This is a genomic window from Nocardia flavorosea NBRC 108225, from assembly GCF_001613385.1.
Lineage (GTDB): Bacteria > Actinomycetota > Actinomycetes > Mycobacteriales > Mycobacteriaceae > Nocardia > Nocardia flavorosea.
The window spans coordinates 57,672-115,342 of sequence record NZ_BDCG01000012.1 but is presented as its reverse complement, the minus strand read 5'-3'; the positions used below and the strand labels follow the sequence as shown (position 1 = coordinate 115,342).

The 57,671-nt window shown below is 67.1% G+C and carries 44 protein-coding genes and 2 pseudogenes (2 of these 46 cut by a window edge); 18 read left to right on the top strand and 28 right to left on the bottom strand.

Annotated elements, in window-relative coordinates:
- Positions 1–469: the 5' end (the start) of a CaiB/BaiF CoA transferase family protein gene (locus NFL01S_RS13500; RefSeq protein ID WP_062975042.1), read on the bottom strand. 743 nt of this gene lie to the left of the window's left edge; the window shows 469 of its 1,212 coding nt (coding positions 1–469); its start codon is at positions 467–469; its stop codon lies beyond the left edge, outside the window.
- A gap of 360 nt (positions 470–829) precedes the next feature.
- On the opposite strand from NFL01S_RS13500, the gene NFL01S_RS13495 reads away from it, so the two are divergent.
- Both NFL01S_RS13495 and NFL01S_RS13490 read left to right on the top strand, forming a co-directional pair.
- Positions 830–1,276 (top strand): nuclear transport factor 2 family protein, encoded by a 447-nt coding sequence (locus tag NFL01S_RS13495; RefSeq protein ID WP_062975040.1) that lies wholly within the window; start codon positions 830–832, stop codon positions 1,274–1,276.
- Positions 1,260–1,798, top strand: a pseudogene (locus NFL01S_RS13490) (hypothetical protein). The gene NFL01S_RS13495 and the pseudogene NFL01S_RS13490 overlap by 17 nt, the downstream one beginning before the upstream one ends.
- Before the next feature lie 87 nt (positions 1,799–1,885).
- Here the strand turns inward: NFL01S_RS13490 and NFL01S_RS13485 are convergent.
- Positions 1,886–2,875 carry an LLM class flavin-dependent oxidoreductase gene (locus NFL01S_RS13485; RefSeq protein WP_062975038.1) on the bottom strand — a complete coding sequence of 330 codons (990 nt, stop codon included), beginning with the start codon at positions 2,873–2,875 and terminating at the stop codon, positions 1,886–1,888.
- Between the two features lie 86 nt (positions 2,876–2,961).
- Positions 2,962–3,918, bottom strand: coding sequence for a LysR family transcriptional regulator (locus tag NFL01S_RS13480; protein ID WP_062975035.1), 957 nt, complete (start codon positions 3,916–3,918; stop codon positions 2,962–2,964).
- A gap of 61 nt (positions 3,919–3,979) precedes the next feature.
- Here NFL01S_RS13480 and NFL01S_RS13475 point away from each other — a divergent pair, with 61 nt between their 5' ends.
- On the top strand, positions 3,980–4,390 hold the full coding sequence (locus NFL01S_RS13475) for a DUF5997 family protein (protein ID WP_062975837.1): 411 nt from the start codon (positions 3,980–3,982) through the stop codon (positions 4,388–4,390).
- Here NFL01S_RS13475 and NFL01S_RS13470 read toward each other — a convergent pair.
- Positions 4,387–5,088, bottom strand: coding sequence for a YwaF family protein (locus NFL01S_RS13470; protein WP_062975034.1), 702 nt, complete (start codon positions 5,086–5,088; stop codon positions 4,387–4,389). The genes NFL01S_RS13475 and NFL01S_RS13470 overlap by 4 nt on opposite strands.
- Before the next feature lie 102 nt (positions 5,089–5,190).
- Positions 5,191–5,790 (bottom strand): TetR/AcrR family transcriptional regulator, encoded by a 600-nt coding sequence (locus NFL01S_RS13465; protein ID WP_063915937.1) that lies wholly within the window; start codon positions 5,788–5,790, stop codon positions 5,191–5,193.
- A 182-nt stretch (positions 5,791–5,972) separates the two neighbouring features.
- Between NFL01S_RS13465 and NFL01S_RS13460 the strand changes: the two genes are divergently transcribed.
- The 4 genes from NFL01S_RS13460 to NFL01S_RS13445 all read left to right on the top strand — a co-directional run bounded on the left by NFL01S_RS13460 (position 5,973) and on the right by NFL01S_RS13445 (position 9,698).
- Positions 5,973–7,196, top strand: a complete 1,224-nt coding sequence (locus NFL01S_RS13460; RefSeq protein ID WP_062975032.1) for an alkane 1-monooxygenase — start codon at positions 5,973–5,975, stop codon at positions 7,194–7,196.
- The gene (locus tag NFL01S_RS13455; RefSeq protein ID WP_062975030.1) at positions 7,196–7,375 is read left to right on the top strand and encodes a rubredoxin; all 180 of its coding nucleotides are present in this window, start codon (positions 7,196–7,198) and stop codon (positions 7,373–7,375) included. Before NFL01S_RS13460 ends, NFL01S_RS13455 begins: the two co-directional genes overlap by 1 nt.
- 1 nt (position 7,376) lies before the next feature.
- A complete protein-coding gene (locus NFL01S_RS13450) occupies positions 7,377–7,562 on the top strand; it encodes a rubredoxin (RefSeq protein WP_062975028.1) in 186 nt (61 codons plus the stop codon).
- 537 nt (positions 7,563–8,099) lie between these two features.
- Positions 8,100–9,698, top strand: coding sequence for a flavin-containing monooxygenase (locus tag NFL01S_RS13445; protein WP_280507527.1), 1,599 nt, complete (start codon positions 8,100–8,102; stop codon positions 9,696–9,698).
- 134 nt (positions 9,699–9,832) lie between these two features.
- Here NFL01S_RS13445 and NFL01S_RS13440 read toward each other — a convergent pair whose 3' ends face one another.
- Complete coding sequence (locus tag NFL01S_RS13440) at positions 9,833–11,074, bottom strand: cytochrome P450 family protein (RefSeq protein ID WP_062975026.1); 1,242 nt, start codon at positions 11,072–11,074, stop codon at positions 9,833–9,835.
- Between the two features lie 242 nt (positions 11,075–11,316).
- Positions 11,317–11,583 carry a hypothetical protein gene (locus NFL01S_RS13435; RefSeq protein ID WP_062975023.1) on the bottom strand — a complete coding sequence of 89 codons (267 nt, stop codon included), beginning with the start codon at positions 11,581–11,583 and terminating at the stop codon, positions 11,317–11,319.
- Between the two features lie 207 nt (positions 11,584–11,790).
- On the opposite strand from NFL01S_RS13435, the gene NFL01S_RS13430 reads away from it, so the two are divergent.
- A complete protein-coding gene (locus NFL01S_RS13430; protein ID WP_062975021.1) occupies positions 11,791–12,648 on the top strand; it encodes an SDR family NAD(P)-dependent oxidoreductase in 858 nt (285 codons plus the stop codon).
- A gap of 72 nt (positions 12,649–12,720) precedes the next feature.
- On the opposite strand, the gene NFL01S_RS13425 is transcribed toward NFL01S_RS13430, so the two are convergent.
- From NFL01S_RS13425 to NFL01S_RS13405, 5 genes are all read right to left on the bottom strand, one after another.
- Positions 12,721–13,983, bottom strand: coding sequence for an MFS transporter (locus tag NFL01S_RS13425; protein ID WP_062975833.1), 1,263 nt, complete (start codon positions 13,981–13,983; stop codon positions 12,721–12,723).
- A gap of 22 nt (positions 13,984–14,005) precedes the next feature.
- On the bottom strand, positions 14,006–14,791 hold the full coding sequence (locus NFL01S_RS13420) for an ABC transporter ATP-binding protein (protein ID WP_062975019.1): 786 nt from the start codon (positions 14,789–14,791) through the stop codon (positions 14,006–14,008).
- Complete coding sequence (locus NFL01S_RS13415) at positions 14,788–15,795, bottom strand: FecCD family ABC transporter permease (protein WP_157116514.1); 1,008 nt, start codon at positions 15,793–15,795, stop codon at positions 14,788–14,790. Before NFL01S_RS13415 ends, NFL01S_RS13420 begins: the two co-directional genes overlap by 4 nt.
- A gap of 59 nt (positions 15,796–15,854) precedes the next feature.
- Positions 15,855–16,904, bottom strand: a complete 1,050-nt coding sequence (locus NFL01S_RS13410; protein WP_062975015.1) for an ABC transporter substrate-binding protein — start codon at positions 16,902–16,904, stop codon at positions 15,855–15,857.
- A 295-nt stretch (positions 16,905–17,199) separates the two neighbouring features.
- On the bottom strand, positions 17,200–17,802 hold the full coding sequence (locus NFL01S_RS13405) for a TetR/AcrR family transcriptional regulator (protein WP_062975012.1): 603 nt from the start codon (positions 17,800–17,802) through the stop codon (positions 17,200–17,202).
- A 79-nt stretch (positions 17,803–17,881) separates the two neighbouring features.
- Between NFL01S_RS13405 and NFL01S_RS13400 the strand changes: the two genes are divergently transcribed.
- Positions 17,882–20,221 (top strand): glycoside hydrolase family 3 C-terminal domain-containing protein, encoded by a 2,340-nt coding sequence (locus NFL01S_RS13400; protein ID WP_062975010.1) that lies wholly within the window; start codon positions 17,882–17,884, stop codon positions 20,219–20,221.
- Positions 20,222–20,383: 162 nt separating this feature from the next.
- On the opposite strand, the gene NFL01S_RS13395 is transcribed toward NFL01S_RS13400, so the two are convergent.
- The gene (locus NFL01S_RS13395) at positions 20,384–20,989 is read right to left on the bottom strand and encodes an STAS domain-containing protein (protein ID WP_062975008.1); all 606 of its coding nucleotides are present in this window, start codon (positions 20,987–20,989) and stop codon (positions 20,384–20,386) included.
- Positions 20,990–21,256: 267 nt separating this feature from the next.
- On the bottom strand, positions 21,257–21,613 hold the full coding sequence (locus tag NFL01S_RS13390) for a MerR family transcriptional regulator (protein WP_062975006.1): 357 nt from the start codon (positions 21,611–21,613) through the stop codon (positions 21,257–21,259).
- Positions 21,614–21,756: 143 nt separating this feature from the next.
- Here NFL01S_RS13390 and NFL01S_RS13385 point away from each other — a divergent pair, with 143 nt between their 5' ends.
- On the top strand, positions 21,757–22,179 hold the full coding sequence (locus NFL01S_RS13385; RefSeq protein ID WP_062975831.1) for an Hsp20/alpha crystallin family protein: 423 nt from the start codon (positions 21,757–21,759) through the stop codon (positions 22,177–22,179).
- Between the two features lie 618 nt (positions 22,180–22,797).
- Positions 22,798–23,082, top strand: coding sequence for a hypothetical protein (locus tag NFL01S_RS13380; RefSeq protein ID WP_062975004.1), 285 nt, complete (start codon positions 22,798–22,800; stop codon positions 23,080–23,082).
- A gap of 161 nt (positions 23,083–23,243) precedes the next feature.
- Here the strand turns inward: NFL01S_RS13380 and NFL01S_RS13375 are convergent, their stop codons facing one another.
- On the bottom strand, positions 23,244–23,915 hold the full coding sequence (locus NFL01S_RS13375) for a TetR/AcrR family transcriptional regulator (RefSeq protein WP_062975002.1): 672 nt from the start codon (positions 23,913–23,915) through the stop codon (positions 23,244–23,246).
- A gap of 95 nt (positions 23,916–24,010) precedes the next feature.
- Here NFL01S_RS13375 and NFL01S_RS13370 point away from each other — a divergent pair, with 95 nt between their 5' ends.
- Positions 24,011–25,105: an AF_0692 family protein gene (locus NFL01S_RS13370; RefSeq protein ID WP_063915936.1), complete on the top strand. Its 1,095-nt coding sequence runs from the start codon at positions 24,011–24,013 to the stop codon at positions 25,103–25,105.
- A gap of 464 nt (positions 25,106–25,569) precedes the next feature.
- On the opposite strand, the gene NFL01S_RS13360 is transcribed toward NFL01S_RS13370, so the two are convergent.
- Together NFL01S_RS13360 and NFL01S_RS13355 are read right to left on the bottom strand one after the other, a co-directional pair.
- Positions 25,570–26,934, bottom strand: coding sequence for a sensor histidine kinase (locus NFL01S_RS13360; RefSeq protein WP_062974991.1), 1,365 nt, complete (start codon positions 26,932–26,934; stop codon positions 25,570–25,572).
- Positions 26,927–27,601, bottom strand: a complete 675-nt coding sequence (locus tag NFL01S_RS13355) for a response regulator transcription factor (RefSeq protein WP_062974989.1) — start codon at positions 27,599–27,601, stop codon at positions 26,927–26,929. The genes NFL01S_RS13360 and NFL01S_RS13355 overlap by 8 nt, the downstream gene beginning before the upstream one ends.
- 170 nt (positions 27,602–27,771) lie before the next feature.
- Between NFL01S_RS13355 and NFL01S_RS13350 the strand changes: the two genes are divergently transcribed.
- The 3 genes from NFL01S_RS13350 (at position 27,772) to NFL01S_RS13340 (ending at position 29,600) form a co-directional block, all read left to right on the top strand.
- Complete coding sequence (locus tag NFL01S_RS13350; RefSeq protein ID WP_062974987.1) at positions 27,772–28,347, top strand: TerD family protein; 576 nt, start codon at positions 27,772–27,774, stop codon at positions 28,345–28,347.
- A 27-nt stretch (positions 28,348–28,374) separates the two neighbouring features.
- Complete coding sequence (locus tag NFL01S_RS13345; protein WP_062974985.1) at positions 28,375–29,055, top strand: TerD family protein; 681 nt, start codon at positions 28,375–28,377, stop codon at positions 29,053–29,055.
- A gap of 71 nt (positions 29,056–29,126) precedes the next feature.
- Entirely contained in the window at positions 29,127–29,600 is a 474-nt protein-coding gene (locus NFL01S_RS13340) for an RDD family protein (RefSeq protein WP_062975829.1), read from the top strand.
- A gap of 96 nt (positions 29,601–29,696) precedes the next feature.
- On the opposite strand, the gene NFL01S_RS13335 is transcribed toward NFL01S_RS13340, so the two are convergent.
- The 8 genes from NFL01S_RS13335 to NFL01S_RS13300 all read right to left on the bottom strand — a co-directional run bounded on the left by NFL01S_RS13335 (position 29,697) and on the right by NFL01S_RS13300 (position 40,530).
- Entirely contained in the window at positions 29,697–31,157 is a 1,461-nt protein-coding gene (locus NFL01S_RS13335) for an aminotransferase class V-fold PLP-dependent enzyme (protein WP_157116510.1), read from the bottom strand.
- A 253-nt stretch (positions 31,158–31,410) separates the two neighbouring features.
- On the bottom strand, positions 31,411–31,668 hold the full coding sequence (locus NFL01S_RS13330) for a hypothetical protein (protein WP_062974981.1): 258 nt from the start codon (positions 31,666–31,668) through the stop codon (positions 31,411–31,413).
- Positions 31,669–32,144: 476 nt separating this feature from the next.
- A complete protein-coding gene (locus NFL01S_RS13325; RefSeq protein ID WP_174555683.1) occupies positions 32,145–33,434 on the bottom strand; it encodes a dihydrolipoamide acetyltransferase family protein in 1,290 nt (429 codons plus the stop codon).
- A gap of 16 nt (positions 33,435–33,450) precedes the next feature.
- Complete coding sequence (locus NFL01S_RS13320) at positions 33,451–34,434, bottom strand: alpha-ketoacid dehydrogenase subunit beta (RefSeq protein ID WP_210745029.1); 984 nt, start codon at positions 34,432–34,434, stop codon at positions 33,451–33,453.
- 20 nt (positions 34,435–34,454) lie between these two features.
- Entirely contained in the window at positions 34,455–35,594 is a 1,140-nt protein-coding gene (pdhA, locus tag NFL01S_RS13315) for a pyruvate dehydrogenase (acetyl-transferring) E1 component subunit alpha (RefSeq protein ID WP_084492658.1), read from the bottom strand.
- Positions 35,591–37,063, bottom strand: coding sequence for a dihydrolipoyl dehydrogenase (lpdA, locus tag NFL01S_RS13310; protein WP_062974976.1), 1,473 nt, complete (start codon positions 37,061–37,063; stop codon positions 35,591–35,593). The genes pdhA and lpdA overlap by 4 nt, the downstream gene beginning before the upstream one ends.
- 146 nt (positions 37,064–37,209) lie before the next feature.
- A complete protein-coding gene (locus tag NFL01S_RS13305; protein ID WP_245670674.1) occupies positions 37,210–38,439 on the bottom strand; it encodes a PucR family transcriptional regulator in 1,230 nt (409 codons plus the stop codon).
- Between the two features lie 1,401 nt (positions 38,440–39,840).
- Complete coding sequence (locus NFL01S_RS13300) at positions 39,841–40,530, bottom strand: TetR/AcrR family transcriptional regulator (RefSeq protein WP_062974974.1); 690 nt, start codon at positions 40,528–40,530, stop codon at positions 39,841–39,843.
- A 697-nt stretch (positions 40,531–41,227) separates the two neighbouring features.
- On the opposite strand from NFL01S_RS13300, the gene NFL01S_RS13295 reads away from it, so the two are divergent.
- Positions 41,228–43,078: an ABC transporter ATP-binding protein gene (locus tag NFL01S_RS13295; RefSeq protein ID WP_084492656.1), complete on the top strand. Its 1,851-nt coding sequence runs from the start codon at positions 41,228–41,230 to the stop codon at positions 43,076–43,078.
- Positions 43,075–44,862: an ABC transporter ATP-binding protein gene (locus tag NFL01S_RS13290; protein ID WP_062974972.1), complete on the top strand. Its 1,788-nt coding sequence runs from the start codon at positions 43,075–43,077 to the stop codon at positions 44,860–44,862. Before NFL01S_RS13295 ends, NFL01S_RS13290 begins: the two co-directional genes overlap by 4 nt.
- 167 nt (positions 44,863–45,029) lie before the next feature.
- Here the strand turns inward: NFL01S_RS13290 and NFL01S_RS13285 are convergent, their stop codons facing one another.
- The 3 genes from NFL01S_RS13285 to NFL01S_RS13275 all read right to left on the bottom strand — a co-directional run bounded on the left by NFL01S_RS13285 (position 45,030) and on the right by NFL01S_RS13275 (position 48,948).
- Positions 45,030–46,361: a salicylate synthase gene (locus tag NFL01S_RS13285; RefSeq protein WP_062974970.1), complete on the bottom strand. Its 1,332-nt coding sequence runs from the start codon at positions 46,359–46,361 to the stop codon at positions 45,030–45,032.
- Positions 46,362–46,687: 326 nt separating this feature from the next.
- Complete coding sequence (locus NFL01S_RS13280; RefSeq protein ID WP_062974968.1) at positions 46,688–47,920, bottom strand: cytochrome P450 family protein; 1,233 nt, start codon at positions 47,918–47,920, stop codon at positions 46,688–46,690.
- A 14-nt stretch (positions 47,921–47,934) separates the two neighbouring features.
- The gene (locus tag NFL01S_RS13275) at positions 47,935–48,948 is read right to left on the bottom strand and encodes a methyltransferase (protein WP_063915935.1); all 1,014 of its coding nucleotides are present in this window, start codon (positions 48,946–48,948) and stop codon (positions 47,935–47,937) included.
- Positions 48,949–49,165: 217 nt separating this feature from the next.
- Here NFL01S_RS13275 and NFL01S_RS34410 point away from each other — a divergent pair.
- Positions 49,166–57,671 (top strand): annotated as a pseudogene (locus tag NFL01S_RS34410) (non-ribosomal peptide synthetase); its annotated part runs 1,832 nt beyond the window's last position; the annotation flags it as partial.

Here is a 57,671-nt window from a genome sequence, read left to right as displayed (position 1 = left end):
CGTAGGCGGGGCCGCCCTGCGCCCAGAACGCCGAGGAATCGTAGCCCGGCTTATCTGCCTCGGGCCCGCGGACGCCATAGCCGTGACCGCGGGCATACACGAGACGCGGGAACCGCCGCGTGAGTTGTTCGGCATCGAGTCCCAGCCGGTGTAGCGCGCCGGGCCGGAAATTCGTGAGGAAGACATCGGCGGTGGCGAGCAGTTCGTCGAGCAACTCCCGGCCCCGGTCGGTCTGCAGATCCAGCGAGACCGAGCGTTTGCCTCGATTGGCCAGGGCCACCGACAGATTCACCCCGCCGCTATCGGAGCCGATGCCCTGTGTGGCGAGGTTTCGGTAGGGGTCGCCGTCGGGGCGTTCGATCCGGATGACATCCGCTCCCCAGTCCGCCAGCAGTGCCCCGGCCACCGGGACGAAGACCCACTGCGCGAGCTCCACCACACGGATCCCGCTGAACGCGTCCTTGTCCATCGCTGCCTCCGTATGTAGAACCACAATCTACTTGAGTGTAGAACGTTATTCTCTTTTGTGGAGCAGAATTGAGGTCTTATCGAGAAATAGTGTTCTGCGCCGCTGTGGTGGAGGTTCGAGCATCCACCTCGGCTGCCTGTGGGGCCTGGGCCGATGTGGCGGCGCCGGCGTCTTCTCGACTGGCATGTCTTTACGGAGGTTTCGTGAACCCGCCGAGTCGGATCATCCGATCGCCTACCCTGAAGAAGGTAAATCTCTGATTGGGAGAGGGGGGCTTCCGCCCATGTGGCCGGAACGAGGCGAACCGTCCATGGTCGTCGAACAGGGGTCCCTCGAGACCCGGACGATCGGAGTGCCCGGATGACCGACGAAACCCAGATCGCCGCGCTGCTCTACCGGTACGCTCGCGCCGTCGACACCAAGGACTGGGAGCTGTATCGCTCCGTGTTCACCGCAGACGCCTATATCGACTACTCGTCGGCCGGTGCCGCTGTCGGCAGTCGCGACGAGGTCGTCGACTGGTTCGCCGCGAACCTCGGTGCATTGCCGTGGAGCATGCACTACATCACCAATATCGAGGTACTCGCGCGTGGTCCCGAGACCGCGACCGTGCGCGCCATGTTCTACAACCCGATGCAACTCCCGGGTGCCACCGAAGTCAGCGCCTGTGGCGGTTACTACCACCACGAACTGGTGCGTACCGCCGGCGGTTGGCGCAGCCGGGCGCTGCGCGAGGAGAACGTGTGGTTCACCGGCCGTGGGCAGGGCAGTTCGGCGGAAAGGGCAACCGATGATCGAAAACGTTGAAACAACCCAGCATCCGAGACCTCCGGAAGGCGACTGGCCGGGTACGAAGTTCCTGCGGTTCGATCGTGAAGGCCCGTTCGGGATCTGCACCCTCGACCGGCCCGAGGCGCGCAACGCGATGACACCGGCGATGTACTTCGGCATCAAGTACGCCGTCACCCACGTGGGGTCCGATCCCTACCTGGCCGGGTTGTTGATCACCGGCAGCGGCGGCGCATTCGCTCCCGGCGGCGATATGGGTGGCGGCGGTGACGACAACTGGATGACCTTCGGCCGCGCACCGGGTATGGACGACGACCTGCCGCCGCCGCCCGCGAGGTGCTCGCGCAGTGCTGCCGCACCGCACCGGGCGCCCGCACGGTGATCAAATCAAGTCTGGACAACTACATCGGCCTCTACGACCGCATCGGAATGCAGGCCGGCCTGGGCGCACCCGAATCGATCGAGGGTTTCCGCGCCTTCGAAGAGCGCCGATTCCCGAACTGGGTGCACCCGGGGCTACGACTCGACGGACGTCTCTGAGCACGCGGTTCGATGATGCGCACCAGCCCGCGGGATACCATCCGGGCCGCAGGGCGCGTATCCGAGGAATCTGGTGGGGGATGGTCGTCAGAACCAGTGGTCGGCGAGCAACTCCAGAGAGCGCTGCCGCACTGCCGGGTCATAGGCGTAGGTGACGGTGATGAGTTCGTCGGCGCCGGTGCGCTCGACGAACTCCGCCAGTTCCCGCACGACCGTCTGCGGTGCACCGACCGCCTTGATACGCAGCATCGCGTGATCACGACCGCCCTGAGCGGCGATCTGCTCCGGATCGACGGGTGGCTGGAGCTTGCGGCGCCGGCCGCTGCGGAGATCGAGGAACATCTGCTCCAGCGTCGTGAACTCTCGCTCGGCCGCTGCGTCCGTCGGGGCCACCATGACGTTGATGCCCGCCATCAGATACGGCTCGGTGATCTGCGCGGTGGGCGCGGAATCGGAGAATGTGTCCCGGTAGACCTGGACGGCCTCGTCCAGTTGATCGGGCGCGAAGTGTGAGGCGATAGCGAAGGGCAGGCCGAGCTGACCGGCGATGGAGGCTCCGTTGACCGTCGAACCCAGGACCCAGAGGGGAACCTCGGTTCCTGCGGAGACAGCCGAAACGATCGGAGCACTCCGGGCCGTTCCGTCCGCGCTGAACCAGCCCTGCAGATCGTAGATGTTCTCCGCGAAGGCCTGCGGTTCGCTCGATGAGCGGCTCAGCGCCCGAGCGGTCATCATATCCGTGCCCGGGGCCCGCCCCAGGCCCAGATCGATCCGGTCGCCGTACATGTTGGCGAGGGTCCCGTACTGCTCGGCAACCATCAGCGGCGCATGGTTGGGGAACATCACACCGCCGGAGCCCACGCGGATCCGCTCGGTCACCGAGGCGGCCTGCGCGATCAGCAGCGAGGTGGCGCTGGCGGCGAGGTTGGCGGTGTTGTGATGCTCGGCGAACCAGAGCCGGCGGTAGCCGAGCCGGTCTGCTGTCCGGGCGGCGTCCATCGAAGCGGCGATACCGTCGCGGGCCGTCGAGCCTTGGGGAATGGAGACCAGATCGAGAATGCTCAATGGCACGGACACTGTCGCGGATTCCTCACGTTGACGACGATGAATGTTGCCATGTCAACCATCGGACCCAGGGGGTGTATTCCGCGGTCCGGACGGCCTTACCGTCTACGTCCCCGGGCCGGCTTCTTCCCGGAGGGTGCCGGCTTCTTCTTAAAAGGGGCCGATTTCTTCGCCGGGCGCGGTCCCTTCCCCGTGGGATGCGGCGTGCGCTGTTCCGGTTCGGTGCGCTTTCCGGCGGGTGACCGGGAGCTGTGTTCCGAGCGGCCGCGCACTACGCCGACGAACTCCTCGACCGAATCGGTCGTCCGGTCCGAGAGCCAGGCCAGGGCGATTTCGGTGTCACCGGTATCGGTCACCGTGCGGTAGATGAGATCGCGCCGGTGGTGCAGGCGGGCGATCGAATGAGGCACGATGGCCACGCCGACTCCGGCGGCGACGAGTTCGAGGGCGCCTGTGACCGCGTCGATATCGGCGGTGTCCTGCAGGCGTTCGTCCGCGAGATCGGCCATGGCGACCTCCTCGAACAATGAGATCTCGTGCTCCTTGGGTGCCACGACGACGGGTAACTCGCGGTAGAGCGGAATCGCGTTCATACCGGCGCGGTCGATCGGCAAGCGGACGAAGCACATATCGACGCGGCCTTCGCGCAGCGCCGCCTCCTGATCGGCCTGGGCGACAGCGACCAGCTCGAGCGGCGTATCCGGGAACCGCCGACCCCAGATACGCTCCCATTTGGTGACGGTGACGCCCGGCACGAACCCGACCCGCAGCGTGGCGGGGGGAGTGGCCGCTGTGTCGTCTGCCGCGTTCGCCGCACCCGCGATGATGTTGCGCGCTTCCCGCAGCAGGTCCTGTCCGGCGTCGGTCAGCCGGGTCGGCTGGGCGCCGGGCACGAACAGTTTCGTCCCGAGTTCGGTCTCCAGTTCGATGACGGTGTGGCTGAGCTTCTGGCGGGAGATGTGCAATGCCTTCGCGGCGCGGGCGAAGTGCAGTTCCTCCGCGACTGCGGTAAACCAGCGCAGACGCTGCACATCGATCGAGGAGAACCGGCTCATACCGGCAAGCGTATGGCACCGCGGAGTCCGGACCGGCTCGGCGGCCCGATACGCTATGGCGGTGAGCCAGGACAAGAAACCGCAGATGATGAAGCCGCTGACCGCGGCGAACAAGCTCGGCATCTATCTTCCGGCGGCTCCCGAAGAGTTCCGCAACGGTCCGATCTCCCGGGCCGAGCTCGAAGAGCTCCGGACGAACCCGCCGCAGTGGCTCACCGATCTGCGACGCAGCGGGCCGTTCCCGCGGGACATCGTGGCCCGCAAGCTCGGTATTTCCAACAGTGGCCTGACCAGGGCGGGAGTGTCCGATTCACTCACCGCCGACGAGATCGCGGCTTTCCTCGCGGATTCCCCGGACTGGCTGATCCGCGAACGCGAAAGCTATGCCGCCGTGCGCGCCGAAGAGGAACGGATCCAGGCCCAGGAAGCCGAACGCCGCGCGGCGACGAACCGGTCGGCGAAGGGCTATTAGCGCGCCGCGGGCCGGACACGAACCCAGGGCCAGGTCATCAGCGCCCAGACGATGAGCAGCAGGACTGCGACGGTCCCCAGATACCAGGGCCATGGTCCGAGTACATCGAGTAACGAAGGGGTCGCCGGTTTCCGGTTGACGAAGCCGTAGTTGGTGCCGGCGAGGGAATTGAAGACGAAGGTCACCCCTACCCACGCCACTGTGGCCGCCACTGCGAACCGGTAGCTACGCCAGTCCGGGTGCATGCCCACACCCCAGGTGAGGTATATCGCTGCCCAGACGACGAGCAGGTGGATCGCCCAGAACGCCAGGAACTCGTAGTGCGGGAATTCCGGACTTTCCAGCGCCGGTGACAGGAGTGCCTGCGTACTCAACGTCAGGCACCAGTAGTAGGTCAGCGCGTACGCCCAACGTCGGTGTGACCACAATGCGTAGCCGGCGGCGAGGGTCGCGAGATCGGTCAGGCGCAGCGGAACCGAGCGTTCGATGGCCGGGGGGAACATCGAGAACAGGTAGATCAGCAGATACAGCACCACGGTCACCGCACCGAACGTCCGGCTGAAGCGGTGTCCGGTCGCGGTATGGCGCTGCCTGCGCCCGAGCAGTACGACCGCCATTGCTCCCACGGCGAACACGACGAGCACGATCCAGTGCGACAGTCCGTACGCGGAGAACTCCCTCGCCGTCGATGGCTGCACGCCTGGTCACTCTAATGGTGCAGTGCTGTTTCGCCGCCTACATCGGGGCCGCCACTGCCGGGGTGTGTCCGTCACCCGGGCGCCGGTGAGTAGCGGCCGGGATCAGCTACTGAGGAGGGTGCGGGCGACGAGGGTGATCTGGTGTACGGCACGGTCGCTGGTCCCGGTGGGCTGGAACAGGTGGCTGAGGGCGAGGCGGACGATCGCTTCGACTCTGGTACCCAGATCGTCGTCGGCGAAGTCGTCGAGCCCGTACTGTGCCCGCACAATGGCGGTGAACGCGGCGGAAGCGCGACCGAGTACGGGTTCCGGTTCGGTCATCAGCGTGGGTAGCAGCGCGGTGTCGGCGCCGGAGCGGCCCGCCAGGACGACCTTCAGCAGGGTGTTGTCGGCCGCCGCGCGCAATGTGTAATCGGCCGCGGCGGTGATTCCGGCGAGCAGGTCGTGGGGTTCGGTGGCGACGGCTTCGGTGACCCCGGCGAGGAAAGTGTCGAGCTCGGCGGCGACGACGACCTCTGCCAGCTCCTGTTTTGTGCCGATCTCCTTGTAGAGCACGGGGCGGCTCACGCCGACTTCCTTGGCGATTCGGGACATGTTCACCGCTCCCCAGCCTTCGGTGCAGGCCAGCCGGCGTGCGCTGTCGATGATGCGCGCGCGCAACAGGACGCGCATTTCGCTCTGGAAGTTCGGGGCGTCGGCCACGCCGGCCAGCCTACACTGCGTGGCTGTATGACCCGTCGTTGACAATTAATACCGATATGTCTGTAATGAATACACTTTGACGTAAAGTGTAAACGGTCGAGTGTGGCGGTTGCCGCCCATCGGCCGGTCCGGTGGTCGCGATCTGTGGGTGCCGGTACTCGGGAAGACGAGGAGGGACGACCATGACGACGTCCGCAATGCATTCCCCCGATACGGCAACACCGCCGTGGCGCGACCGCAAACGCTATCTGTGGTTACTCGGACTGGTTGCGCCCACAGCGCTGCTGCTCGCCGCCGCGCTGGTGTGGACGTTCAACCAGCTGGGATGGCAGTCGGTGGCGCCGGTGTGGTGGTGGATCGGCCCGCTGCTGGTCTACGTGCTGTTGCCGATATCGGACCTGTTCTTCGGCCCGGACGGTCAGAATCCGCCGGACGAAGTGATGGAGCAGTTGGAGCACGACCGGTACTACCGCTACTGCGTGTACGCCTTCATTCCGTTCCAGCTGATCAGCCTGGTCTTCGCCGCATACCTATGGACCGCGGCGGACCTGTCGTGGCTGGGCAACGACGGCGGACTGGGATTGTGGTCGCAGATCGGGGTCGCGCTGACGGTCGGGGTCATGGGGGGCGTCGGAATCAATACCGCCCACGAACTCGGCCACAAGAAACAATCGCTCGAACGGCGGTTGTCGAAGGTCTCACTGGCGCAGACCGGTTACGGGCACTTCTACATCGAACACAACCGCGGCCACCACGTCCGGGTCGCCACGCCCGAAGATCCGGCCAGCGCGCGTTTCGCCGAATCCTTCTGGACCTTCCTGCCTCGTAGCGTATGGGGGAGTTTGCGATCGGCGTGGTCACTGGAGCGAACCCGGTTGCGGCGCCAGGGCAAAGGCCCGTGGACCCTGCGCAACGATGTCCTGAATGCCTGGTCGATGACCGTGCTGCTGTGGGGTGTGCTGGCCGTGGTGTTCGGGCCGGCTGTCCTGCCCTTCTTGCTGATCCAGGCCGTCTACGGATTCTCGCTACTGGAAACGGTGAACTATCTCGAGCATTACGGACTGCTCCGCCAGCGCACCGCCTCGGGTCGTTACGAACGCTGCACTCCGGAACACAGTTGGAACTCCGACCACATCGTCACCAATATCTTCCTCTACCACCTGCAGCGGCACAGCGACCACCACGCGAACCCCACTCGCCGCTACCAGACCCTGCGCAGTATGGCCGGTGCTCCCAACCTGCCGAGCGGTTACGCGAGCATGATCACCCTGGCCTACTTCCCGCCGCTGTGGCGGCGGGTGATGGACCACCGGGTCCTGAATCATTACCGCGATGACATCACCCGGGTGAACATCCAGCCCGGCAAACGCGACCGGGTTCTCGCCGAGTACGGGGGCGCGAGCTGATGGCTGCCTACCTCTGCCCGGTCTGCGACTACCGCTACGACGAGGCCACCGGCGCGCCGCGGGAAGGCTTCCCGGCGGGAACGGCATGGTCGGCGATTCCCGGCGATTGGTGCTGCCCCGATTGCGGAGTGCGGGAGAAACCGGACTTCGAACCCGTCGGCCCGCCGGAAGGACGCTGAGATGACCACCGGATACAAGCTCTACCGATGCGTGCAGTGCGGTTTCGAATACGACGAGGAACTGGGCTGGCCGGAGGACGGTATCGTCCCCGGAACGCGGTGGGAGGATATCTCAGACGACTGGTCGTGCCCGGATTGCGGTGCGGCGAAAAGCGATTTCTTTATGGTGGAGGTCGGTCGCCCCTGACGCTCGGTCCCTGACAACACGTCGAGGCAAAGAGTTCCTCCGGCGTGGTGGGCCCCGGTCCCTGGTGGATCGGGGCCCGCTGCCGTCGGCGAGTCCGATTGTCGTGCAAAGGCAATCGTGGGACGGTCTCGGCCGGTACCATCCTGCGTCGACAGGCGAATCGGCCGGCGCGCGCATTTGTGTCGTCCGGCAGGAGGGGGCGCGGCGCTATATCGAAATATGAACGGGCGCAACGCTGTCCCGCTGCCGCGCGACTTGTGCTGATCTGTAAAACTGAAGCTCGGCGAGTCTCGTCCGCACACCGATGGGCTCGTGATATCGACCGAGCTGCAGCGACAGGAGGGGGCATGGATCTCCACGGAGTCATCGCCGGAACAGCCGCCCGCGTCGGGTCCTCATCATCCCTCGACCAGGCAACTGCCGGCTCGGCACGTAGTTGAACCGAACCGCTGTGTCCTTCCCACGGCGACTCATCGAAAGGCAGGTCCCACGATGACCACGACCTCGGAGCGTTCCATATCCCCGACCGGGCAGGAGGTGCGCGAGATCGACGCAGTCGTCGTCGGAGCCGGATTCGCCGGCCTCCACATGCTGCACAAGTTACGCGGACTCGGTCTTTCGGTGCAGGTGTACGAAGCGGGCGACGGGCTCGGCGGCACGTGGTATTGGAACCGCTATCCGGGCGCCCGCGTCGATGTGAAAAGCATGTACTACAACTACTCCTTCGATCCGGAGCTCGAACAGGAGTGGGAGTGGACGGAGAAGTTGCCGCCACAGCCGGAATTGCTTCGCTACATCAACCACGTCGCGGATCGTTTCGATCTGCGTAAGGACGTGCAGTTGCGCACCCGGGTCACCGCTGCGGTCTACGACGAGTCCGCGGCGCGGTGGCGGATCACGACCGATCGGGGCGATGTTCTCTCGGCGCGGTTCGCGATCATGGCGACAGGCTGCCTGTCGGTGCCGAAAATGGTGGAAATACCGGGTATCGAGAGGTTCCGTGGCCGCAGCTTCCACACCGGCAACTGGCCAGAACAGGATGTGGACTTCACCGGCCGGCGAGTGGCGGTGATCGGTACCGGCTCCTCCGGAGTGCAGGTCATTCCGCTCGTCGCCGAAGCAGCCGCGCAGCTCACCGTTTTCCAGCGGACCGCGAACTATGTTCTTCCCGCCGGCAACCACGCCCTCGATCCCGAATTCCAGCGTGATATCAAGTCGCGCTATCGCGAGGTGCGTAAGGCAAACCGGGAATCGTCGTTCGGCATCGCGCGGCCCGAGGCCACCAAGGGGGCGCTCGAGGTGAGCGAAGCCGAACGCAATGCCTTCTATCGCGCGGTATGGGAGGACAAGGACAGCGAGCTGGTGAGCATGCTGACCGGATTCACCGACACACTCGCCGACGAAGCCTCCAACGAGACTGCCGCGCAGTTCATCCGCGACCGCATCGCCGAGATCGTCACCGATCCGGCTACCGCCGAACTGCTGCAGCCCACGGGCCTGTTCGGCGTCAAACGTCCGGTATTGGGCACGAACTACTACGAAACCTTCAATCGTCCCGGCGTCCGGCTCGTGGACCTGCGCGCGACTCCGCTCACCGAGGTCACCGAGTCCGGACTCGAGACAGCGCAGGAGAGTTTCGAGTTCGACGACATCATCTACGCCACCGGGTACGACGCGATGACCGGTGCGTTGAACGCGATCGATATCCGTGGCCGGGGTGGCGCGCCGCTACGGGCGAAGTGGGCCGGCGGGCCCGTGACCTACCTGGGACTCGCCGTGGCGGGTTTTCCGAACCTCTTCACGATCACCGGCCCGGGCAGCCCGTCGGTCCTGTCGAACATGATGGTGTCCATCGAGCAGCATGTCGACTGGATCGCGGACGCGATCGAGACGATGCGAGCCCAAGGCGCCACGACCATGGAGGCCGAGACCGGCGCGGAGCAGGAATGGACGCGGCACGTCGACGAGGTCGGCAATATGACGCTCTACCCGAAGGTGGACTCCTGGTATGTCGGATCGAATGTGCCCGGTAAGCCGCGGGTGATGTACGCCTACATCGGCGGTGTCGGAGCGTATCGCGAAAAATGCGAACAGGTCGCTGCCGACGGCTACGACGGTTTCACTCTGACGCAGTGACCGCGGGACAACCTCGGGGCGGGCGCCGGATGACGCCCGCTCCCGAGGTGGTCGTGCTCTTCCACAACCGGCAAGCGTGTTGTGGGGTGGACGGATTCGGGACCGGTGGCGTGGCCCGGCCGGTGTGGCCGTCGTCAGACGAGACGCATCGGCGGGCACGCGGGAAACTGAACCGGTAGTTCGGCCAATGCGCGGTGGAACTGCCCCTGCCGCCACTGTAGTTGCTGCGCAGATCCTTGCGGTTGGATCTCCGGCAGGGCGTCGAGCAGCAGGTCGATGGCCTGTGCGGCGATCGTCTGAGCAAGGTTCTGGGCGGGGCAGCCGTGCGGGCCGCCTCCCCATGCCAGGTGCGACCGGTTGCCCTTCCGGTCACCGCCCACGACGGTGGGATCGTTGTTGCACGCGGCCAAGCTGATGACCACCGGTTGATCGGCCGGTAACCACGTATCGCCGACGAGTTGCGGCTGCCGGGGATAGCTCACGCACCAGTTCGCCAGCGGCGGATCCTCGAACAGCACCTCGTCGATGGCGTCCCGGGTGGACATGGCGCCGCTGAGCAGCTGACCCCCGTATTGATCATCGGTCATCAACAGCAGCAACGTATTGAGGATGAGATTGCAGGTGGGCTCCGTCCCCATCGAGAACAGGAGCGCGGCCTGATTCACCATTTCCATGGCATCGAGCCCGTCCGGGTGCTTCAACAGCTCCGAGGTCAGATCGTTGCCCGGCTCGGCCTGTTTCTGCTGGACAACTCCGATCAAAGCCTCGACGAAACGCTGCTGCCCCGCTTCGGCGCCCACCCCCTCCATCATCGCCGCCATCCCCTCGTACGCCGCGGCCGCGGCGTCCTCGGGAAAGCCCATGAGTTCACTCAGGACGCGGAAGGTCAGCGGATACGCGTAGTCCGTGTGCAGGTCTGCGGTACCGCGCCCACAGAACTTGTTGATCAGCGCCTCGGCGGCCCGGGCCACCGTGTCGTGAACCTTGTGCAGGTCGACGGTGTCCAATGCCGCGATGATGGTGCGCCGGTAACGCTCGTGTTCCACGCCCGCGGTGCGCAGCGCATTCTGGCGATAACCCAGCATCGGCAACATCGGCGAGTCCGCGGGAGCGTTCTTCTCCCACCGGCGTGGATCGGCGGGGAAATGGAGTTCGTCGTTCAGGATCTGCATGGCCACCTGGTAACCGATTACGAGCGTCGCCGGCACACCAGGGGAAAGCTCGATCGGCACCAGCGGGCCGTGCGGTCGCATACTTTCGTAGGCGCGATGCGGATCGGCCGCGAACGACGGGCTGTCCAGCCGGAATTGCGGGCCGGTGGATACCGGGGGTCCGTGCGCGATCGGGGATTCTCCTTGCGAGTCTGTAGCGCTCAAAACGTGTTTCCCCCGCGCGGTTTCGCGTGGTGTCCCCTTCGGCCCGGCGAGGGGTGGCCTGGCATTCGTAGTGTGGGCATGCTGGCGCATACTACCGGGAGTTGTTTCAGCCCAAGCACTTTGGTGAGGCCAGCGCTTCAGTCCGGTGTGCGTACACGGCTACTGGTAAATCTGTGTGTGCCGGTCGCGGGGCGCCGGTCGGGCGATCTCGGAGAACGGATAGGTGTTCTAGCCCATCCACATCAGGCCGTCGTCGGGGGCGGTACCCAGGCCGGTGAATCCCACAGTGACGGCTCGAACGGCACGGCGGTGCCGTCGAATCCGCACGCCTGCTGGATCGGAGCGCCGCCGCCGAGGTACATCTCACCGCCCGGCAGCGCCGAGGAGCCACCGCCACCGCTCTGCCGTTCCAGCAGGATCAGCTGAACTCCGGCTGCGTCCGCCTCGAGCGCGGCCTCGTGCGCCCGGTGAGCGGGAGCCGGGTGATCCGGCGCCCCGCACGGGACCATTTCCGGCAGGTCACACAATGGCGAAGGCCATGCCCGGACCGAGGCGTGCTGTTGCCGGGTGATTCGGTCGCGGCGAAATCGACGGTTCGGCACCGGCGTGCCGCAGCGACGCCTCGCCGCCCGGTTCCCGGTTACCGGGAACGGTTCAGGTCAGCTCGCGGGCCATGCGGTTCAGTAGGGCGTGTCGGGAAGTGAAAGGAGCCGAGGGTGAGTTCGGAACGGATCGTGGTGGTTACCGGCGCCAGTCGCGGGGCGGGCAAAGGAATCGCTCTGGCCCTGGGCGAGACCGGGGCGACGGTGTACGTCACCGGGCGGACACAGCACGAAGGGGACGCACCGCTTCCGGGCACAGTGTTCGCGACCGCCGGAGAAATCACCCGGCGCGGTGGCCGGGGCGTGCCCGTCGTGCTCGATCATCGAGACGATGCACAGGTCGAGGCCCTGTTCGCCGGTGTGCGTGAGAAGCACGGCCGCCTCGATATCCTGGTGAACAACGCCCTCGCGGTGCCCGACGCCCTGACCCGGAAGGGGCCGTTCTGGGAGAAGCCGCTGTCTCTGCTCGACCTGCTCGACGTCGGTATGCGCTCGAGCTATGTCACCAGCTACTACGCTGCACCGCTACTGGTGGCCAACGGTGCGGGACTGGTCGTGAACACTTCCTCGTTCGGGGGCACCTGCTATATGCACGGCCCTGCCTACGGTGCGGGCAAGGCAGCGGTGGACAAGATGGCGCACGATATGGCTGTGGATTTCCGTCCGTGGAATGTGGCGGTCGTCTCGATCTGGATGGGTCTGCTCGTGACCGAGCGCACGCTCGCCGCATTCGCGGCGGACCCGGGCGCCTACGACGGGCTCGCCGCGACCGCCGAATCGCCGGAATTCACCGGCCGCGTGATCGATGCTCTCGCGCGCGACCCGGAGTTGATGAACCGTACCGGCCAGGTACTGATCGGCGCCGAGATCGCGCAGGAACTCGGCGTCGAGGACACGCAGGGCCGGCGCCCACCCTCGCACCGGCCCTTCCTCGGGGATCCGCCCGTGTTCTCCGCGGCGGTTATCGACTGACCTGGGTGCCCCGCTGTCCGATAGTGCTCGGCCGTGGATGTATCGGCCGCAGCGCGGCAGACCTGCCGGGGCCTAAGCATATGAGCGCAGCTGGCGCGCCAGGATCAGAGAGCTCGCCAGCAGCGCCAGGGCGACGGAGCACCACGGTACGGCGAGGCCCCAGCCGGTCGTGGCCGGCAACATATCGATCAAGGCTCCGGTGAACACCGAGCCGACCAGCACGCCGAGCCCGCCGATCGAGGAGAAGAACCCGAAGTAGGACCCGAGGCGGCGTTCGGCGGCTATCCGCGGCACCAGGTCCCGGGCGACGGGGAGAGTGATCATCTGTCCCAGTGTCAGGAGAAGGGTGAAGGCTGCGGGCGCGATGAGGGCCGGCACGCCCCGGAGTTGTATCGGTGCCAGGAGGGCCATCACGACGAACGCGGCAGCCGTCACGATGAGGCCCGCGGGCAGGGCCGCGGCGGTGCGTACGCGGCGGGTGATGGGGAGCTGGGCGATCACGACGACTATCGACGCCAGGGCGAAGTACGCGCCCAGTGGGGCCTGTGATCCCCACGTCCGGTCGAGCTCCAGCGGTAACAGTAGGTACAGCTGGTTGTATGCCACCAGCTGGGAGCTCATCGCCACGGCGAACAGCAGAAAGGCTCTGTTTGCGAGCACTTCCCGCCAGCCGTCGAGCCATCCTTCGGTGGCGTGGGCGCCGGGATGTGCGGGGAGCCGGTACAGGTGGAGAACCAGGATCGCGGCGAAAATGCCTGCCGCAACCAGGCAGGAGACGGAGAAATCGACCGCCAGCAGCAGCGATCCGAGCAGTGGGCCGATGAACGTACCGATCTGACCGCATACGGAGAAGAGCGCGAAGACATCTTTCCGGGACTGGCCGCCGTTCTCGGCACTTCCGGCGGCGGTGGCGAGTGCGGACTCGACCGCCGGGGAGAACAACGCGCCGGCGAAACCGGTCAGGATGGTCGCCACGACTATTCCGGCCACCGATTCGGCGAGCGCCAATCCGCCGAAGCCGAGTATCCGGAACGCGCAACCGGCGACGATCATGGGTTTCACACCCCACCGATCCGCGAGCGAGCCGCCGATGAAGAACAGGCCCTGCTGGGAGAACGTGCGAAGTCCGAGTACCACGCCGACGAATGCCGCGCGCAGGCCGAGGTCCTCCGTCAGGTGCACCGACAGGTACGGCAGCACCATGAAGAAGCCGATATTGAACGCGAGCTGAGTCAGAACGAGCAGCCGGACGGCCGGAGTCGCGGCGGTGAGGCCGGTCGGCAGCGGCCACCGGCGGCGGGGCGCCCGGGGGGTACGTGTCGCCGCGTCCGCCACCTCCGGCGAGTCCGGCCGGTCGTTACCGTGCGGCGCCGGCAACAGGTCCCGGTTCGAACAGAATCGACAGCCGCCCCGCCGACTCGTCGACGAGAACCTCGGCGCGGACGTTGTACACCTGGGCGATCAGTTCGGAGGTCAGTACTTCGGCGGGTGTGCCGCCGGCCACGACCCTGCCCGCGTGCAAAACGACGACCGAATCGCAGAACATGGCGGCGAGGTTGAGGTCGTGCAGGGCGATCACACTGGTGACGGGCAACCGGGTGACCAGCGCCAGCAACTCCAGCTGATGATGGATGTCCAGGTGGTTGGTCGGCTCGTCCAGCAACAGCTCACGAGGTTCCTGCGCCAGGGCGCGGGCGATCTGGGCCCGTTGTTTCTCCCCGCCGGAAAGCCGGTGCCAGAGCCGGTTCGCTTTCGCGGTGAGTCCGGTGTGCTCGAGCGCGGACGCGACCGCGGCGTCGTCGGCGACCGGGTCCCCGCCGAATGTTGTCCGGTGCGGGATGCGCCCGAGGCGTACGACGTCGCCGACCGTGATGTCGAGGTCGGTGTCGGCGTGCTGCCCCACCACGGCCACCGCGCGCGCGATGTCCCGGCGCCGCATGGCGGACAGGTCGTCGCCGTCGAGGGTCACCACACCCGCGGTCGGGCGTACGACACCGTTGAGCAGATGTAGCAGCGAGGATTTACCGGACCCGTTCGGACCGAGCAGGCCCACGGTCTCGCCGGGTTCCGGTGTCACTGTTACTCCGTCGACAACGAGCGCACCGCCGCGGTTCCAGCTGACGGTATCCGCGTGCAGGGTCATCGGACTTTCCTCCGGCGCGACAGAATGACGATGAACGCGGGAACACCGACCAGTGCGGTGCCCACACCCACCGGCAGCGGTGTCGGCGCGAAGGCGACGCGGGAGACGGCGTCCACCCACACCATGAAGAGCGCCCCCAGTAATGCTGTCGCGGGAACCAGCCGGCTGTGGCGGGGCCCCAGCAGGAACCGGGCCGCGTGTGGAAGTACGAGCCCGACGAACCCGATCGCACCGGCGACGCTGACCAGAGTCGCGGTGATGATCGCCGTGACCACCAGGAGCATCAGCCTGTTCCGGCCGACCGAGATACCCAGCGATGCCGCGATCTGGTCACCGAAGGAGAAGGCGTCCAGGACATGTGCGTAGTACAGGCACACCGCTGTCCCGAGAAGGACTACCGCCGCGCACAGCCGGACGTCGTCCCAGCGGACGCCTTCCAGCGATCCGAGAAGCCAGAACATCACACCGCGGGTCTCGTCGGAGTCCGCGAACGCGAAGATGACGAACGAGGTCAGCGCCGAGAACAGTTGCGTACTGGCGACGCCCGCGAGGATGACGCGGTCGTTGCTGCCGCCGGCGAGACGGGCGAGTAGCAGCACCAGCCCGAACGCGACCAGCGCTCCGATGAATGCACCGCCGGACAAACCGAGCGCGGCACTGCCCACACCCAGGACCCCCACGATCACGGCACCTGTCGACGCGCCGGAGGAGATCCCCAGGACGAACGGGTCCGCCAGCGGGTTGCGCAGCAGTGACTGCATGATCACACCGCAGATTCCGAGCCCGGCACCACACGCGGCAGCCACCAGGGCGCGCGGTAGCCGCTCCTCCCATACGATCGCGTTCTTCGCCGCCCGCACCGGAATATCGGCGAGACCGAGGTGATTGAGCAGGACATCGCGGACGTTCACCAGTGAGATTTCGGCCGGGCCCAGAGTGATGGCGACGAGGACCGACAGGGTGAGTGCGAGGATCCCGCCGACTGTGAGCAGCGACCCGGCGATCCCTCCCCACCTCCGAGCGCGTTCGGGGACGAGGGCGTCGGCGCGGTCGCGGGTGGCGGTCAGTTGGGCACCTGCACATCGCGAAGACCGGCAACGATCTTCTCGAGTCCGTCTACGGCCCGGATGGACGGGTTCATCTCGGCGCCGTGCAGGGCGATGTAGCGCTTGTTGCGCACGGCGTCGAGGTTACGTGTCACGGGATCGGACTCGAGGAAGGCGATCTTGTCGGCCAGCAGGTCCCCGGGAAAGCGGTTGCGCAGTAGGTCGGCGAGGACGAGGACATCCGGGTTGCGTTCGACGACGGTTTCCCAGCCGACCGCGGGCCAGTCGTCGGTCAGCTCCGCGAATGCGTTGGTGGCACCGACCGAGGTGGCGAGCAGGTTCGCCGAGCCCAGACCTCCGGCCACGTACGGGCTCTTGGTATCGGCGAACCAGAACGCCATCGACACGTTCGATTCCTCGAGGCCGGCGAGTGCTGTGGTCTCCCGGCTCTGCAGTTCGTCGATGAGTTGAGCGCCTCGCTCGTTCACATCGAAGACGGTGGCGAGTTCACGGATCTCCTGATACAGCGAATCCATCGTCAGTGGTGTCGTGCGCTTTCCGCCACCGTTGACGCTCACACCGTTATCGCAGTCGGTAGGGGACAGGTACGACCCGATCCCGGTCTCCTCGAACCGGTTTCGCTCGGCGACGCCGCCTTGCTCGAAATGCCGGCCGAACGACGCGGTGACGAAGTCGGGATCGGCACCCAGTACGACCTCGTAGGTCGGTGCGTTTTCCGCGAGGCGAGGAACCGATGCGTTCGCTGCTACCAGGTTCTCGCGAATGGGGTCCGTCCACGATGCGGTGCCCACCATGCGGTCGGCCAGACCGAGTGACAGCAGGATCTCGGTCGACCCCTGATCCAGGGATACGACTCGTTGCGGTGCCGCGTCGACGGTGATCGTCTCACCGCAGTTGTCGAGTACGACGGGGTAGACGGTGCTGCCCTCGCCGCCGGATACGTTGTCGAGGTCGGCGACCGGCTCGGATTGCCCGCAGGCCACGAGTGTGCTCGCCAGCACGGCGGTTACGGCCAGGAGCCCGATTCGGCCCATGGAAACTCTCATGTTCCTCACGTCTTTCTACTCCTCGGAAACCGGATATCGCCCCGCGCGATCACTGTGAGGCCGACAACCACAACCCGTACCGAGGAAGCAGGCGAACGCTAGCACAAGTAAACCTATCCTAAGTATCGCGGGCGGTCGCTGGGACCTCGGATCGGTAGAGTTCGGCGGCCGGCCCGGCAGCGGCTGCCCCGCCTCGGCCCGCGACAGGTGCGGCGGCCGCCGCCGTCGAATCCGGGCAATACTCTTGCGGGTAGTACGACGCCACGTCAGATGACGTCGCACGACCATCCGGGTTTCATCCCGTGCTCGGCGGCGCGGGGGCCGAGAGGAGTTCCCAGAGGTAGGCGACGTGGTCGGCCATATCGATCTCGGGGTCGTAGAGCCATTGCATTTGCAGGCCGTCCATGAGGGCGACGGTGAGGACGGCGAAGCGCTGCGGGTCGAGGTGGGCGGGGAGCCGGCCGTCGCGCTGCAGCTCGGCGACGCCCTCGGCGGCGAGGCGGCGGATATCGTGGTAGCGGTCGCGGAAGTAGGTGTGCGCGCGGTGTTCCGGTCGGGCGGCCTCGCCGGCGAAACGGGTGTAGAGCTCGACCAGCCCGGGAACGTCGGCATTGTGCCGCAGTACCTGCATCAAGCTGCCGGGGATATCAGGAGTGGGATCGGCGGGTGGAGCGAATGCGAGCCGGTCGGTGGCATCGCGGCGGGCGAGGATGGCGGTGAAGAGATCCTCTTTGCTGCCGAAGTAATGCAGCAGCCCGGTCTGGCTGAGGCCGACCGCGTCGGCGAGTTCTCGGACGGTGGTACGGCCGTAGCCGACGCGCGCGACAATCGCCAACGCCGCCTCCAGGATCTCCTCCCGCTTGGCGACCCCTTTCGAATACGAGCCACGTCGCGCCACGGCGTGACTGTACCGGGCGCCTCTTTGCCGATAAAACCGAATGGCGTACTGTTTTCGGTATCCGACCGGAGGAGTCTCGATGACGAGCCGTACCGATCTGTCCCAGCTGTCCCTCGCCGAGAAGGCCGCCCTCGGTAGCGGCGCCGACTTCTGGACATCCCGGGCGATCGGCCCCGTTCCCGCGTTGACGCTGACCGACGGTCCGCACGGAGTGCGCCGCCAGACCGGCGCGACCGACCACCTCGGACTGGCGGGCAGTGAGCCCGCCACCTGCTTCCCGCCCGCGGTCGGGTTGGCGAACAGCTGGGATCCGGGGCTGGTGCGCCGGGTCGGTGAAGCGCTGGGCCGGGAGGCGCGGGTCCTGGGGGTGGACGTGCTGCTCGGGCCCGGTGTGAACATCAAACGTGATCCGCGCGGCGGCCGGAACTTCGAGTACTACTCGGAGGATCCGCTGCTCACCGGCCGGCTCGGTGCAGCCTGGGTCGGTGGCGTGCAGAGCGCAGGAGTCGGTGCCTCACTCAAGCATTTTGCGGCCAACAACGCCGAACACGACCGGATGCGCGCCAGCTCCGATATCGATCCGCGCCCGCTGCGTGAAATCTACCTGCGCGCCTTCTCGCATATCGTGCGCACCGCGCGGCCGTGGACGGTCATGTGCTCCTACAATCGCATCAACGGCGTGTCGGCCGCGCAGAACCGCTGGTTGCTCACCGATCTGCTGCGCGGGGAGTGGGGTTTCGACGGTGTCGTCGTGAGCGACTGGGGTGCAGTGGTCGACCGCCCCGCCTCGGTGGCGGCCGGACTGGACCTCGCGATGCCCGGCGGGCCCGGTGCCGGCGACGATCGGGTGGTCGCCGCGGTCGAGGCGGGCGCCCTGGACGAGGCCGCGGTGACCGCCGCTGCCACGAACGTGGCCGGGCTGGCCGAACGAATTCACCAAGCGCGTACTCGGACCGTGGACGAGCCGGGCGGAACGGCCGCAGCGTCCGAGCAGACGGACCCGGGCGCGCACTCGGAGGAGAACACCGGCTCCGGTGTTTCCGGTGGTCTCGCCGACACTCACCACCGCCTCGCCCGCGAGGCCGCGGCCCGCTGCGTGGTCCTGTTGCAGAACGATCGCGACCTGCTGCCGCTGACTCCCGGACGCAATATCGCGGTGATCGGACCCTTTGCCGCCGAACCCCGCTATCAGGGCGGGGGCAGCTCCCACGTCACCGCGACCCGCATCGACTCCCCGCTCGCCGAGATCCGAGCTCTCGGCGGCGATACCGTGACCTACCACCCCGGCTTCACGGTCACGACCGGCGACGCCGACCCCGCGGACCTCCGCGACGAGGCCGTTGCAGCGGCCCGCGATGCCGAGGTGGCGGTCGTATTCCTGGGCTTGGCTGCCGACCAGGAATCCGAGGGCTTCGACCGCGACCACCTGGAGCTTCCCGCCGAACAGCTGGAACTCCTCGCCGCGGTCGCGCGCGAGCAGCCGGACACGGTGGTAGTGCTCGCGCACGGCGGCGTGCTGCGACTGGAGCCGGTCGCCCGCCTGGCACCTGCGGTGCTGGACGGGGCACTGCTCGGCCAGGCCGGTGGGGGTGCGCTCGCCGATGTGCTGTTCGGTGTGGTGAACCCGTCGGGCCGGCTGGCCGAGACGGTCCCGGTACGTCTGCAGGACACCCCCGCCTACCTGAACTTCCCCGGCGAGAACTCGCATGTGCGCTACGGCGAGGGCCTCTTCGTCGGCTACCGCTGGTACGACGCCCGCGACCTGGACGTCTGCTACCCGTTCGGACACGGTCTGTCCTACACCGGTTTCGGCTATTCCGGGCTCTCGGCGGGACCGGCGGGTGACGGCTTCACCGTGCGGCTCACCGTGACCAACACCGGCACCCGGCCGGGCCGTGAGGTCGTGCAGATCTACACCGGGGTTCCGGACTCGGCCGTGCAGCGCCCGGTTCGTGCGCTGACCGGCACCGCGGTCACCGGCGAGCTGGCACCCGGTGCGAGTGAACAGGTCACGATCGACGTACTGCGGGAGGACCTTGCCTACTGGGAAACCCGCATCGGCCGGTGGGTGCTCGAGCCGGGCACGTACCGGGTCTGGGCCGGCGCCTCCAGCCGGGATCTGCGCGCCGACATCGATATCGACCTGGCGGGCGACACACTGCGGATACCGATCACCCTCGACTCGACGCTCGGCGAGGCGATGGCCGACCCGCGCGCCGCCGCCGCGCTGAGTGCGGTGTTCGGCGAGATGGCCGACAGTATGGGCAGTGGTGACGCGCTCGGTGTGGACATGATGCGCATGATCGCCTCCATCCCATTGAACCGGCTCGCTTTGTTCGGGATGGCATCGGAGCAACTCGATGCTCTGCTCGCCGCAGCGAATACCACTCCTCCGGACTCGGGCGAGCGTGCCGACTGAGTTCGGACGTCCAGCCCGTTTCGCGGAGGGACAGGTGTCCGCCGGACGGCGGAATATGCGGACCGAATGATCGGCGGCCCTCGGGCCCGGCACCCTCCCCGAATTCCGGCTCACGGCTGCCGAGTTCGATGGCCATGGCGTTGGCGGCTGGTTGCGGCGGGGCTATCGGAGACGCGGTAGCGGCGTGGCGACCACCGTGGGGCGGAGATCGCCGCGACCGGGAATTATTTCGCCGGGCAGATAATGTGTACGTCCGCTGTGCGGGGCCCCGTGCTGCTCCGGGGTGATCTGTGGTGTGCGATGCGGGCTCGGCCGGCTGGTGGCGTATGTAGCTCTTTTGCGCAGGCGGATTGCGGTCAGTGCGCTGACCACAGTCGAGCGGACTGGCAGGTCTACGGTCCGGGCGTCGCCGGCAGCGAGGTGGGCGATGCCCAGATCTGTGGTGACCAGGACGATTTCGGTGCCGTTTTGCCGGTAGCGGCGCGCGTCTCGGGCCAGGGCGGCCACGGTGTGCCGGGACAGGAATTCGAGCCCGCCGGCGTCGATGATCACGGCGGAGCCGGTGCGCACTGCCTCTTCGACGGCTTCGCGGACTTCGGTGCGCCACAGCGGCACCGTGGCTGCGTCGGCTCTGCCACGCGCCGACAAGATGACGGCTTCGCCGCGGTGGCGGGTGCGGAAGCTCAGCTGGTCACCGGGAAGTCGGGAGTTCGCCGGTGTGGACGCGGAGGTGGACGGAATCGGTGAATCGTCAACAGTCGGGTTCATAGGCACTCGCATGGGGTCGATATGCAATGACTGGCGTGATGCTCAGACCGAAGAGAAGGATTCCGTCGGCCTGCATCGGGGAGATTAGGTGATCGCGCCGGAGCCGCCAACGGTTTGATCGAAACGTTCCTGCCGGGCGATTCGGCTGTTATCGGGGTACCGGGCGTGATCACGTGGCGATATCGGCCCGGCCTGCCACCTGGGGTCGGCTGGTGACCACGGTCCCCCGGTGCCGGTGCCGTTCGGCGAGTGATCGGCCGCGGGCGATTATGTACGCCCGGGTGGTGGCGGCCTGCGGTCGCGGAGCCGGTCACGTTCGGTGGTCAGCGCCGCGTTGGCGTCGCGGAGTGTGGCGTTGGCGTCTTCGAGTTCGAGGATGCGTCCGACCGCGGTGAGCGGGATGCCTTGGCCGTTCAGTTCGGCGATGCGGTGTAGCCGTGCCAGATCGTCGTGGCTGTAGCGGCGGGTGCCGCCGGAGCTTCGCTCCGGGGTGACCAACCCGTGTCGCTCGTAGAGGCGCAGCGTCTGGACCCCGACGCCGGCCAGTTCCGCGGCCACCGATATCGCGTACACGCCCTGCCCGTCTCCGGGCCGGTGGCGGCCCTGGTCACCCGCGTTTTTCACTGGTCCTCACCATCCTCTCGTCATTTATTTTGCCGTACCACTTGCACTCGACTGCATCGAGTGCTAATAAATGATATGTGTCAGTTGACATAGATTATCTGGTTTCTCTTCGACAGTGAAGGAGTGAACTGGAGGTGGCGACCATGTTGATGCGCACCGATCCCTTCCGTGATCTGGATCGTCTGACCCAGCAGGTTTTCGGCACACCGGCGCGGCCGGCGGCAATGCCGATGGATGCCTGGCGTGAGGGCGACGACTTCTTCGTCGAGCTGGATCTGCCCGGCATCGACCCGGACTCCCTGGACCTGGACGTCGAACGCAATGTGGTGACCGTGCGGGCATCGCGCCCGGAACTGGATGCCGATCGTTCGATGCTGGCGGCCGAGCGCCCGCGCGGTGTGTTCAGCCGGCAGCTGTTCCTGGGGGAGAACCTCGATACCGACGCGATCCGCGCCGATTACCGCGACGGCGTGCTGCGCCTGGTGATCCCGGTCTCGGAGCAGGCCAAGCCCCGCAAGATCGAGATCGCGCGCCACGACCACGAGCGTCAGGCACTCACCGCCTGACCTTCCGGGTCGGCGCCGGCACGGAGGCCGACCATGTACGCACCGAACGGCATCAGGAACAACAGGCTATCGGGCGTGGAGGCGCGGCTGATCGAACTCGATCCCGACGTCGAGGAGCTGTTCGCGGAAGTCGACGAGGCGCTGTGCGCGGCCCGGGTCCGGTGGATACCGGGGCTGCGTACGACCGTCGCCCCACGGCGGCGGGCCGTCGACTTCAGGCCTCCCGCTCCCCGGCTGCGGGGTCGGCGGCCGGCGCGGGTCCGGGCACGCGCCCGCGGCCCGCCCGAGTACCGCAGGTCCCGCGCATCCCGACAAGTAGGCATTAAGGGAGGTGATATCCGTCCCTCGTACGCAGCAGGACCGGCCACGGGGCAAGGGAATGCACCGGGCCCGCGGGGATTGCACCGACGCCGACGACGCGCCCGCCGCGGCGCGCCGGCACCGCCACCGCACGTGGCACGTCGGGCCGAGTCGTTCCGCCCGGCCGGTCCTGAGTTCTTCAATTCTCCCCACTCCATCCGGCGACGGGTGGGCCCGGTCGGCATTCGGCCTCCGGGCCCACCCGGGCTTGCCTGAAAAGTAGTTCCCCCGATCATGGTTCGAGAGAGGAACGACGCCATGACCATGCCCGCTTCCCGCCTGATCTCGATCGCGTCGGCCTCCATTCCGTCCGCGCCGACCGTGTCGAACAAGCAGGGGTCACAGCCCACGACGCCGACGCCGGTCGCACCCCCCGGCCCGGGGCCCGCAGCCGTCCGGCGCCGCACCACCGCCCCCGGGGGCGGTACGGCAGTCGACGACTTCGCCGCCGATGTGCACTGGCCCGACCCCAGTCCGCTACACCAGTGGTGGACGGAGGTCATGGACGGCGTGAACGTTCCCCGGCCTCGCCGCGCCGCCTGAATCCGGCGAGATCCGCGTCCGGCGTCAGCCCGGCACCGGCCGGCGACAGACGGAGGGAGGCCGTGAACCCCGGCGGTGAGCACTCGAACCGAAGAAGAACGGCAGACCGACCATAAGCCCCGGGACGGGAACTGTACTGCTATCCGTTCCGATCCCGGCCTTCACCGGTGTTCCGGATTCCGGGTGGCGAGATCGACGGCGGTGGCGAGTTCTGCGGCGTATTTGTCGAGGTCGATCCGCGTCCGACCGGCCAGCAAGAGTGGGAGTGCTTCCAGGGGGCGCTGGATCATCGTCGCGATCACCACCGGGTCGAAATCGCGGAACTCGCCGTCGCGCCGGCCGCGTCGCAGGATGTTCTGCAGGTTGCTCATCACCACACCGTGTGGATCGGCCTGGGTCACTGCCGGGTTGGGCATCTCGTCGTGTTCGGCGGCGAAGATCGATTGGAGTGCTCGCATCCGCGACCGGTGTTTGTCGATGTAGGCGACCACGCCGGTGATGTATGCACGCAACTCCGCTGCCGCAGATTCCGGGTTCTCGGGCCGATCCGGCCGCTGCGAGATCGGCCGAGTGGCCGGATCGATGGCCATACGGTCGAACAGGAACTGATCGATCGACCGGTAGATATCGTCGATGACCGCGTCCATCAAATCGCGCTTGCTCGCGAAATGGTAAGAGATGAGCCGGGTGCTGCTCAATCCGCCGCGGGTGGCTATCTTGGCGAATGTCGTTCGCGCGTAACCGAATTCGGCAATCGATTCGATTGTCGCCTCGATGATCTGCGCCCGTCTCGACCGCGTCGCCGACGATTGGTCGTGTGTTGTCCCGGTCATTGGCGTCCTCTCCCTCTCGGCACCATCTTGCCTTGTGGCTGAACGCAGCCTAGAGTTTTACTCAGCTGAGTAAAACTCTCCGGGGAGTTGAGTACGTGGAACGATCAGTAGTTGCTCCGGCGCCGCGGCGTCGTGGTAAGGCGGCGTGGACGCTGCTCCTGTTGGCGCCGGTCTGCGGCGAATTGACGTTCTCGGCAGTGGGTATGCCGATCATGTGGCTGGTTTTTCCGGTACTCATCCCGATGTACGGGGCGGGGGTCCTGCTCGTGCGCGAGCTGGTGGTCCGTGCCGGTGGCGGTTGGCCGAGTGTGATCGTGATGGGGCTGGTGTACGAACTCGCCGAGGACGGCTTCGGTCTACAGGCGCTGACCAGTACAACGATGTACAACGCCGACGAATGGGGCCTGCGGCTACTCGGTTTCAACGCGACTTATTGGGAAACCCAGGCCGGCTACCACATCGTGTTCAGCGTGATGATTCCCATCGTGATCACCGATCTGCTCTTCCCTGAACTGAAACGGCGCTCCTATCTGCGCCGGCGTGGTCTCGTGGGTATCTCGCTCACCGCGCTCGCCGGCCTCGCTCTGGCGCGAGTGACGTTCTCTGCCACCGAAGATCCCGGCTATCGAGCGCCGATAGGGTTTTCGATCGGACTTGTGATCGTCATGGTCATCCTGTCGTTCGTCGCACTGCGGGTCCTCCCGGGGCGCCTTCCTCGATCCGGCCCACTCACGCGGGCATCCGGCACTCACCGGACGCCCGCCGTGATTGTGGTGGGCCCGGTCGCCGGGGTGGCAACGTTGGTCTTCTTGTGCCTGCTGTTTCCGCGGGGTAATCCGCCGGAAGGTCCAGCGCTCGGTGACGGCGCGTTGGTCTATCTCTCGATGACGGCCGCTGCCACGGTGGCGGTGGCAGTCTCGATTCTGATCCACCGATGGTCCAGATCTTCGGACTGGACTGACCGGCATCAGATCTGGCTGGTCGGTGGCGCCCTGATCGGCCACACCGCCGCCATGGTCCTCATGGTGCTGATCGATCCTTCCGGCACACTGACCACGATCGCCGCTGTGACCACGGGAACGCTCGTGATAATCGTGACCGCAGCGCTCTTGACCCGGCTGTCCGGGCGGGTTCGTGGGCCGGCAAGACATGACGTGACAACACCGGCAACGATATCCGGCCACGAATGAATCGAGGTCGGCACAGTAGCAGCTGCCACCGCGCTACCGGCGGCCTGCCACTCTGAAAACCGAAGGGCGGACTCGATGTCGATCGGCCGGTGGGATGGAACCGTGCTCGGGGGCGGTATCGCGCTCAGCAGTTCCGCGGCGACGGCGGGTGGTACTTCTTCACCCGGGGGTATCCATGATCTGCCCGGCCGACCGTCGACGAATCCGGAGGGAGACACCCAGCGATTCGTTGCGTTGCCGGTCAACCGGAGCGCGGAGTCCGGCCGGGGTTGCATCCCGAAAAGTGGTGTGCCGCTGCCCGATACATTTCGGAACCGGAGACTTCAGGGTGGAACTCCCGAACACTCTGGTCATCCGCCCGCTTGTATCCGGAGCGGAGCCCGGTTCTCGGCGTCGGCGAAAGGATTTCCGGCCGTGTCTGCAGGTGTCGTCCTCCGATGATCATCCTTCGCTTCCGCAGTCGCCTACGATGCGGGGGTTCGGCAGTAGCCGCAGTCGCCGGTGTGTTCGGGCAGGTTGATCTCGAGGCGGGCTCCGCCGCGGGGTGAGCTGGACAGTCGCGCGCTGCCGCCGGTGTGACGGGCGGCCTCGGCGATGATGGCAAGCCCCAGACCGGCGCCGCCGTGGGCGCGGCTGCGGTTGTCGTCGCTGCGTTCGAAACGGCGGAACAGCCGGTCACGGTCCGACTCCGGGACACCGTCGCCGTCGTCGTCGACCCAGAGGACAACCTGTCCGTTCGCGCAGCGCAGGGTGAAGTCGATGCGGCTGCGGGCGTGGCGGCGCGCATTATCGGTGGCATTGCGAACCGCTCTGGCCAGTAGTCCTTCGTCGGCGAGCACCCGGGCCGGTCCCACGGCCGCGATATCGACGGTGACACCGAGTTGGCGCAACCGGGTCGCTTCGGCGAGGACTATATCGTCGAGATCGACTTCGCTGCGGTCGTAGCCGGGGCCTTCCCCGAGACGTGCCAGCAGCAACAGATCGTCCACCAGATCGTGTAGTCGGGCGGCCTCGCTCTCGACGACCCCGGCCAGCGATGCCAGATCGGTCGCCCCGGGATGGTGCAACGCGACCTGCGCGTGCTGACGGATGGCGGCCACGGGCGAGCGCAGTTCGTGGGAGGCGTCGGAGACGAACCGTTGCTGGGCCCGGTGCGAGGACTCGAGCCGGTCGAGCATCCGGTTCATGGTTGCGGCCAGCCGTGCGACCTCGTCTTTCCCGGCGGGGGGATCCACGCGCCGGGAAAGATCCGCGCCGATGGATTCGGCATCGAGCCGTATGCGCTCGACCGGCCGCAGCGAGCGGCCGACAACCGCCCACATCAGTGCGGCGACGAACGCGCTGACGGTGGGCACCGCGGCGGCCAGGAGGAGAGCCGCCGATCGCACCGCGCTGTCGGCGTCCTCCAGTGAGCGTGCGACGACAACGGATTGCACCGCTCCCGAGGCCACTGGGACCGGCGCCGATTGCACGACGTAGCTGTCCTCGCCGACGAAGAAGCGTTCGGCGCCCGGTACGGGCAGGGCCGGCCCGGCGGAATCCCCTTCGGAGGTGGCGATCACGCGACCGTCCTGCTGGAGCTGAATGATCACATCGTCGACTTCCGACACCGGAAGCAATACCGGGTCTGCGGCGTTTTCGAGCCGGTGCTGCGCGTCCGCGGCGATCTGCGCTGCCTGGATATCTGCGGACTTCGACTGTCCTGTGATCAGGGTATGGCGGAACAACGCCAGAAAACTCACCGCACCGCAGGCCAGAACCGCCAGTACGATGACCGTGGTCGTCACTGTGATCCGTACCCGCAGCGACGGCAGGCGCAGGCTAGTCATCGGCCATCAGCCGATAGCCCGCGCCGCGGATCGTGCGGATAGTGTCGAGACCGAACGGTTTGTCTATCTTGGCTCGCAGGTGCGCGATATAGACCTCGACGATATTGGAGTCGCCGTCGAATTCGCCGTGCCAGACTCCGGCCAGAATATCGCTCTTGGAGCGGATGACGCCGGGTTCGCGGGCGAAGAACGCCAGTATGGCGAATTCCCGGGCGGTCAACCGCACCGGAGTGTCACCGCGCCGGACCTCGCGGGTGGCCGGGTCGAGACTCAGGCTGCCCACCCGCAGAGAGGTCGGGCGTTCCGGGCGGCCGCGGCGGATCAATGCGCGTAGCCGGGCGACCAGCACCGGGAAGTCGGCGGGCTTGATGACATAGTCGTCGGCGCCGGTATCGAGGCCTTCGACCTGATCCCATTCCCCGTCCTTCGCGGTGAGCATGAGGATCGGTGTCCAGTTTCCCTCGTCCCGCAGGATCCGGCACACCGCGTATCCGCTCATGCCCGGCATCATCACGTCCAGAATGAGCGCGTCGTAGCGCACCTCACGCGCCCGCCACAGGCCGTCGGTCGCGGTGTAGGCAAGGTCGACGGCGAAACCCTCCGCCTCGAGCCCCCGCCTCAGCCCGTCGGCGAAGCGGCTCTCGTCGTCGACCACCAGTATGCGCACGGCACCCAGTATGAATCGACGGCATGAGACTGCCTCAACCGTGCTGTTCGCGCACCCCGGCCGCAGCGGTCCGGTGCTGCGCCGCCGCACCGAACTGCCGTTAATGCTGGCTTAAGCATTCGCCGGGCACCATGGCCGCGGCCGTTCACCATGAGAAGGAGTGCAACAGGATGGGCGTAACCCTGGCAAAGGGTGGCAATGTATCGCTGTCGAAACAGGCACCGCATCTGACCGCGGTGGCGGTCGGCCTGGGCTGGGATGTGCGGTCGACCACGGGTGCCGAGTTCGACCTCGATGCCAGCGCCATGGCGACCGGGCCGGATCAGAAGGTCCTTTCCGATCGGCATTTCGTGTTCTACAACAACCTGCGTTCGCCCGAGGGCAGCATCGAGCACACCGGCGACAACCTCACCGGTGAGGGTGACGGCGACGACGAGGTGATCAATGTCGACCTGGCCGCCACTCCGCCCACGATCACCAGCATCTTCTTTCCCGTTTCGATCCATGACGCGAATGCGCGGCAGCAGTCGTTCGGGCAGGTCCGCAATGCGTTCATCCGGGTCGTGGATCGGACGACGGGTTCGGAACTGGCCCGCTACGACCTGACCGAAGATGCCTCGACCGAAACCGCGATGGTGTTCGGGGAACTCTACCGCCACGGTGCGGAGTGGAAGTTCCGCGCCATCGGCCAAGGGTATGCCTCCGGGCTGGCCGGTATCGCCCGCGACTACGGCGTGAACGTCTGACCTCGCCCTCGATCGGGAGCACAGCTGATGGGTATCGACTACACCAAGCCTCAGGCGCCGTCCACGGCGGGTGATGTGCACCGGGCAGCCGCCCCGAAGAAGCTGACACTCACCAAGAACGATCGCAGCGTCGACCTCTCCAAAGGTGGCGAGCACCAAGGCGTCATGCGGGTGAACCTGAACTGGACCGATCCGGGGCCGGCCGGGAAGCCGGGCTTCTTCGCGAAACTACTCGGCGCGAGCGGCGGTATCGACCTGGACCTCGGCTGCCTGTACGAACTCGCCGACGGCTCCAAGGGAGTCGTCCAGGCATTGGGCAACAGTTACGGCGATCTGAACAGTCCCCCGTTCATCGCCCTGGATCGTGACGACCGCACCGGTGCCGTGACCGGCGGGGAGAATCTGCATATCAACCTCGCCGATCCCGGCGCCTTCCGCCGGATCCTGGTCTTCGCCATGATCTACGAAGGCGCCGCGAACTGGGCGGCGGTCGACGGTGTCGTCACCATGTACCCGACAGCCGGACCGCAGATCGAGGTCCGCTTGGATTCCGCGGTCGACGGGGCACGAATCTGCGCGGTCGCACTGCTGACGAATACGGGCCGCGGCCTGACCGTGGGGCGTGAGGTCGAATACATCGATGGCGGCCAGGCCGACCTCGACCGTGCCTACCGGTGGGGTATGCGCTGGGCCCCCGGTCGCAAGTAGCGCGACCGGCCACCTGGCCGGCGGAACCGGCCCTGCCGATCACGTGCGGTCACTATTACAAGGAAGAAGGAATGAGCACAGACGGATACGATCCCCGACTCGGAACTCCGGTGGGGGTCACCCCCGCTGGTCTGGGTAAGCGCGCCGGCGCCCGATTCATCGACTGGATCGTCGCCGGCCTTGTCGGGGCAATCCTGTTCTGGCTACTGAACAAATCCACCGGGATCCCCGAATGGGTCTCCATTCTGCCCGGCGCGGGATTCGGCTTCCTGTACTTCGTCGGGTTCGAGGTCACCACAGGGGCCACGCCCGGCAAGAAGCTGCTCGGGCTGCATGTCGAAGGGGCAGGCGGGACAGCCGGGCCCAGCCTGAAGGAATCCGCGTTCCGCAACTCCTACATGCTGCTCAATCTCGTCCCGTGTATCGGCGGCGTGCTGTGGTTCTTCGCCGCCCTGGGCATTGCGGTGACCGTCAGCTCCAGCCCCACCAAACAGGGCTGGCACGATCGCTTCGCAGACGGGACCCGGGTCGTCGAGGACCAGTAGGTCAGTGCGGCCCGGCCGGACGAAAACCGCCGGGCCGGTCCCGGCCTCGGGGCCCGGCAGACGACGCGACGCAGCCGGCCCGAGCGTACGACCCGGTCAGCAGCGTTCCCGTGGCCGCAGTCCTTGTTGCGTGGCGGGGCGGTTGCGGTAGGTGTTCTCTGCGAACCGCAGAAAGTACTGTAGGTCCGCGAAATCGGAGACCGGGCCGAAGGAGACCCGGATCGCCCCACCGCTGGGCAGACCCAGTGCCGCGATATATTCGTCCATGGTGGCCATGCGCGTCCGGAACAGGCGGCTCAGCACCGGCAGGCTGATCCCGAAAGCGGCCTCACCTGCCCCTGGATTACAGAAGCAGCCGGTACGCAGGGAGATTCCGGCCGCCGCCGACTCGGCGGCGATCAGGCGCTCATCGATGACGACGCCGTCCGGGTCGAGGAAGTTGAACGTGACGGTGCCCCCGCGGCGCGCGGTGTCCACCGGACCGTAGATGCGGATCATCGGCGCCCCGTTGTCGTGGCGTAACGAGCTCAGCCGGTCCAGCAGCCGGCCGGTGAGGCAGGTGACACGGCGACGCACGGTGTCGAGGCCGATCTCGCGCAGCCAATCGAGACCGAAGGTGACGTCCGGGATGGACAGGAAGTTCAGTGTCCCGTCCTCGAATGCCGACTCGTCGTCGGCCGCAACGTGCCAATTGCCTTGCAGGCTCGCCGCGGCGATGGTGCCGCCCGCGAACCACGGCCGGCGCAGCCGGGCCAGTGCCGACCGGCGCGCGACGAGACAACCGATGCCGGTGGGGTAGCCGAACAGCTTGTACCAGCTGATCGGGACGAAATCCGGCTTCACCACGCTCAGGTCGAGGGCGTTGGCCGGGAGGTAGGCGGCGGCGTCCAGTAGTACGTCGTAGCCGCGCCGCTGCGCGAGTTCCACCCAGTCCAGGGGGTGCTGTACGCCCGTGAAATTGCTCTGCGCCGGATACGCGAACAATCCACGGCGCCCGGTGGTGGTAATGCGGCGAGAACCCAGCGCCGCGTCGACCGCTTCGTCGGTCGTGCGCAGGTCGGGCGTGTCGATGGGCGCGTACACCACCCGTCCACCGCGTGCCCGGGCGAATTCGCGGATACCGATCACGGAGTTGTGATTATCGGCGGCCACAACATATCGCGCCCCACGGGTGAACGGATACGCCTCGCCCACCAGCCGGCAGGCCGCGGAGGCATTGGCGGTGAAGATCGCACAGTACTCCGCGGGGTCGGCATTGAGATGCGCCAGTACCGCGCGGCGGGCCTGCTCGACCGAATCGGTCGCCGCCCGCGACGTCGGATTCTCCGAATGCGGGTTCCCGAAACACTGTCCGGCCAGCCGGGCTTCGTGGGCCCGGTGCTGAGCGGTCGCGGCGAGCCCGGCGCCGGCGAAGTCGAGATACACCACACCACCATCGTCCAAGTACCGGTACTCGGTGCTGCGCAGCAGATCCAAGGCACCAGTGGTCTCGTAGTCGGGGTAAGCAGTCAGGAAATCCGCTGGGGCGGCGACCGTTTGTTCTCGGCTCGTACTCATGTGCGACTCCTGTCTGCGGCACTGCCGCCGGGCAGTGTTCAGGTCGGGCGACTGCCGCATCAGACTCGCGTATAACTGCCCCCGCTGCCACCGCTCGCGTTGCCGAATGTGGGAAGACCGCCGGTCGCGTGCCGACCACGGGTTCTACGCGCCGCGATCGCCGTACGGGAATGTGAACACGCTCGAACATACGAGGCGCCGGCGCGCAACCGAGAGCGGTCGGCTGATGTCCGGCCGCAGCGATATCGAGTAATCAGCGGTCTTCGCCGAGTACGTCGAGTGCGTTCAGACGGGCGACGAGTGCGTCGTATGCGGCGCGGGCGGACAGGCCCTTGGACATCGATCCGTTGAACAGCTCGTCATTACCGTCCTGAATGCCGTTAACGACCCGCTCGTCGTCCAGTTGCCGCAACCGGTCGACGAAGGGCAACTCGTCTGGAGCGATATCGGTGATGACGTCCCGGACGACGTCCCTGATCAGCAGCACCCGGTCGCCGTTCTCCGCACTCATCGACTGTCCCCTCCGGCGCATCATGCGGGTCGCAGGCATCGCCCGGCATTCCAGCAGCAATTCACGAAGGAGCTTGCCGCAGTGGCCCTTTTACGTCAACCGCACACGTGCCCGGTAGACACGCTGTTCGCCCGGGGGAGCGGTGGCGCCGGTGGCCCGGGTCTGCTCTGGGGAGAGGCCGGCCGGCCTTGCCTGCCTCGAGTAGTTCCGTGGACTCCGCTCGGTGTTCCTGCGGCGGTGGCGCTTCTCTCCGCAGTGCGGTCGTGCTGTTCGCGCGAGCGCGGCGAGCGCGACCAGGTGGTCGTGGTATGCCTTCCGTTCGCAGTCGGTGCGGGCGAGCGCTGCTCTGGGTCGCTACCCACGTACCCCTTTGTGATGGTGAGATGGCCGGCTGCTCCTGTTGCGAACCGCTATGTGGACGCAGAGTACGGGTGCCGCACGGTCATGTCACCGGACAGGCCGGTCATGGTGGGGAGTCAGGTCAGGATCCGCAGGGGGGTTTCGACCAGGCTCTTGAGCTGGGCCAGGAATTGTGCGGCGCCGGCGCCGTCGATGGCTCGGTGATCGGCGGACATCGTAAGCCGCAGCACTTTCCGGCTCACCACCTTATCGCCGGCCAGCCGTAGTTCGTCGGTGGCGGCGCCGATGGCGAGGATGGCGGATTCCGGGGGATTGATGACGGCGCTGAAGTGTTCGATGCCGTACATGCCGAGGTTGGAGATGGTGAAGGTGCCGCCGGCCATCTCGTCGGTGCGGAGTTTGCGGTTGCGTGCGCGTTCGGCCTTGTCGCGGGTCTCGGCAGCGATGACGGAGATGGATTTGCGGTCGGCGTCGTGCACGACCGGGACAAGCAAGCCTGCGGGGGTGGCGACCGCGATACCCAGGTGGATGCTGCGGTGCTGCCGCAGTGCGTCTTCGGCGAAGGAGACGTTGATGGCCGGGTTCGCCCGTAGTGTCAGTGCGACGGCTTTGACCAATAGGTCGTTGACGCTGACTTTCCCGTTCCCCGCGGCGGTGAGGGTGTCGTTGAGCCGGGTGCGGAAGGTGAACAGGTCGGTGACGTCGATGGCGGTGGTGAGGTAGATATGCGGTGCCTGCTGTTTGCTTTCCGCCAGCCGTGCGGCGGACACCTTCTGAATGCTGGTCAGCGGGATCTCGTCGTGGTCGCCCGTGTGCGGGTCGGGGGCGACGGGCGCCGGTGTTCCGGCGACGGCGGGCTCCCGGGTGGTGCCGGATGCGGTGGTGTCGTGTGCTGATTCAACATCGCGGCGGGTGATGCGCCCGCCGGGTCCGGTACCGGTGACCGCGGCGAGATGCACGCCGAGTTCGCGGGCGACTCTACGTGCGAGCGGGGAGGATTTCTGCCGCCGGCCGGTATCGGCGGGCGTGATGCGCGTGGTGTCACCGGCCGCGCCGGTCGGTGCGGGGGACGGACGTTCACGGGCGGGTGCCGCCTCGGGCGCGTCGTCTCCGGCGGCACCGGCCGCGCGCTGTCCCGAGCCGGCCGGTGCGGTGGCAGCCGCGCCGGCGCTGCCGTCGCCGACGATTGCGATCGGTTCACCGATCGGTACGCGCGTGCCGGTTTCGGCGAGGATCTGTTCCAGGACGCCGTCCTCGTAGGCTTCGAGTTCCATGAGTGCTTTGTCGGTTTCGATTTCGGCCACGATCTCACCGCGGATGACGGGGTCACCGACTTGTTTGAGCCAGGCGGCGACGACTCCGTCTTCCATGGTGTCCGACAGGCGGGGCATGACGATTTCGGGCATGAAGGTTCTCCGGGGGTCAGCGGCGCGTGCCGACGGCGGCCAGGGTTTGCGAGGCCGCGGTGTAGAGGGAGTCGACCGAAGGCAAGGCGAGGGTTTCGAGGGGTTTGGCGTAGGGCAGCGGCACTTCGGCCATGGCCACTCGCCGTACCGGGGCGTCGAGGTAGTCGAAGGCGCCGTCGGAGATCGAGGCCGCGATTTCCGCGCCGATGCCGTAAGTGAGCCAGTCGTCTTCGCCGATCACCGCGCAGCCGGTTTTGCGGACGGAGGCAACGAGGGTGTCCCGGTCGAGGGGGCGCAGGCTGCGCAGGTCGATGACTTCGGCCGATATCCCTTCGCCCGCAAGCCTTTCCGCGACCGCGGTGCAGACGGTGGCCATGCGGGAGTAACCGATCAGGGTGATATCCGTTCCGGTGCGGGTGACCGCGGCCCGCCCGATCTGGGCGGGGGCGACCGATTCCGGTACTTCGCCTTTGGTGTTGTACAGGGCGAGGTTTTCCAGGAACAGGACGGGGTCGTCATCTGTGATGGCCGCTGTGAGCAGGGCGCGGGCGTCTGCGGGTGTGCTGGGGGCGACGACTTTGAGGCCCGGCACGAATGCGTAGTAGAGCTCGATGTTCTGGGAGTGGGTGGCGCCGAGTTGCTGTCCGCCGCCACCGGGGGTGCGGATGACCATCGGCACGCTGGTCTGGCCGCCGAACATGCCGTAGATCTTGGCGGCGTGGTTGACGATCTGGTCCAGTGCCAGCAGAGAGAAGTTGATCGTCATGATCTCGACGATCGGGCGTAAACCGAGCATCGCGGCCCCGATCGCGGCGCCGACGAATCCTTCTTCGGCGATAGGGGTATCGCGCACGCGTTTGGGGCCGAACTCGTCGAGGAGGCCGGCGGTGATCTTGTAGGAGCCCTCGAAGATTCCGATCTCCTCACCGAGCAGGAGAATGTCGTCGTCGCGCCGCATCTCCTCGCGCAGGGTTTCGCGCAGTGCTTCGCGGTAGGTCATAACTGCCACGGGTGTCGTCCTTAGTGTGTGAAGAGCGGGTCGGCCGGCAGGCGGCGGGGGTCTCCGGGCACCGGGGTGGCGTAGTTGTAGTCGAACAGGGTCGACGGATCGGGGTGTGGGCCGGCCTCGGCGAACTCGACGGCGGCTCGGACACCGGTGGCTACGGAATCCTCGATGGCGGCCGCGGATTCTGCGGTCAGTACGCCGGCATGCAACAGTGCTGCGTGCCACCGGGCGACCGGGTCGTTGTCGCGGGCCCGCGACACCGCTTCGGTGGTGCGGTATCTGGCGGGGTCGACCACGGAGTGGCCCTTGAGGCGGTGGCTGACGGCTTCCAGAAGCGCCGGCTTGCGTTCGCGTCGCGCGGTTTCGATGAGTTCGCGGGCGGTATCGCGGACCGCCAGAACATCGGTGCCGTCGACACGTTCGCCGCGAATGCGGTAGGAGTCGGCGCGTTTCCACAGGTCGGGCTCGGCGGAGGATTGCTCGACCGTGGTGCCCATACCGGTCTGGTTGTTGACGACCAGAAACACGATCGGCAGAGTCCACAGTGCGGCGATGTTGAGCGACTCGTGGAATGCGCCGATATTGGTGGTGCCCTCACCCATCTGGCATACGACCACGTCCTCGTCACCGCGGTAGTCGATGGCCAAGGCCGCGCCGACGGCCGGCGGGAGCTGGCCGCCCACGATACCGTAGCCGCCGAGCAAACGGGTCGCGGTGTCGTACAGATGCATCGAGCCGCCCCAGCCCTTGGAGGTGCCGGTCGAGCGGCCGTAGAGTTCGGCCATGACCCGGCCGGGCTCGATCCCTTTGACCAGGGCGTATCCGTGTTCGCGATAGTTGGTGAACAAATAGTCGGTGGGCCGCATGGCTGCGCCCAAGCCGACGACAGTGGCCTCCTCGCCGAGGTTGAGATGGCAGTAGCCGCCGATCTGGGCCTGCTGGTAGCTCTGCGAGGTGCGCTCTTCGAAGCGGCGCACGAACAGCATCTCGCGATACAGCTCACGCAGCGTCTCGGGATTCTCCGCGGCGATGCGCGAGTCGACCGAGCCACTGCCGGCCATCGGGCTCTGTGCAGTCTCCGTCGCTGCTTTCTGCTTCTCGACCGCGGTGCGGGACGCATTCCGAGGGGCCCGGGTGCGGGTTTCGGCGCTCATACGGAAGCTCCTCGACGGGTGCGGGACGGTGCGATGTGCACGGGCAGACCGAGGCCGGACAGGGCCGCTTCCATGCCGATTTCGCCGAGGGTTGGATGGGCGTGGATCGTGTGGGCGAGTTCGTCCAGGGTCGCCTCGAGCGATATCGCGAGCGCGCCCTCGGTGATCAGATCGGCGGCCGAGGGGCCGATGATGTGCACGCCGAGGACTTCGTGGTGGTGGCCGCCGGCGACGATCTTCAGAAAGCCTTCGGTATCGCCGAACGAGCGTGCGCGCCCGAGCGCGGCGAAGGGGAATTTCGCAGTGATGACCTCGTGGCCCGCGGCGCGAGCAGTGTCCTCGGTGAGGCCGACACTCGCGATCTCCGGGTGGGTGAAGGTCGCGGCGGGGATGACGCCGTAGTCGATGCCGACGCCATGGCCCGCGACGGTATCGGCCGCCGTCAGACCTTGGTGGGAAGCCACGTGCGCCAGCAGCGCTCTTCCCGTGACGTCGCCGATGGCGTACACATGCTCGACGCCGGTCCGCATTCTGTCGTCGACGGGGATGAACCCACGCGCGTCGGTGGCGATTCCCGCGACGTCCAGGCCCAGTGCGGCGGTGTTGGGGCGGCGACCGACGCCGACGAGCACGATATCGGTGTCGAGTGCCCGCGGTTGCGTTCCGTCGACGGTCACCCGTAGCCCGGCCGTGGACTGCTCGATTCCGGTGACCGTGGAGCCGGTCAGTACCGTGACTCCACGGCCGGTGAACGATCGCTCGAGGGCGGCGCCGATCTCGGCGTCCTCGGCCGGCACCAGGCGGTCCTGCATCTCGACGACGGACACTGTGGTACCGAAGGTGGCGAACAGGCTGGCCCACTCGACGCCGACCGCGCTACCACCGACGACCACCAGTCGTTCGGGTATCTCGGTGAGCCCGAAGGCTCCGTCGGAAGTGAGGAGGCCGGGCAGGTCTGCTCCCGGTATCGGGAGCAGTGCCGGTACCGAGCCGGTCGCAATGATCACATCGGTGGCGTCCACTGTGCGGATCGCGCTGCCGGTCGGCGCGGCCGCATAGCGGGGACCACCGTCGAATATCGCGGAGGGACCTGCCTGGAACACCTCGACGGTGGTCCGGCCGGTGAACCGGGCGTGGCCTTCGATGACGGTCACGCCGTTGGCCTGTAACAGTCCGGCCACGCCGGAGGTGAGTTCGTCGACGATGCAGTCCTTGCGCTTGCGCACCGCGGCGAAGTCCGCGTGCACGCCGGTGACCGTGATCCCGAAATCCGCCGCGGAGGTGGCGGTCTGGAAGACCTCCGCGGACCGCAGCATCGCCTTGGTGGGTATACAGCCCCAGTTCAGGCACACCCCGCCGGGGCGTTCCTTCTCCACCAGTGCGACGCGCAGACCGCGCTGGGCGCCGCGGATCGCGGCGACGTAGCCGCCGGGGCCCCCGCCGACGACCAAGAGATCGAATTGTGGCACTTGTGGTGCTCCTCATCCTGAAAATGCGTGACCCGGTATCCGGTTTGTGGTGTGGGTCAGGACTTGGAGTCTGCTGGGTGGTGAGACGGCGAACAATTGACCCGGTGCCCAGCAATCACGCTGCACAATTGGGCACGGTGCCCAATTCAGGTTCTGCCGTAGGCCGGTGCTTCGGTCCGGTCGGTGGCGGAATCGACGACCGTATGCGCGAGCAGCGCGAGCGAAAGTTCCAGGTGGAAGCGCTGTCCGTCCAGCGGGCGGCCGAGTAAGGTCGCGATGCGCTGGAGCCGGTTGAGCACGGTATTGCGGTGGCAGTGCAGCACGGAGGCTGCGTGCGCGGCCGAACAGCCCTCGGCAAGCCACACCCGCAACGTCGTGAGCATCAGGTCGGCGTCCTTGGCCGGGAGGTCGAGAACCGGGCCGAGCAGCCGGCCTACCAGCAATTGCGCGAGGTCGGGTGAGCGGAGTATCAGAGCTTCGGGGTAGCGGTCGTGCAACGAGACCACCACACCGCGGGCGTCGTCCGCGAGGGTGTCGAGCGCCAGAGTGGCCAGGGTGTGGCCGGTGTCGATATCGGCGATTCCGGTGATCGTGGGGGAGAGCGCGGCGCGGCCGCGGACGAGGGGCGTCAGGACGGTGGAAAGATGCTCCGGTGCGAGTTGTTCCAGGGCGACGATGCCGACGGTGTGATCACCGTGGTCGTGCCAGACAGAGCGATATCCGTGGGCTGCCAGCGCGGTTTCGGTGCCCAGGCGCAGGGGGTGCACATCACCGCGGGCGGCGACCACGAGATAGTCGCCGGTGACCGGAATGTTCAGTTCCCGCGACGCGCGCTGGGCAAACCGTGCATCACGCCCACGCCCGGCCAGCACATCCTCGATCAACGCGTGGCGGCGGCGTTCGTCGCGGCGGACCCGGTCGAGCTCCGCCCCGCGATAGGAGGTGACCAGCGACGAGGACATGCCGTCGATGACCGCCCACATCGTCGTGCCCATTTCCCGCAAGTCCGCTGCCGGGAGCGCACCGGCCCGGTCCAGCAGCGCTTCCCATATGATCCGCCCACCCAGCCGGAAGGTGCGTAGCATCGCCTCCAATGGCACACCCTGCACCGCCCGATGCGCGCCGATCGCCGCGGCGACATCGTCGCACTCGGCATCGCCGCCCCCCGCCTCGACGAGATCCAGCACTCGGGTGAGGAACTGTCGACATCCGTCTCGCAGATCCGCCCGGGCGACCGCCGAGTAGTCGGTCCACTCCGGATTGTCGGTGAAGATCGCGGCGATGAGCTCGTCGGCCAGCACGGGAATATCACCGTGACAGAGCGCCACCGACTTCGCGGAGCTCGTCGCGGACCCGGAATGATCGGAATCGGCCACGCCGGCCACAGTACGTCGAAGCCTGCCCCGGCCGGCAGACACCGCCGGTCTGCCCCGAACCACGGTAACCGCCGAAAGAGAGTGGCATTCTCCCTCGCTGCATTCGCCACCCCGGACTTTCGTGCCGGGCGAGAAGCCGACCTGGTCGACAGCGGGACGCTCAACTGCGTGGAATGGTCGAGGAATGACCGAGCACGACCCCGGACCTGGAGTTTCCATAGTGGTTGGATGCGGGCGAGAATGGGGCCGGCCTCTTGCCGAAGGCGGGCCGGCCAGAACGGTCACCGCCGGAGGAGCTGCCCCGTACTCGTCGGCATGACGAGTACATGGTCATGATCCTCATCGCCGCAGTGACCCGCAACGGCGTGCTGGGCCGCGACGGCGACCTCGCCTGGCGCTCTACCCGGCCGCCGCATCATCGTGCGCACGCACCGAGCCGGTTGGGCTCACGGCGGGGTCACGGTCGCCGGATCCCTCGGCGAGCCCGTCAGGCGGCCGGCCAGGACGAGGTCGCCTGTTTCGGCGGCGGCGAAATCTACACCGTTTCATGGACATGGCATTGCGGGTTCGCGCCGACAGCTCCGGGGCCTGTCCGAGAATTGATCTGGAGACACCCTGGGGTGCGACGCTCAGAAGTCCTGAGTCGCAGACAGGTCCACATCAGCCGGTGGACGCAACCGCCGAAGTGTGCCGCCGAAGGACGTGACATACAGGGCCGGCCGGTCCCCCTCGGCCGCGATGCGTACCGAGCTGGGTCCCGGGCAACCGGCAGGCAATGCGGTGGTGATGGCGCAGCTTGCATCCGTGTCCGGGTCTGCACGATGGATCTCCCCAGTGTGGTGGGCGGTGACGTAGTGGCCGCCCGGTTTCACGGTCGTAGCGCGACACGCCTCGCGATGGGCCGCCCTCGGTACCCACCCATGTGGTCAGGAAATCTCCATCGGGCAACCGCAGAAGGCCGTTCCCGGGAAAGTCGGCCACGAGTGAAAGTTCAACGGTTCCGGTATCCAGCTGCCACAGCTTGCCGCCGGTGCGGGTGAGGACATAGAGAAATTGGGCCATCGAGCTGCAAACCGCCCGGCGCGGCAAGATTCTCCAGCACGGTCCGTGCCTTCCCGGATCCGTCGACGTGATAGACCTTCGCGTCTCCCGACACGTAGAAGCCGCCGCCGTCGGGTTCGAGGTTCTCCAACTGCTCCAGCCCCGAAGTGACAGTCTCGATGTCCCACCCTGACACCCCGGCAGATGAGTCGGTGTCTCGACCGCGAGGGCCGTTGCTGTCCGGCAGGCAGAGTCCGGCCGGCACTGCCCCAGTCCCGTTCTGTCCGGGCGTTGGGCATCAGCCGCCCGTGTGGCCGGGGCCGGTCTGCCCGGAGGGAAGTAGTGGCGGCCGCGCGGCGGTTAGTGGGACGTGTCTGTCCGGCCGAGGTTCGCCACCAGGCCGTCGATGACGTCGCGGATGGCCTTCGACGAGTTGTAACTTTTCATCGCGGTTGTCCACTGCGGCAGCAGACGGACTATGGAAGGGAAGTCGCCGAGCTGCTCAGGGGTGGCGGATTCGGTCCAATGTGCCGGTGGTTTGCCGCGGCGGGCGGCGGCGGAGCGTTCGTCGTCCGCTCTCCGTGCGCTGAGTTCGCCGAGCGTGTAACGCCACATCACCGAGTACATGTATGCCGCCTCTGTGTCGGTGGCTCCCAGGGTTTGTGCAGTGGAGACGAATTCGTCGAGGATCCACATCGCCGCGCGGCCGTAGGTCTCGCCCGTGCTGAGGACGTCGGCTACCCAGGGGAGTTCGTACAGGGTGTCGATGAGGTAGGCGATGATCGCGGCCAGCCGGTCTCGTGGATCGGTGGGGAGTTGCGGGCGCTGGAGTTTGTCGGCGCGGGTGTTGAGAACGGCGAACAACAGTGCGCCTTTGGTGGGGAAGTGGTGATAGATCGCGGCCGTGCTGACGCCGAGGCGTCCGGCGAGCCGTCGCATGCTGAATGATTCGGCGCCGCCGGTGGTGAGCATCTGGTCGGTGGCGGCAAGGATCGCTTCGCGGTCGAGACGAATCGGTCGGCCGCGTTTGCGGGGCGCGGGGTTCGGCACGAGTGCCCATTGTGCGTAGCGGGCTGCCGACTGTGTGGGTCAGGGTGCGCTAACCACAGGAGGGATGGGTCCGGCCGCCGGCCAACCGGGGTTTCATGGCGCCCGCGGTGGCGGCGGCGGTCGCCTCGTCGAGGCTTCCCGTGACGGCCCGGGTCTTGGATCGGTCCGGCTGCGTCGACACGGCATACCGGGTGTGCTTATGCTACTAGAAATACGCGTTCGTTAATTATGGAAGGGGGGCGGTGGCTGCGGAGGTGTCCGGGGGACGGCCTGCGGCGTTCGTGGTTGCCTCCACGGGGGTTTGCGGGCCCGGTGGCGTTCTCGGTCGTCCACTATCGACTGTGGTGGCCGAGCCGTATCCGGTGGTGCTCTAACCGGTCTGGGAACAGGGCGTCAATCTGCACACGCACTTGCCGGTACGCGCTTCGGTGGTGTGGTGTGCGAGGTCGACGTCCCGCCCGGTTGTTCACACTTCGGCGGGGTGGGTGTCCGGCGTGCGCGCGTCTGCCGGATCGGGATTCGCTGGGGGCGGCCGTGTCGGCGCGGTGTTGCGCCGGAGCCCCGATCATTCGATAATGACAATCATTTCTAGAAGAGTTCTTGCTGTCGACGCTCATCAGGCAGACCGACCGTGATGCCGAATGCGTCCCGTCGGCGGATGGCGGGAGCTTCGTGCAAGTGACGAACAGGAGCCGTGATGGGTGATACCGGGGCATCGCTCCAGATAGACGAAGTGGGGCGCGAAACCCGGGTAGCCGCGGCCGAACCCGGGGTGACGCCCGGCAATGCCCTGTTCCGGGTGACCGAGCCGGTCCGCGGGCGGCTCGGTGCCGCCATGGCGCTCGGTGCGTTCGGCGGCGCGGCCGGAGTAGCCGGTTTCGTAGGTCTGGCGCTCGCGCTCGGCGAGCTGTTCGAGACCGGCACCGAAACCGGCACGGTGGTGGCGTTCCTGGTGCTGGCCGCCGCCGGGTTTCTCGTTCGATTCGCTATGCGCGCATGGTCTTTCCTGCTCTCGCACCTGGCGTCCTTCGATCTCGAGCAGCGGCTGCGCAGCGATCTCGCCGCGCATCTCGGCCGGGTTCCACTGGGCGAGGCGCAGTGCCTGGGGTCGGGAACCGTGAAGAAGATCGTGCAGGACGATGTACGCGGCTTGCATATGGCGGTGGCCGATGCCGTGCCGCTGGCCGGTTTCACGGTGGCGCAGCCGATCGCGGCGCTGGTGGCGCTGGGGTTCGTGGATTGGCGGCTGTTACTGGCGGTCGCGTTGTTCCTGCCGGTGGTGTTCGTCGGGATGCAGTTGACGTTGCGGGATTACGTCGAGACCCGCCGCCGCTACGACGAGGCCAACGAAGCGATCAATGCGGCGACGGTGGAGTTCGTGCAGGGGATGCCGGTGGTGCGGACCTTCGACGACGGCACGGTATCGTTCCGCCGCTTCGTCGACCGGGTCCGGCAGTTCAATGTCGCGACCACCGCCTGGCAGAACAACAATCGCAGCGCAATGATCTTCGCCAACCTGACAGTGGCGCCCTTGCCCACCATCCTGATCGTGACCGCGGTGGGAATCTGGCTGACCGCGAACGGATCGATGTCGCCGGCGCAGCTGGTCGCGGCGATTCTGATCGGTACGCTTCCGGTGGAATCGGTCGTGCCGTTGATGAATCTGTCCAATCTGATCAATGATTCCAAGGCCGGCGCCGCGCGAATCGTCGAGATGCTCGATATCGAACCGATGCCCGAACCGGAGAACCCGCAGTCTCCCGCCGACGGCTCGATCGTGTTCCGGGACGTGCGTTTCGGATACGGCGGCGCGGATCGCGCCGCGCTGGACGGTGTGGACCTGACAATTCCGAGCGGCACGGTCTGCGCTCTGGTCGGGCCGTCCGGCTCCGGCAAATCGACGGTCGCTCGCCTGATCCCACGCTTCTGGGACGTGGATTCCGGCGAGGTACTCGTGGGTGGGGTGGACGTCCGCCGGATCGGCTCCGAGGAGTTGCTCCGGCATCTGGCGATGGTGTTCCAGGATCCGTTCCTGCTCTCCGACACCGTGCGGGAGAATATCCGGATCGCCCGCCCCTCGGCTACCGACGCCGAGGTCGAAGCTGCGGCGCGGGCGGCCCGAGCCCACGATTTCATCGACTCGGAACTACCTCAGGGCTACGACACACCGGTCGGTGAGCGCGGGGCGCGATTGTCCGGCGGGCAGCGCCAGCGCATCACCATCGCCCGGGCGTTGCTCGCGGACGCGCCCATCGTGATCCTCGACGAAGCGACCTCGTTCGCCGATCCCGAGAACGAAGCGGCGATCCAGGACGCAATCGCGGAGCTCACCCGCGGCCGGACCGTGCTCGTGGTGGCACACCGGCTGTCCACGATCGTCGACGCGGACCAGATCGTGGTGCTCGAATCCGGGCGGGTCACCGAATCCGGCACCCATACCGAACTGGTCGCCTCCGGCGGCCGCTACGCCCGGCTGTGGGAACATCACCAGCGCGCTCGCGGGTGGGGTCTCGGCAGCAGCCAGAAGAAGGAGGCCACGACCCGATGAGGCGAATTCTGGGGCTCATGCTGCTCGCCGCCGGCGAATACCGGGACGAGTTCCGCCGCACCCTGTGGTGCGCTTTTCTCGGTTCTGTCCTGCAGGCAGCCGCGTATGCCACGCTGATCCCGATTCTGTACGGGCTGAGCCAACCGGATATCGACACCACCGTGGTGTGGACCTGGTTCGGCGTGCTGGTGGCCTGCTGGGTGGCGCAGGCGGCTTTCCATTACGGGCAGCTCCGGTTCGAATTCGGCAGGTGGGCCGATGTACTCGCGGCCACCCGGATGCGGCTGGGCGACAAACTGCGGACCATGCCGCAGGCGGATCTCGAGCGCCGGGCCGCGGGAGATCTCACCACGGTGATGGGCAGCAATGTCGCCAACGCGACGATGAGTTCGTCCGGGATGGCGCTGTTGTTCATCCAGATGGTGACGGTTCCGGTGGTCATCGGGGGGATCATCCTCGTCGTCGACTGGCGCCTGGGACTAGTACTCGCGGTAGCGATTCCGTTCGCGGTGCTGTTCGTCCGGCGTATCCAGCAGATCACCGGAGTGGGTGCGCGCCGGGCCGACGCGGCCGATGCCGCGGCGGCGAGCCGGGTGGTCGAATATGTGCAGGGGCTACCGGTGCTGCGCGCGACCGGACAGATCGGCCGCTCATCGCAGCGGTTGGTCGAAACCCTCGACGAACAGAACGAAGCCATGTCGGGTATGCAGAAGCGGCTGACCTGGCCGGGCCTGCTGGCCTCCAGCGTCGTCCAGCTGTGCCTGGTGGCGATGGCCGCTACCGGAGCGGCGCTGGTTCTGGACCTGGACCTATCAGCGGCATTGCTGATCGCCGTAGTGGCCGCGGCTGTACGTTTCGCCGAACCGTTGTCGACCATGGCCAATCTCTCCTCGATTTTCGAGATCACCGATTCGGCGCTCGAGCGGGTCGGTGCGGTGCTGGATGCCCCGGCGCTGAACGTGAGCGACCCCGAGGCGCGGATCACCGCCTACGACATCGCCTTCGACGATGTGCACTTCGGATACCTCGAGGGCGGGCCGGTCCTGCGCGGAGTCTCTTTCACCGCTCCCGCCCGATCGCTCACTGCCCTGGTGGGTCCGTCGGGTTCGGGCAAGACGACGGTGACCCGGCTGCTGACCCGGTACGCGGACCCGGACAGCGGGACTGTGCGGATCGGCGGTCTGGACCTGCGCACTCTGGACCCGGTGGAGATCTATCGCAATATCGCGGTGGTTTTCCAGGATGTGTACCTGTTCGACGATACGATCCGCGCGAATATCGCAATGGCGGCACCCGGCGCCACCCAGGAAGATATCGAGGCCGCGGCCAGGGCCGCCAATGTGCACACCTTCGTGGAACGGCTTCCGCATGGTTACGACACCCGGGTCGGGGAGATCGGTGGTGCGTTGTCCGGCGGTGAACGGCAGCGCATTTCGATCGCCCGCGCGATCCTGAAGAACGCGCCGATCGTCCTGCTGGATGAACCGACCGCCGCGCTGGACACGGAAAGCGAGGTCTATGTCCAGGAGGCCATCGATGCGCTGGTCGCGGAGAAGACGGTCATCGTGATCGCGCACCGGCTCTCCACCGTGGTGGCCGCGGACCAGATCCTTGTGCTGGAAGACGGCGGGGTCTGCGAGCGCGGCACCCACGGCGAATTGCTCGCGCAGCAGGGGCGTTACAGTGCGATGTGGGAGGCACAGACGCGAGCACGGCACTGGCGGGTGACGGCCTCGGCCCAGCATGCCCAGTCGCTGGTTTCCTCGTCACCGGATAATCGGTGACGAGGGCACTGTCCGGCCGAGGCGGCGGTCATGAGCCCCACCGGAGTGTCTCCGGCATCAGGGACGACAGCATGCAGGGGATATCCAGGCTCCGGTGAAGTGCCCCCGGACGACACAACGATTGTGGACGAGTCATCGCAGGCCGCCGTCCTTACCCGGCGCCGGGATCAGCGGATGACTCGCGCCGGTCCGCGGTTTCCTGGCCGTACCGGTACGAGATACGGGGCGATACAGGCCAGTTTTTCGCAGGTCTCCTCGTATTCGCGGGCCGGTGTCGAGCCGGTGACGACACCCGCTCCGGCACGCAGCCAGCTTCGGCCCTCGCGTTGATAGACGGCGCGTAAGACCAGTGCGGCATCCAGGGCCCCGGTGCTGTCGGCGCGCACGACGGCGCCGCTGTAGAGGCCGCGAGTACCGGGTTCGAGGTCGTCGATCGCGGCGCAGGCGGATGTTTTGGGGATACCAGAAGCCGTGATGGCGGGAAATACCGCGGCGAGGGCGTCCCATGAGGTGCGGCCGGCGGGTAAGAGGGTCTCGACGCGTGACGCGAGATGCTGCACGCTGCCACGCTCTTTCACGGTGAGGAACTCGCTGACCCGGGTCGGGCTGCCGACACTGTCGAGTTCGGTGTAGGCCAGGCGCACGGAGGTGGCGTGCTCGTAGATCTCTTTCGGATCGGAAAGCAGATCGTCCCGCAGCTCACGGTCGCGTTCGGCGTCACCGGTCCGGGCCCGGGTGCCGGCCAGCGGCTGAGTAGTGACCAGCCCGGAGCCGTCGGCTTCGAGAACGGTTTCCGGGCTCACTCCGGCGGCTTGCCAGCCGCCGAAGTCCAGGAGGAAAGAACGTGCCGGGGTGTTCGCCCGGCGGACCGCGGCGTAGGTGGCGGGCATGTCCACCGCGAACGGCAGTTCTACTCGGCGGGACATGATGACCTTGTCGAATTCACCGTGGCGGATCCGGTCCAGTGCCTCCTGCACGCGCAACAGGTAGGCGGTGTCGACCATATCCACCGGCACCGGTGTGGGTGCCGGTGCGGGGGTGGAGGTATCGGGCATTTCCAGGTCGAACGGGGCGCCGTAGCAACGGACATGCACTGCGGTGCCGGTGATCTCGAGCTCGACTCCGGGCACCATGAAGTGGGCCAGGATGTCGTCCGGTTGCGCGGAATCCGGGCGATAGAGTTCGAAGCACGACCAACCATAGGCCCGCCATCGGTGCACCGGTGCCCGGTCGAGTGCGGCGTGAAGCTGTGGCCAGGGATTGCCGCTCCAGGATTCGGTGCGGTCGCCGCCGAGCGTGGTGTGCAATCGGTTGGGGCCGACGGTCACCGCGCCGATCGGATTCCCGGCCACATACCAGCGTCCGGGCTGTTCGTAGACGACATAGTCGGTGAGCTGTCCGGACGCCGCGAGGGTGGCTGCCAAGGTCAATGGGTCGGTGTTGTGCGGGTGCACGGTATGCACGTAGTCGTCGACGTCGAGTGTGGTGGGCCGGTTCATCGTGCTCACAATCGGGTTCGCAGGAGTTGCTGTCCGGTGGACGTCTCGGTCGCGGTCGCTACGGCGGGTCGCCGGGAGCCGGTCGTCCATCGGATATCAGCGGAGGTCGGGCAAAGGAGTCCTCGGTCCAGAGCGGTGCCCCGGTTCGGGTCCGAGCTTGTGGCGGGCCAGGATCGTGAACAGGGTGCTGCCGGCGATTCCGGCGCCCCGAATGGCGACGTCGCACTGGGCATCGGTCGGGGAGGGCATGGTCGAATTCCTTTGGGTGCTGATGTGTACTCGGTGCCGGCCACGGAAGCGGTGCCCGGTACACGCAGTGGCCGGGATCAGGGGCGCACCGGCAGGCGGCGCAGGCCGCGCAGGCCCATACCTGGGCGCCAGCGCAATTCGGCCGGAGGCACGGCGGTGCTCAGGCCGGGCCAGCGTGTGGTGAGGGTGGTGAGTGCGATGGCGACTTCGGTGCGGGCGAGCGCGGCGCCCATACAGTTGTGGATACCGCCGCTGAAGCCGAGATGAGGGCGGGGGCGGCGGTGGATATCGAAGCGATGTGGGTCGGTGATGTGGGCGGGATCGCGGTTGGCGGCGGCGGGGAACACCAGGACTCGATCGCCACGTTCGATGCGTCGGCTGCCGAGTTCGAGCGGAGCGAGTGCGAGGCGCATCGTCGCGGATTCCACCGGACCCCAGTAGCGCATGGTCTCTTCCACGGCGGGGGCAGCAAGGTCCGGGTTGTCGCGGAGCGCTGCCCACTGGGCGGGGTGGGTGAGCAAGGACAGGGTGGCGCTGGCGATGAGGCTGGCCGAGGTCTCGAATCCCGCGGCGACCAGCAGGCCGATCATGGCCATCAGTTCGCCGTCGGACAGGGCGTCTTTGCCGGACCGGGGGTGGACCAGCCTGCTGACCAGATCGTCGCCGGGGGTATCGCGTTTGAGGAGTACGAGATCGCGGGTGTAGTTCTCGAGCAGTTCGCGTAGAGCGGGGTCGGGGCCGGAGAGCGGGGTGGAAGCGGTTGCCGCGCGTACGGCGAGATCGTGCAGGCCGGTATGCCAGGTATCGGGGAAGCCGAGGATTTCGCCGAGCACGGTCAGCGACAGCGGGTAGGCGTAGGCGTGCAGAAGGTCCACTGTGCCGTCACCGTTTCGGGCGGCCTGCTCCGCCTCGTCCAGCAAGTGTCCGGCATGCCGGATCATCGTGGGCCGCAACGCGGTGACCGATCTGGAGGTGAACGCCTGCTGCGCGGCCCGCCGCAGCCGGGTGTGCTCCGGGGGATCGGCGAGCAGCATGGTGTGCGGTGGTTCCGGAATCTGGGCTCGTGCCCTGGCCGCGAGCTGCTTTTCGGAGAGGAGCGCGCGGGGATTGTTGGCCAGCCGGTTGTCGCGGAGCGCCGCGTCGGCTGCCGCGTATCCGGTGATCATCCAGAACCCCCGGCCCGGCTGCTCCGGTAGTTCGGCGAAGACGACCGGTGACTGCGCGCGCAGTTCGTCGTAGACGGTGTGGGCCCGTTCGTGGAAATCGTCGGCCAGGAGGTCGACAACGATCGGGCGGGACTTGTCGAGCATGGGTGGCGTTCCGTTCAGGCCGGTGTTGCCTCGATCAGCGAGTACGACGTGGGGAAGACGGTCGGATGGACCGCGGTGACCGAGAATCCGGCTCGGCGGCAGAGGTTTTCGTATTCGGTACGGGTGCGCTCCTGGCCGCCCATGTTGACGAGCATGCTGATATCGGTGAGGTAGGGCGCCGGGTCCGAGGTGTCGACCACATCGGGCAGTACGGATTCCACGATCAGCAGGCGACCCGCGGCAGGCATTGCCCGGTGGCACCGTTCCAGGATCGTGACGCAGCGCTCGTCGTCCCAGTCGTGCAGGATGTTCTTGAGTACGTAGATATCTCCGCCCTCGGGCACGGCGGAGAAGAAATCGCCGGCTTCGATGCGGCAGCGATCGGCAACGCCTGCCGCGGTGAGGGTCGAGGTGGCCTCGGCGACTCCGGTCGGTGAATCGAATACCACGCCGTGTACGGCCTGTGCACCGCGCAGGATCTGCGAGAGCAGGGTGCCGTCACCGCCGCCGATATCGATGACGGTGTGGTACCGGGTGAAGTCGTAGCTCACCGGAATCAGTTGTGCGATGGGCAGGCTGACCTGTCGCATCGTCGCGTTGAAGCGTTCGGACAGTTCCGGTTTTGTGGCGAGGAAGCTGAAGAAATCGGTGCCGTAGAGCCCTTCGAAGGTCGGCCGTCCGGTGCGTACCGCCTCCTCGGTGAGCTTCCAGGAATCCAGCAGGGCCGGATCGGTGAACAACAGCACGGCCGCTGCCTGGGAATCCGGTCGATCGGTGCGAAGGGGCATTCCCGCCTCGCCCAGCCGGAATATGCCCGGTCCGGCTTCGACGACGATCTCCAACGCGGCCAGAGCCCGGAGCAGCCGGGCGAGTGCGCCGGGATGGGTGCCGGTGAGCGCGGCCAGCTCGGGATAACCGAGTGCGCTGTCTCCCAGGTGATCGGCGAGCCCGAGGCGGGCGGCGGTACCGACGACTTGGGAGCAGATCGTACCGAACATCATATTCATGAGTCGTTGATGGGCTGCCATGCCTACTTCCTGTGCGTCACTGAAGTGCCTCGCCGCCAATGTGTTTCGCATCGCCGAACTTTTGAGGTCGCTTGACCGGACCTGTTGGCACGTCGTAGATTGTAGCACTATTGAAAATGGTTATCGTTTCCTAGTTGGGACTGTGATGCAGGAAGAGCTCCATTTGCCACTCGCGCGTACGACGAAAAAAGTGGACTGGGGCCACGACGGAGGGGCACTGCGGCAAGAAGTCGGCAAGCTGACGGGAGTCCCGGTGGACGCGCTGACAGACGACGCCGACCTGCTCGGCCTGGGACTCGACTCGGTGACCATCATGCGTATCTCCGGGCTCATGCGACGCGCAGGTACGCGGGTGGAGTTCCGGGATCTCGTGCAGAATCCGACGCTGGGGGCATGGCGGAAACTTCTGGGCGGCGGGCGGTCCGGCGCGCTCGCGGAGCGGGGTGCCGCCGACAGTCCGGTCGCCGTCGACGACTCGGCGCCCTTTCCGCTGGCAGTGATGCAACACGCGTTCTGGATCGGGCGTACGCAGACGCAGTACCTGGGCGAGGTGGCCGCCCACTTCTACAGCGAGTTCGACCACGCCGACGGTATCGACCCGGATCGGCTGGAGCGTGCGATGCGTGCCCTGATCGCGCGGCATCCGATGCTCCGGGTGACAATCGATGCTGCAGGTATGCAACGGGTAACCGAGCGCGGCTCGTGGCGCGGTCTGGTCGTGCACGATCTCCGGGAATTGCCCGAGCCCGAGCGTATTCGGCGCTTGGCACGGATTCGCGACACTCTCTCGCATCGGCGCATGGATATCGCGGACGGCGAGGTAGTCGATCTTCAGCTGTCGTTACTGCCGGGTGGGCGTACGCGGGCTCATCTGGACCTGGACATGATCGCCGGCGACGCGTTGAGCCTGCGGAATCTGCTCGCTGACCTGGCCGCGCTGTACGAGCACGGTCCCGCGGCACTGCCCGCGCCGGAATACAGCTACCGCCGGTATCTCGCCGACCGCGGCCGGAGCCGGGCCACCGCGAAGGAACAGGCCCGGCGCTGGTGGCAGGCGCAGCTACCGGAACTGCCCGCAGCGCCCGAACTTCCACTGCTGACCACCGAGGAGGCGAGCGGCGGGGCGCGGGTCGACCGGCGTCGGCACTGGTTGTCCCCGGATCGCGCGGCACGGCTGCGCGAACGGGCACAGCATGCCGGCCTGACCACTGCCGGTGTGCTCGCGACGGTTTTCGCCGAAACCATCGGTGCGTGGAGCGGTACCGATCGCTTCCTGTTGAACCTGCCCGCGTTCGACCGGGAGCCCTTGCATGATGACGTGGACCTGCTCGTCGGCGACTTCTCGAGTTCGGTACTGCTCGATGTGGACCTGTCCGCGCCGATGTCGCTCACCGAACGGGCACAGGCGGTGACCGGCCGGTTGCGCGAGGTCCTGGGGTACGCGGCATATTCGGGTGTCGAGGTGTTACGGGATCTGAGCCGGCGCAACGGTGGGGAGCGGATATTCGCGCCGGTGGTGTACACCAGTGCACTGAGCTTGGGTGAGCTGTACGCGCCCGCGGTCCGGAAATGTCTCGGCGACCCGGCATGGGCGATTTCTCAAGGACCACAGGTTTGGCTGGACGCCCAGGTCACCGAATTCGACGGCGGTATCCTGCTCAACTGGGATGCGCGCGTATCGCTGTTCCCGCCCGGATTGCTGGACACCATGTTCGACGCCTACGTGGGATGTGTCGAACTGTTACTGGACGACGACGGCGCATGGGATCGCCCGGCCCCGTGGCCGGTGACGGGCCGCCGGTACAGCGAGGTCGCCGCCGCGCCCGCCCTACCGCTGCACCAGCGTTTCTTCGTGCGGGCTGCCACGGATCCGGACCGGACCGCCCTGGTCACCGGCGGCGCCACAATCTCGTACGGTGAGCTGTCGGCACAGGCCAGGCGTATGGCAGGGCTGTTGCGGGACAAGGGGATCGGTCGTGGCGACAGTGTGGTTGTCACCTTGCCCAAGGGGGTCGATCAGGTCGTGGCGACCTTGGGCGTGCTCGCAGCCGGGGCAACCTACGTGCCCTCGGGGATCGATCTTCCGCCGGCGCGGCGCGCACGGGTCGCCCGCACGGCGGGCGCGCGCCTGGTCATCACCGACCGGGACACCGTGGCCGCGGGTTCCTGGCCCGACGATGTCGAACCGGTCTTTCCGGAACAGGCCCGTACTGCCGACCCACTGACCGAGAGTATCGAGGTCGATCCCGAAGACGCCATGTATGTCGTCTTCACCTCCGGCTCCACCGGTGACCCCAAGGGAGTCGAGGTGGCCCACCGTGCCGTCGCGGCCACCGTCGACGCCGTCAACAGCCGGTTCGGCATCGGCGCGCAGGATCGCACGATCACGCTGTCCGCGCTGGACTTCGACCTCTCCGCCTACGACCTGTTCGGGTTTCTGGCGTTCGGCGGCTCGGTGGTCGTGATCGACGAGGCGCAGCGTCGTGATGCCGCCGCCTGGGCCGAACTGATCCGCCGGTGGGAGGTGACCGTCGTCAGTGCCGTGCCGGCGCTGCTGGACATGCTGTTGACCGCCGCCGCCGACTGCGGGCTGGGTGACGCATTGCGAGTGGTCATGCTCGGCGGCGACCGGGTCACCGTGGACCTGCCGCAACGGTTGCGCCGGTTGGTTCCCGACTGCCGGTTCGCCGGACTCGGCGGGATGACCGAGGTAGCCATCCATGCCACCGTATGCGAGGTCGGCACCGTCGACCCCGGCTGGTCGAGCGTGCCGTACGGGGTTCCGCTACCGCATGCCGGCTGCCGGGTGGTCGACCGGCACGGCCGGGACTGCCCCGACTGGGCGGCAGGGGAACTGTGGGTTACGGGGCTCGGGCTGGCACACGGCTACCGGGGCGACCCGGAGCGCACCGCCGAGAAGTTCGTCGAACACGAGGGGATCCGGTGGTACCGGACCGGTGACCTGGTGCGCTATCGGCCCGACGGCACCCTCGAATTCCTCGGCCGTATCGACCATCAGGTCAAGATCCGCGGCCACCGGATCGAACTGGGTGAGGTCGAAACGGTGCTGGCCGCCCATCCCCGAATTGCTGCCGCGGCCGCCGCCGTGCTCGAACACCCCACCAAGTCTCTCGGCGCTGTCGTCGTGGGTGCCACCGATGATCTCGACGACCTCACCGACGACGCATTGCGCACCTGGCTCGGCGAACGGTTGCCCCCCTATATGATTCCCCGCCGGTTCGTCCGAAGCGCGGAACTCGCCATCACGCGCAACGGCAAGATCGATCGGGACGCAGTCCGCGCCACCCTCGCCGCTGCCGTGGACAGTCACCACGGCAGCGCCTCCGGTGAGCCTCTGACCGGCATGGAGCGGGTCGCCGCCGATACGTGGGGCGCAGTTCTCGATATCGAGAACATCCGGCGCGACGACGACTTCTTCGCCCTGGGTGGCGACAGTCTGCTGGCCACCCGCCTGATTCGGCGACTGGCGGCCGAGGGGGTGAGGGGGGCTGATCTGGCGCACCTGTTCACCGCGCCCACGCTCGCCGCATTCGCCGCGACCCTGACTGTCGGCACCGCCACGGAGAGTGCGGAGATCGTGCCGGACCCGGAGCGTCGGTACGAGCCGTTTCCGCTGACCGATATCCAGGCCGCCTACTGGCTGGGCCGGTCGGACAGCTTCGATCTCGGCGGGATCGGCGCGCAGCTCTACATCGAATACGAGTGGCGCGGTGTCGACCCGGCGCGGCTGGAAGCCGCCTGGAATCGGGTGATCGACCGGCATCCGATGCTGCGCGCCGTGATTACTGCGGACGGCGCGCAGCGGGTCCTCGCCGAGGTCCCGACATACCGGATACCGGTGGTCGAGGGCCCGGTGGCAGATGTTCGTGACGAAATGTCGGAGGGCTTGCTCGACGCCGGCAGGTGGCCGTTGTTCGATATCCGGGTCGTGGACGACAAGGCAGGCACCCGGGTCTGCGCCGCTTTCGACACACTGATCGCCGATGGCCTGAGTGCGCTGGTGCTGCTGTCCGAGTGGACGCAGTTGTACGCGGAGCAGGGTCTCGCGTTGCCCGAACCGGGACTGGAATTCCGCGACTATGTGCACAGTTGTGCGCCATCGGAGGACGAGGTCCGGGCGGCCCTCTCGTATTGGCGATCGCGACTGCCGGAGCTGCCGCCCGGCCCGCAGTTGCCCTTGCGGGTGTTGCCGGCGGTGGTGCAGCGGCCGCGGTTCGTGCGCCGGGAGGTCCGGCTGGACGGCACTGTCTGGAGTCGGATCGCCGCGCGGGCGCGGGCATTCGGTGTGACGCCGAGCGTTGTGCTGCTGGCGTGTTACACGTGGGTGCTGGGGAGTTGGAGCGCGCAGCGTGAGCTGACGGTGACGCTGACCCGGTTCGATCGCCGCGATGTGCATCCCGACATCATGCGAGTTGTCGGCGATTTCAGTTCGCTGCTACTGGTGGCTGATCACCCTGCGGCGAACGAGAGCTGGTCGGCGCGGGCGCGGCGGTTGCAGGAGCAGTTGTGGAGCGATCTGGACCACCAGCAGGTTTCCGCGGTGAGAGTACTGCGTGAACTGGCTCGCGACAGCGAAGTGCCTGCCGAACCGGTCCCGGTGGTGTTCACCTCCATGCTCGGTGTCGACGACGAGCTGGCGCGGTCGGTGCGCTGGCCGGACTTCACGCGGACACAGACTCCGCAGGTGTGGCTCGACCATCAGGTCATCGAACTCCCCGACGGGTTGTTGTTGAGCTGGGATTCGGTCGACGAGCTGTTCCCCGACGGGATGGTCGAGGCGATGCTGGCCACCTACCACCGGCTGCTGTCACGGCTGAGCGAGGCGGATTGGGAGCAGCCGCTCGACTCGGTACTGCCGGTATTGCCGCCCGATCAGCAGGCTGTCCGCGACCGGGTGAACGACACGTCCTGGCCCGAGGCACCCGGCGCACCCGCCTCCGCGGTACACCCGGAGGAACGCCGGAGCGGTTCGGATCGCCTGCTGCATACCGCGATGTTCGAGATCGCTGCGGTAGACCCAGGCCGCACAGCGCTTGTCGACGGCGGTACGACAGTGTCCTTCGGTGCGCTCGCCGAACGTAGCCGCCGCATCGCGGCACTGCTGATATCGCATGGTGTCCGGCCCGGTGATGCGGTAGCGGTGTGCGCGGCGCGGGGCGTGGCGCAGGTGTCGGCGTTGTACGGGGTGCTGGCTGCCGGGGCGGCGTATGTGCCGGTCGCGCGGGATCAGCCGGTGCGGCGGCGGGCCGCGATCCTGGAGCAGGCCGGGGTCTCGGTGGTACTCACCGACGACACCGCCCGATTCGGCACCCCCGTGCAGCGCAACAATGTGAGTGGAACCGCCGAGTTCGCCGATGACACCACCCGGGACGGTTCCGGCGGTGTCGCCGGCGCTGTTCGTTCCGATGGCATTGCGAAAGTTGCCGGTTCCGAACCTGTCCCCCGAGGTTTCTCGCCGAATGGTGACGGTGTTGCCGGAGGGCGTATCGGCCCGGCCGGGTCCGGCGGTGCCGCCGAGGTTGCTACTACGGCCGGGCGCGTCGGTTTCGGTGAGTACGTTTCCTCGGCCGGTGCCGGTGCCGGCCGTGCCGACGGTGATGGTGTCGCCGGAGCCGGTGTCGGAGCCGGTGGCGATGTGGACCGAGAGGCCGATACGCGGGCCGGTGCAGTGGCGGTGGTGGCGATCGCGGACGCAGCGGAGCAGGAGCCCGCGGCGGTATATCGCGGGGGTGGAGGCGACCTCGCCTATGTGATCTTCACGTCGGGTTCGTCCGGTACCCCGAAGGGAGTCGAGGTCGAGCACGCGCAGGCAATGAACACTCTCGACGATCTGCGGGGACGCTACGCGCTCGACGCGAACGACCGGGTACTCGCCGTGGCAGCCGCCGATTTCGATCTGTCGGTTTTCGACCTGTTCGGTGTGCTGGGCGCCGGTGGTAGCGCGGTGATCGTCGCGGATGAGGACCGGCGTGATCCGGGCCGGTGGCTCGAGCTGGTGGGCGAGCACGGTGTGACGGTGTGGAACACGGTGCCGGCGATGCTGGATATGCTGCTCACGGTGGCCGAAACCGGGCCGGGGCTGTCGCCGGCGCTGCGGTTGGCGCTGGTGTCCGGGGACTGGATCGGATTGGACCTACCGGGCCGTCTCGCGGCCCAGGCGCCGGGGTGCCGCCTGATCGCTCTGGGGGGTGCCACCGAAGCGGCGATCTGGTCGAACTATTTCGAAGTCGAGTCGGTGGACCCGGAGTGGACGTCGATACCTTACGGCCGCCCGCTGCGTAATCAGCAGTTCCGGGTGGTCGACGACACCGGCCGGGATCGGCCCGACTGGGTACCGGGGGAGTTGTTGATCGGCGGCGCCGGAGTCGCCCGGGGGTACCGCGGCAGCCCCGCCCTCACTGCGGCGGCATTCTTCGATGACGACGGGACCCGGTGGTATCGGACCGGTGATCTGGGCCGATACCGGCCCGATGGGGTCCTCGAATTCCTGGGCCGCGCCGATCGCCAGGTGAAGATCCGCGGGCATCGGGTGGAACTCGGTGAGATCGAGCAGGCCGTCACCGCTCACCCCGAGGTCCGGCGGGCAATCGCGCTCGCGGTCGGGGAAAGAACCCAGGCGCGGCTGGTCGCCTTCGTCGAACCCGGGCTGCCCGGAGACCTCGCGGGTTTTCTCGCCGACCGGATTCCGCCGGGCTGGGCCCCCGAGCTGATCGCATTGCCGGACCCGCCCCTGACCGGCAACGGGAAAATCGACCATGCCGCCTTGGTACGGCGAGCCGCAACTGCGACCGTCGCAGGCAAAGACGAAGCTGAACGAAACGAGCCCGTCCGCCCGGGGCCGGAGACCCGGATCGGTCAGATCTGGCAAGAAGTCCTCGGCGGCGCTCTTCCGGACCGGAAGGCCAATTTCTTCGGCGCGGGCGGTGATTCGCTGTCCGCGACCCGGCTGGTGAGCCGCCTTTCCCGTGAACTCGGCATCCGTGTGACCCTGCGCGAATTCTTCACCGACCCGACCATCGCCGGACTCGGCCGCCACCGGACCGAGGCCGAGACCGCCGTACCGGGTGAGCAGTTGCGCAGGCTGTTCGCCGCCCCGCAGGCAACGGCCGATATCGCACATCGGCTGGATCCGTTCGAGCTGACCGATATCCAGGTGGCGTACTGGCTGGGCCGGTCGGACGATTTCGATCTGGGCGGTATCGGCGCACAACTCTATTTCGAATACGACTGGCCCGGACTGGACGTGGATCGTTTGGAGCGTTCCTGGAACCGGGTGATCGAACGGCACGCGATGATGCGTGCAGTGGTCGGCGCCGACGGTCTACAGCGGGTCCTGGCCCATACTCCGGAGTACCGGATCCCGGTCATCGATACCAGCGGCGATTTCGAGGGCGCGGCCACGGCCTTGCGGGCAGAGATGGCCGGCGGAGCTGTGGATGCCGCCACCTGGCCGCTGTTCGATATCCGGGTCGTGCGTGCGGGCGAGAGGTCCCGGGTCTGCGTGGTCTTCGACAGCTTGGTCGTCGACGGTCTGAGCGCCCTGGTGCTCATCTCCGAATGGACACGCTGGTATACGGACCCGGCGCTCGTGATGGAGCCGCCGGCCGTCGACTTCCGCGACTATGCGATGACCTGTGCGCCGTCGGAAGACGAGGTGCGGGCGGCGCTGTCGTATTGGCGTGCACGGTTGCCGGAGTTGCCGCCGGGACCGCAGCTGCCGTTGCGGGTGCTACCGGCAACGGTGCAGCGGCCCCACTTCGTCCGCCGGGAGGTCCGGCTCGATCCCGCGACCTGGCATGGCATCGTTTCGCGTGCTCGAGATATCGGTGTGACACCGAGCGTGGTGTTGCTGGCCTGCTATACGTGGGTGCTGGGGAACTGGAGCGCTCAGCGTGAGCTGACGGTGACGCTGACCCGGTTCGATCGCCGGGACGTGCATCCGGACATCATGCGAGTGGTAGGGGACTTCAGTTCACTGCTGCTGGTCGCGGATCGCCCCACCGGCAACGAGAGCTGGCGGGCGCGTGCCCGGCGGTTGCAGGAACAGTTGTGGAGCGATCTGGACCACCAGCAGGTGTCCGCGGTTCGGGTACTGCGCGAGCTCGCCCGCGACAGCGCCGTACCCGCCGAACCGGTACCCGTGGTGTTCACGTCCATGCTCGGGGTCGACGACGAGCTGGCGGGGGCGGTGCGCTGGCCCGACTACACGCGGACGCAGACACCGCAGGTGTGGCTCGACCATCAGGTCATCGAACTCCCGGACGGGCTCCTGCTGAGCTGGGATTCGGTCGACGAGCTGTTCCCCGACGGACTCGTCGGCGATATGCTGGCCGCCTATCACCGGCTGCTGACCCGGCTGAGTGAGATCGACTGGGAGCAACCGCTCGACGCGGTACTGCCGGTGCTCCCCCCGCATCAGCGGACGATCCGCGACCACGTCAACGACACCACTCGGCCGCGGCCCGAACACGAGAAGTTATCGGGCAAACGCCCGGCCGAGGGCACCAGGAGCTCCGATCCGGTTCGGCAGTTGCATACGGCGATGTTCGATATCGCCGCGGCCGATCCGGACCGCGCGGCCCTCGTCGACGGTGATACGACGGTGTCATTCGGTGCCCTCGCCGAGCACAGCCGCAGAATCGCCGCATTGCTGGCCACGCATGGTGTCCGGCCGGGTGATGCGGTCGCGGTGTGCGCGGCCC

Bases quoted from the DNA above. Each gene is read 5' to 3' on its own strand.
- NFL01S_RS13495 (WP_062975040.1), top strand. From the start codon at position 830: ATGACCGACGAAACCCAGATCGCCGCGCTGCTCTACCGGTACGCTCGC.
- NFL01S_RS13480 (WP_062975035.1), bottom strand. From the start codon at position 3,918: ATGAGCCGGTTCTCCTCGATCGATGTGCAGCGTCTGCGCTGGTTTACC.
- NFL01S_RS13460 (WP_062975032.1), top strand. From the start codon at position 5,973: ATGACGACGTCCGCAATGCATTCCCCCGATACGGCAACACCGCCGTGG.
- NFL01S_RS13455 (WP_062975030.1), top strand. From the start codon at position 7,196: ATGGCTGCCTACCTCTGCCCGGTCTGCGACTACCGCTACGACGAGGCC.
- NFL01S_RS13450 (WP_062975028.1), top strand. From the start codon at position 7,377: ATGACCACCGGATACAAGCTCTACCGATGCGTGCAGTGCGGTTTCGAA.
- NFL01S_RS13435 (WP_062975023.1), bottom strand. From the start codon at position 11,583: ATGGTCCCGTGCGGGGCGCCGGATCACCCGGCTCCCGCTCACCGGGCG.
- NFL01S_RS13420 (WP_062975019.1), bottom strand. From the start codon at position 14,791: ATGACCCTGCACGCGGATACCGTCAGCTGGAACCGCGGCGGTGCGCTC.
- NFL01S_RS13410 (WP_062975015.1), bottom strand. From the start codon at position 16,904: ATGAGAGTTTCCATGGGCCGAATCGGGCTCCTGGCCGTAACCGCCGTG.
- NFL01S_RS13400 (WP_062975010.1), top strand. From the start codon at position 17,882: ATGACGAGCCGTACCGATCTGTCCCAGCTGTCCCTCGCCGAGAAGGCC.
- NFL01S_RS13395 (WP_062975008.1), bottom strand. From the start codon at position 20,989: ATGAACCCGACTGTTGACGATTCACCGATTCCGTCCACCTCCGCGTCC.
- NFL01S_RS13385 (WP_062975831.1), top strand. From the start codon at position 21,757: ATGTTGATGCGCACCGATCCCTTCCGTGATCTGGATCGTCTGACCCAG.
- NFL01S_RS13380 (WP_062975004.1), top strand. From the start codon at position 22,798: ATGACCATGCCCGCTTCCCGCCTGATCTCGATCGCGTCGGCCTCCATT.
- NFL01S_RS13375 (WP_062975002.1), bottom strand. From the start codon at position 23,915: ATGACCGGGACAACACACGACCAATCGTCGGCGACGCGGTCGAGACGG.
- NFL01S_RS13360 (WP_062974991.1), bottom strand. From the start codon at position 26,934: ATGACTAGCCTGCGCCTGCCGTCGCTGCGGGTACGGATCACAGTGACG.
- NFL01S_RS13350 (WP_062974987.1), top strand. From the start codon at position 27,772: ATGGGCGTAACCCTGGCAAAGGGTGGCAATGTATCGCTGTCGAAACAG.
- NFL01S_RS13345 (WP_062974985.1), top strand. From the start codon at position 28,375: ATGGGTATCGACTACACCAAGCCTCAGGCGCCGTCCACGGCGGGTGAT.
- NFL01S_RS13340 (WP_062975829.1), top strand. From the start codon at position 29,127: ATGAGCACAGACGGATACGATCCCCGACTCGGAACTCCGGTGGGGGTC.
- NFL01S_RS13335 (WP_157116510.1), bottom strand. From the start codon at position 31,157: ATGAGTACGAGCCGAGAACAAACGGTCGCCGCCCCAGCGGATTTCCTG.
- NFL01S_RS13330 (WP_062974981.1), bottom strand. From the start codon at position 31,668: ATGAGTGCGGAGAACGGCGACCGGGTGCTGCTGATCAGGGACGTCGTC.
- NFL01S_RS13325 (WP_174555683.1), bottom strand. From the start codon at position 33,434: ATGCCCGAAATCGTCATGCCCCGCCTGTCGGACACCATGGAAGACGGA.
- NFL01S_RS13320 (WP_210745029.1), bottom strand. From the start codon at position 34,434: ATGACCTACCGCGAAGCACTGCGCGAAACCCTGCGCGAGGAGATGCGG.
- pdhA (WP_084492658.1), bottom strand. From the start codon at position 35,594: ATGAGCGCCGAAACCCGCACCCGGGCCCCTCGGAATGCGTCCCGCACC.
- NFL01S_RS13295 (WP_084492656.1), top strand. From the start codon at position 41,228: ATGGGTGATACCGGGGCATCGCTCCAGATAGACGAAGTGGGGCGCGAA.
- NFL01S_RS13290 (WP_062974972.1), top strand. From the start codon at position 43,075: ATGAGGCGAATTCTGGGGCTCATGCTGCTCGCCGCCGGCGAATACCGG.
- NFL01S_RS13285 (WP_062974970.1), bottom strand. From the start codon at position 46,361: ATGAACCGGCCCACCACACTCGACGTCGACGACTACGTGCATACCGTG.
- NFL01S_RS13280 (WP_062974968.1), bottom strand. From the start codon at position 47,920: ATGCTCGACAAGTCCCGCCCGATCGTTGTCGACCTCCTGGCCGACGAT.
- NFL01S_RS13275 (WP_063915935.1), bottom strand. From the start codon at position 48,948: ATGGCAGCCCATCAACGACTCATGAATATGATGTTCGGTACGATCTGC.